Source organism: Mycobacterium sp. NGS51, assembly GCF_059812525.1.
Window position 1 is genome coordinate 57672 of record NZ_JCALCV010000019.1, and the last position, 49134, is coordinate 106805.

28 protein-coding genes and 3 pseudogenes (1 of these 31 cut by a window edge) are annotated in these 49134 nt (G+C 64.7%); 14 read left to right on the forward strand and 17 right to left on the reverse strand.

Annotated features, from left to right (window positions below):
- Nucleotides 1-14808: the 5' portion of a non-ribosomal peptide synthase/polyketide synthase gene (locus AC5Y5W_RS20620; protein ID WP_500012373.1), read on the reverse strand. 9483 nt of this gene lie to the left of the window's left edge; the window shows 14808 of its 24291 coding nt (coding positions 1-14808); the start codon lies at nucleotides 14806-14808; its stop codon lies beyond the left edge, outside the window.
- A gap of 568 nt (nucleotides 14809-15376) precedes the next feature.
- Between AC5Y5W_RS20620 and AC5Y5W_RS20625 the strand changes: the two genes are divergently transcribed.
- From AC5Y5W_RS20625 to AC5Y5W_RS20645, 5 genes and pseudogenes are all read left to right on the forward strand, one after another.
- Nucleotides 15377-16837, forward strand: coding sequence for a cytochrome P450 (locus AC5Y5W_RS20625; protein ID WP_500012371.1), 1461 nt, complete (start codon nucleotides 15377-15379; stop codon nucleotides 16835-16837).
- A gap of 107 nt (nucleotides 16838-16944) precedes the next feature.
- Nucleotides 16945-17958 (forward strand): annotated as a pseudogene (locus tag AC5Y5W_RS20630) (IS256 family transposase); the annotation flags it as partial.
- Between the two features lie 113 nt (nucleotides 17959-18071).
- Entirely contained in the window at nucleotides 18072-19124 is a 1053-nt protein-coding gene (locus AC5Y5W_RS20635) for a tyrosine-type recombinase/integrase (RefSeq protein ID WP_500012369.1), read from the forward strand.
- Nucleotides 19121-21064: a tyrosine-type recombinase/integrase gene (locus AC5Y5W_RS20640; protein WP_500012367.1), complete on the forward strand. Its 1944-nt coding sequence runs from the start codon at nucleotides 19121-19123 to the stop codon at nucleotides 21062-21064. The genes AC5Y5W_RS20635 and AC5Y5W_RS20640 overlap by 4 nt, the downstream gene beginning before the upstream one ends.
- A gap of 44 nt (nucleotides 21065-21108) precedes the next feature.
- Nucleotides 21109-21333 (forward strand): annotated as a pseudogene (locus tag AC5Y5W_RS20645) (transposase); the annotation flags it as partial.
- A gap of 361 nt (nucleotides 21334-21694) precedes the next feature.
- Here the strand turns inward: AC5Y5W_RS20645 and AC5Y5W_RS20650 are convergent.
- The 6 genes from AC5Y5W_RS20650 to AC5Y5W_RS20675 all read right to left on the reverse strand — a co-directional run bounded on the left by AC5Y5W_RS20650 (nucleotide 21695) and on the right by AC5Y5W_RS20675 (nucleotide 27845).
- Nucleotides 21695-22960: a glycosyltransferase gene (locus AC5Y5W_RS20650; RefSeq protein WP_500012365.1), complete on the reverse strand. Its 1266-nt coding sequence runs from the start codon at nucleotides 22958-22960 to the stop codon at nucleotides 21695-21697.
- 163 nt (nucleotides 22961-23123) lie between these two features.
- Nucleotides 23124-23540, reverse strand: a complete 417-nt coding sequence (locus tag AC5Y5W_RS20655) for a nitrile hydratase accessory protein (protein WP_500012363.1) — start codon at nucleotides 23538-23540, stop codon at nucleotides 23124-23126.
- On the reverse strand, nucleotides 23537-24202 hold the full coding sequence (gene nthB / locus AC5Y5W_RS20660; protein ID WP_500012361.1) for a nitrile hydratase subunit beta: 666 nt from the start codon (nucleotides 24200-24202) through the stop codon (nucleotides 23537-23539). The genes AC5Y5W_RS20655 and nthB overlap by 4 nt, the downstream gene beginning before the upstream one ends.
- The gene (gene nthA / locus AC5Y5W_RS20665) at nucleotides 24199-24777 is read right to left on the reverse strand and encodes a nitrile hydratase subunit alpha (RefSeq protein WP_500012359.1); all 579 of its coding nucleotides are present in this window, start codon (nucleotides 24775-24777) and stop codon (nucleotides 24199-24201) included. Before nthA ends, nthB begins: the two co-directional genes overlap by 4 nt.
- Before the next feature lie 234 nt (nucleotides 24778-25011).
- Nucleotides 25012-26256 carry an argininosuccinate synthase-related protein gene (locus tag AC5Y5W_RS20670; RefSeq protein ID WP_500012357.1) on the reverse strand — a complete coding sequence of 415 codons (1245 nt, stop codon included), beginning with the start codon at nucleotides 26254-26256 and terminating at the stop codon, nucleotides 25012-25014.
- Between the two features lie 308 nt (nucleotides 26257-26564).
- Entirely contained in the window at nucleotides 26565-27845 is a 1281-nt protein-coding gene (locus AC5Y5W_RS20675) for a glycosyltransferase (protein ID WP_500012440.1), read from the reverse strand.
- Nucleotides 27846-28250: 405 nt separating this feature from the next.
- Here AC5Y5W_RS20675 and AC5Y5W_RS20680 point away from each other — a divergent pair, with 405 nt between their 5' ends.
- Together AC5Y5W_RS20680 and AC5Y5W_RS20685 are read left to right on the forward strand one after the other, a co-directional pair.
- Nucleotides 28251-29060 carry a GAP family protein gene (locus AC5Y5W_RS20680; protein WP_500012355.1) on the forward strand — a complete coding sequence of 270 codons (810 nt, stop codon included), beginning with the start codon at nucleotides 28251-28253 and terminating at the stop codon, nucleotides 29058-29060.
- A gap of 659 nt (nucleotides 29061-29719) precedes the next feature.
- Entirely contained in the window at nucleotides 29720-30508 is a 789-nt protein-coding gene (locus AC5Y5W_RS20685) for a GAP family protein (protein WP_500012437.1), read from the forward strand.
- 190 nt (nucleotides 30509-30698) lie between these two features.
- Here the strand turns inward: AC5Y5W_RS20685 and AC5Y5W_RS20690 are convergent, their stop codons facing one another.
- From AC5Y5W_RS20690 to AC5Y5W_RS20700, 3 genes are all read right to left on the reverse strand, one after another.
- A complete protein-coding gene (locus AC5Y5W_RS20690; protein WP_500012353.1) occupies nucleotides 30699-31382 on the reverse strand; it encodes a class I SAM-dependent methyltransferase in 684 nt (227 codons plus the stop codon).
- A 278-nt stretch (nucleotides 31383-31660) separates the two neighbouring features.
- Nucleotides 31661-32575, reverse strand: a complete 915-nt coding sequence (locus AC5Y5W_RS20695) for a sulfotransferase family protein (protein ID WP_500012351.1) — start codon at nucleotides 32573-32575, stop codon at nucleotides 31661-31663.
- 107 nt (nucleotides 32576-32682) lie between these two features.
- Complete coding sequence (locus tag AC5Y5W_RS20700) at nucleotides 32683-34077, reverse strand: WS/DGAT/MGAT family O-acyltransferase (protein ID WP_500012349.1); 1395 nt, start codon at nucleotides 34075-34077, stop codon at nucleotides 32683-32685.
- Nucleotides 34078-34374: 297 nt separating this feature from the next.
- Here AC5Y5W_RS20700 and AC5Y5W_RS20705 point away from each other — a divergent pair, with 297 nt between their 5' ends.
- Both AC5Y5W_RS20705 and AC5Y5W_RS20710 read left to right on the forward strand, forming a co-directional pair.
- A complete protein-coding gene (locus AC5Y5W_RS20705) occupies nucleotides 34375-35628 on the forward strand; it encodes a glycosyltransferase (RefSeq protein ID WP_500012347.1) in 1254 nt (417 codons plus the stop codon).
- Nucleotides 35629-35765: 137 nt separating this feature from the next.
- Nucleotides 35766-36521: a GAP family protein gene (locus AC5Y5W_RS20710; protein WP_500012435.1), complete on the forward strand. Its 756-nt coding sequence runs from the start codon at nucleotides 35766-35768 to the stop codon at nucleotides 36519-36521.
- A 48-nt stretch (nucleotides 36522-36569) separates the two neighbouring features.
- On the opposite strand, the gene AC5Y5W_RS20715 is transcribed toward AC5Y5W_RS20710, so the two are convergent.
- A complete protein-coding gene (locus tag AC5Y5W_RS20715; protein ID WP_500012433.1) occupies nucleotides 36570-37478 on the reverse strand; it encodes a sulfotransferase family protein in 909 nt (302 codons plus the stop codon).
- Between the two features lie 274 nt (nucleotides 37479-37752).
- Here AC5Y5W_RS20715 and AC5Y5W_RS20720 point away from each other — a divergent pair, with 274 nt between their 5' ends.
- Complete coding sequence (locus AC5Y5W_RS20720; RefSeq protein ID WP_500012431.1) at nucleotides 37753-39180, forward strand: hypothetical protein; 1428 nt, start codon at nucleotides 37753-37755, stop codon at nucleotides 39178-39180.
- Between the two features lie 18 nt (nucleotides 39181-39198).
- Here AC5Y5W_RS20720 and AC5Y5W_RS20725 read toward each other — a convergent pair whose 3' ends face one another.
- A complete protein-coding gene (locus tag AC5Y5W_RS20725; protein WP_500012430.1) occupies nucleotides 39199-40107 on the reverse strand; it encodes a class I SAM-dependent methyltransferase in 909 nt (302 codons plus the stop codon).
- A gap of 718 nt (nucleotides 40108-40825) precedes the next feature.
- Here AC5Y5W_RS20725 and AC5Y5W_RS20730 point away from each other — a divergent pair.
- Nucleotides 40826-41250: pseudogene (locus AC5Y5W_RS20730) on the forward strand (hypothetical protein); the annotation flags it as partial.
- 79 nt (nucleotides 41251-41329) lie between these two features.
- Here the strand turns inward: AC5Y5W_RS20730 and AC5Y5W_RS20735 are convergent.
- Genes AC5Y5W_RS20735 through AC5Y5W_RS20750 form a run of 4 tightly spaced genes read right to left on the reverse strand, consistent with a single transcriptional unit; the run spans nucleotide 41330 to nucleotide 42672 of the window.
- Nucleotides 41330-41734: a type II toxin-antitoxin system VapC family toxin gene (locus tag AC5Y5W_RS20735; protein WP_500012345.1), complete on the reverse strand. Its 405-nt coding sequence runs from the start codon at nucleotides 41732-41734 to the stop codon at nucleotides 41330-41332.
- A 10-nt stretch (nucleotides 41735-41744) separates the two neighbouring features.
- A complete protein-coding gene (locus tag AC5Y5W_RS20740; RefSeq protein ID WP_500012343.1) occupies nucleotides 41745-41975 on the reverse strand; it encodes a FitA-like ribbon-helix-helix domain-containing protein in 231 nt (76 codons plus the stop codon).
- A 56-nt stretch (nucleotides 41976-42031) separates the two neighbouring features.
- Nucleotides 42032-42448, reverse strand: a complete 417-nt coding sequence (locus AC5Y5W_RS20745) for a type II toxin-antitoxin system VapC family toxin (protein WP_500022592.1) — start codon at nucleotides 42446-42448, stop codon at nucleotides 42032-42034.
- Entirely contained in the window at nucleotides 42445-42672 is a 228-nt protein-coding gene (locus AC5Y5W_RS20750) for a ribbon-helix-helix domain-containing protein (RefSeq protein WP_499889672.1), read from the reverse strand. The genes AC5Y5W_RS20745 and AC5Y5W_RS20750 overlap by 4 nt, the downstream gene beginning before the upstream one ends.
- Nucleotides 42673-42859: 187 nt before the next feature.
- Here AC5Y5W_RS20750 and AC5Y5W_RS20755 point away from each other — a divergent pair, with 187 nt between their 5' ends.
- From AC5Y5W_RS20755 to AC5Y5W_RS20765, 3 genes are all read left to right on the forward strand, one after another.
- Nucleotides 42860-44254, forward strand: a complete 1395-nt coding sequence (locus AC5Y5W_RS20755) for an MBL fold metallo-hydrolase (protein ID WP_500012341.1) — start codon at nucleotides 42860-42862, stop codon at nucleotides 44252-44254.
- Complete coding sequence (locus AC5Y5W_RS20760) at nucleotides 44251-45351, forward strand: sulfite oxidase (protein WP_500012339.1); 1101 nt, start codon at nucleotides 44251-44253, stop codon at nucleotides 45349-45351. The genes AC5Y5W_RS20755 and AC5Y5W_RS20760 overlap by 4 nt, the downstream gene beginning before the upstream one ends.
- 130 nt (nucleotides 45352-45481) lie before the next feature.
- On the forward strand, nucleotides 45482-46156 hold the full coding sequence (locus AC5Y5W_RS20765; protein ID WP_500012338.1) for a methyltransferase family protein: 675 nt from the start codon (nucleotides 45482-45484) through the stop codon (nucleotides 46154-46156).
- A gap of 26 nt (nucleotides 46157-46182) precedes the next feature.
- Here the strand turns inward: AC5Y5W_RS20765 and AC5Y5W_RS20770 are convergent.
- On the reverse strand, nucleotides 46183-49134 hold a 2952-nt coding region (locus AC5Y5W_RS20770), incomplete at its 5' end, for a condensation domain-containing protein (RefSeq protein ID WP_500012336.1).

The following is a 49134-nucleotide window of genomic DNA, read 5'->3' on the forward strand; positions in this document are numbered from 1 at the left end:
GGCGATCACCGCCGCCTGCTCGACGCCCTCCAGCGCCGTCAACGCAGACTGGATTTCGCCGAGCTCGATGCGATACCCGCGGATCTTGACCTGTTCATCGGCACGCCCGAAGTAGTCCAGCTGGCCGTCGCCGCGCCAGCGCACCAGGTCCCCGGTCCGATACATCCGCGTGCCGGGCTCCCCGAACGGGCAGGCCATAAATCGCGTCCCGGTCAACCCGGCCCGACGCCAATACCCAAACCCAACCCCGGCGCCGGCCAGATACAACTCCCCGACCACACCCGCCGGCACCGGCCGCAGCCACCCGTCGAGCACGAAGAACGCCGCCCAGGCCACCGGCGACCCGATCGGCGGCGCCCCCGACCCCGCCGCCAACGGCTTACTCGCACAGAGCCACATCGTGGTCTCGGTCGGGCCGTACACGTTGGCCATCACTCGCCCGGGCGCCCACCGGTCCACCAGCTCGGGCGGACACGGCTCCGCGCCGATCACCAACGCCGCAGACTCCAGGCCCTGCGTGGAGAGCACGCTCACCGCAGATGGGGTCTGGGTGAGCACGCTGACCTGTTCGCGCACGCACAACGCGTGGAACTCCTGTGGTGAGCGTGCCACCTGCTCGGGCACCACCACCAGCCGCCCGCCGTGCAACAGCGCACCCCAGATCTCCCATACCGAGAAGTCGAAGGCATAGGAATGGAACTGCGTCCACACCTGCCCCGGCGCCAGCGGCACACCGATCTGCAATTCGTTGAACAGCTGCGTCACGTTGCGCTGGGCGACCGCCACTCCCTTGGGCACCCCGGTGGTACCGGAGGTGTAGATGATGTGGGCAAGGTCGTCGGGAGCCGGCCCCGGCGGCGCCGTGCTGGGCTGAGCACCGACCCGCGGGTCCTCGACGTCGATCACCATCAGCTCATGGCCGTCGAACCGGTCAGCCAGCCCGGCGGTGGTGAGCGCGGCGATCGGTGCGGCATCGGCGAGCATGAACTCGATTCGCGCCGCCGGCAACGCCGGATCGATCGGCAGGTAGGCGGCGCCCGCCTTGAGTACCGCCAGAATCGCGACGATCCCCTCGGCCGATCGCGGGAACAGCAGCGCCACCCGCTCCCCCGGGCCCGCGCCATGGCTAATCACCAAGTGCGCCAATCGGTTAGCGGCCTCGTCGAGTTCCCGGTAGGTCAGCGACCGGTCCCCGCAGACCAGCGCCACCGCCTCGGGGGTGCCGGCGGCCTGGGCGGCGAACAACTCCGGCACTGACGTCTCGGGCACCGGTTGGGCCAACACCGCCCGGTTGCCCCAGTCGTCCAGACGGGCGTGCTCGGCTTCGTTCAGCACATCCACCGACGTGAGCGGCCGTCCCGGGTCGGCGGTCATCGCCGCCAACACCGTCGTGAACCGCCCGATCAGTGCTCGAATGCCGTCCGCCTCGAACACGTCGGTGTCGTACTCAAGGCGAAGGCCCAATTCGCGGCCCGGCTGGGCTTGCACGGTCAACGGGTAGTGGGTGGATTCGCGGAAGGCGAGCTCGCTGATCGCCAACTGCTGGTCGTCCGACGAGGCCGCGACGTCGATCGGGTAGTTCTCGTACACCAATAGGGTGTCGAACAGTCGATCCTGACCGGCGACGCGGTGAATGTCGCTGAGTGACAGGTGTTGGTGCTCGAGTGTGTCGTTGTGGGCGCTTCGCAGTTGATCCAGCAGGTCCGCGGTGGTGGTGGCCGGCGTGAAGGTCGCCCGCACCGGCACCGTGTTGATCAACAGGCCGATCATCGACTCCGCGCCGGCCACGTCGGTCGGCCGACCCGAGACGACGGTGCCGAAGGCGACGTCATGCTGCCGGGTCAGCCAGCACAGCAGCCGCGCGAAGGCGGCCTGCAGCACGATGTTGACGGTGGTGTGGTGCGAGCGCGCCAGCTCGCCCAGTGCCCGGGTGGTCTCCTCAGGCACCCGGAACGATTCGATACCGCGCTGCCCGAGCCGTAACGGATTCGGTGGCCCGACGAGGGTGGGGGTGTCGAAGCCGGCGAGCACCTGACGCCATGCCGCATGGGCGGCATCGAGATCTCGGTCGGCCAGCCAGGTGATGAAGCCGCGATACGGCGCGCTCGCCGGTAGCCGCTGCCCGTAGTAGCTGGTGAAGATCTCCTGCAGCAGGATCGGCAGCGACCAGCCATCGAGCACGATGTGGTGATTGGTCAGCACAAACCGGTGCCGGTCTGCTGCGACGCGGATCAATGCCCCGCGGAAAGCCGGCGCGTGGACCAGGTCGCAGACTGCGGCCCGTTCGGCGGCGCAGAGCCGCTCGAGTTCCGCATCGGAGGCGGCGTCGCCGTCGAGGTCGAGATAGCGCCACTCGATCGCGGGAGCGGCCGGAATGATCTGCACCGGCTCGTCGAACGCCTGGCTGAAGCGGGCCACCAGGTTCGGATGCCGGTTGACCACCGTGTGCACCGCATCACGCAGCCGGTGCGGGTCGAGCGGACCGGTCACGGTGATGTTCAACTGAGCGGCGTACAGGTCGTCGCTGGCCTGCGCGGTGTTGGCGTGGAAGAGCAGACCCTGCTGTACCGGGGTCAGCGGCAGTACGTCGGCGATCGGGTATTGCCGCGCCAGCTCGTCGATCTGCTGTTGGGTCAGCCGGGCGGGTGTGATGTCCGACGGGGTCAGTCCGCCGCCGCCGTTGCGCACGTGTGCGCAGATGCCGGCCAGCGCCTCGAACCAGAGTTGGCTCAGCCGGGTGATGTGCCCGTGGTCGAGCGCCGAGAGCGCCCACGTCCAGCCGGCGTGCAAGTGCGGGCCGGTGTCGGTGTCGACCGTGCCGGCGTTGAGTTCCAGGGTGTGCGCCAGCGGCATGGGCACTGCCGCGGCGGCGGCCGTCATTGCCGGTCCGTCTTGGCAGATCAGCCACATGTCGCCGGATCCGCCGCCGGCCGGGCCCCCCATGCGGCCCAGATAGTTGAATCCGATCGCCGGGTCCGCACTCTGCAGGTCGGCCTCAGGGTTCAGATAGCGCAGCACGCCATAGGTCAGCGGGTCCGGCAGGCCTCGAAGCTGCTCCTTGGCGTCTTTGATCACCGCGCCCAGCGCCGCGTCGCCGGCCACCACGTGCGCCCAGGACAGCCCGCCGACGGCCAGCGACACCGGGTATTTGGCGGTGAACCACCCCACCGTCTGGGCCAGATCGACGTCGGCGCCCAACTCCTCGTGGCGCCCGTGCCCCTCGACGTCGATGCCGACCGGCGTGCGACCGCTGGCCAGGAACTCGGACACCGCCAACCCGAACGCAATCAGCAAGATGTCCTGCACTCCGGCGTGGAACGCCGCGGGCACCTCTTCGAGAAGCATGCGCGTGGTGTCGGCGTCCAGCGACACCGACAGCTGGCCGGCGTTGGCAAACGTGTCGACCGCAGGTTGCACAGCCGGCAGCGCCGCCGGGGCGGCCGCGATCTGCTTCCAGGTGTCCACTCGGTCCAGGACATCCGGCCGGCGGGCGTAGTCGGCCAGCAGCGACGCCCAGCGCTGGAACGACGTCCCCGTCGCCGGCAACGCCATTTGCTGGCCGCTGCGATGCTGGGCCCAGGCGATGTTGAGGTCGTGCAACAGAATTCGCCAGGACACGCCGTCGACGGCCAGATGGTGGATGGTCACCACCAGCTGGCCCGCGGAGGTTACCCACAGCGCGCTCAGCATCACCCCGGCGGCCGGGTTCAACCGTGACCGCGCGGCCACCAGCGCCTCATCGGTTAGCGCGTCCGCCGATTGCAGGCAGGCAGCAGCGTCGACCGACCCCGGCTCGAGCACCGTCAACGACCACCCGCCGGCGCCGTCGTCGTCGACGCGCAGCCGCAGCGTGGCATGCCGATCCAGCAAGGTCTGCAGCACGAGGACCACGTCGGCCTCGGTCACGCCCGCCGGCGCCTGCACCACCATCGTCTGGTTGAACTGGTCCACCGGGCCGTCGATGTCGTGCAGCCACTTGATGATCGGGGTAGCCGACACCGGGCCGACACCCTCGTCGATCGGGCCACTCGCGTCGGCCACTCCGGCGACCCGCGCCAGCCGAGCCACGGTCTGCTCGACGAAAACGTCTCGCGGGCGGCACACCAGGCCAGCGGCCCGAGCCCGGGCGACCACCTGCATCGACAAAATGCTGTCACCGCCCAGGTCGAAGAACGAGTCGTCGACCCCGACCCGCTCCAGACCGAGGACTTGGGCGTAGATGCCGGCCAGCAGCTCTTCGACGGCGTCAGCCGGGGCGCGGTAGTGATCGACATCCTGGTATTCCGGTGCCGGCAGCGCCCGGATGTCGAGTTTGCCGTTGACGGTCAACGGCAGGGCATCCAACACCACGACCGCGACGGGCACCATGTAGGCCGGCAGCCGTTCGGCTAGCGCCGCGCGCACCCCGGCGGGGTCGGCGGTGCCGGTGACGTAGCCCACCAGACGTTTGTCGCCGGAACGGTCTTCGCGGGCGATGGCCACCGCCTGCTCCACGCCGTCCAACCCGGCCAGGCCGGCCTGGACTTCACCGAGCTCGATGCGATAGCCGCGGATCTTGACCTGCTCGTCGGCGCGGCCCAGGTATTGCAGCTGCCCGTCGGGACGCCAGCACACCAGGTCCCCGGTGCGATACATCCGCGTCCCCGGCCGGCCGTGCGGACACGCCACGAACCGCGCGGCGGTCAGTTCGGTGCGGCCCACATAGCCGTAGCCCAGCCCGGCGCCGGCCACATACAGCTCCCCGGTGACACCGACGGGTACCGGGCGCAGCCGGTCGTCGAGTGCGAACAACGCCGCGCCGGCCACCGGCGAGCCGATCGGCACCCCTTGCCCCGGCGTCAGCGGCGCGCTGATCGCGACACACATCGTCGTCTCGGTGGGACCGTAGGCGTTGATCATCACCCGCCCCGGCGCCCACTGCTCCACCACCTCAGACGGGCAGGCTTCGCCGACTACCACCAGCGCCGCAGACTCCAAGCCTTCCTGCGGCAAAACCCTTACCGCCGAAGGTGTTTGGGTCAGCACATCGACGTGTTCACGAACCAGCAACGCGTGGAAGTCTTCTGGTGAGCCCGCCACCTCCTCTGGCACCACGACAACTCGCCCACCCCGAAGCAGCGCCCCGAAGATCTCCCACACCGAGACATCGAAAGCCAGCGAATGACACTGCGGCCATACCCCGGCGCGCGGCAGCCCGGCGTCGAGTGTCTCCAGCAGTTGGGTCACGTTGTGGTGGCTGATCGCCACCCCTTTCGGCACGCCGGTGGTGCCCGACGTATAGATGAGGTATGCGACGTCGTCGTGACTCGGTGCCGCGCTTTCCGGCAATGCCGTGGCAGGCTGCGCGTCTAGCGCGGGGTCGTCGATATCGATGACCGGCAGATCACATCCGCCCAGCCGCGACCGCAAACCGGCGGTGGTGACCGCCGCAATCGGCGCGGCATCGGTGATCATGAACTCGATCCGCGCGGCCGGCACCGACGCATCGATCGGCAGATACGCGGCTCCGGTCTTGAGCACCGCCAGGATCGAGACGATCGCCTCAGCGGAACGGTTGAACAGCAGCGCTACGCGTTTTCCGCGGCCTGCGCCCTGCCCGACGAGCATGTGCGCCAACCGATTTGCGGCCTCATCCAGTTCGCGGTAGGTCCACAAACGTTCGCCGCAGGTGATTGCCACCGCCTCGGGGGCGCGGATCACATGCTCGGCGAACAACGCCGGAATCGACACTGGCCTGGGCGCTGGGCCCGTCAGCGTCGCATGGTTGCCGATCGCATCGAGGCGGGCGTATTCGTCGGCGTCGAGCACGTCCACCGCCGACAAGCGTGCCGTCGGGTCGGACGTGATGGCCACCAGCACCCGCTGCAGCCGCACGACCAGGGTTTCGATGCTGGCCGGGTCGAACACGTCGGTGCGGAATTCCACCGTCCCGCCGATTCCGGCGGGCTCGCCGGCTTCGGTGCGTCGTTCCGACAAGGAGAAGCTCAGGTCCATTCGGGCGGTGTGGGTGTCCACCGGCAGCTGGGTGACCTGCAGGTCCCCGAAAGCCAGCCCGGCAGCGGGATCGTCGAGGTCGTGGCCGGGGACGTTCTGCCACGCCAGCGCCACCTGCACCAGCGGGTGATGGGTCAGCGATCGGGTGGGGTTGAGACGCTCGACGAGCACTTCGAACGGCACATCCTGGTGCTCGTAGGCGGCCAGGCTGCGTGCGCGCACCTGGGCCAGTAAGTCGGCAACGGTGGGATCACCGGCCAGGTCGACCCGCAGCACCAAGGTGTTGACGAAGAAGCCGACCAGTTCATCCAGGGCCGGGTCGCGACGGCCGGCGATCGGGAACCCAACGGCCACATCAGAACTCGCGCTGAGCCTGCCCAGCAGCACCGCCAGGGCCGCCTGCAACACCATGAAACTCGTCGCGTTGTGCTCGGCGGCTACCCGGGCCACCTGCTGCTGCAGTTCGACCGGCCAGTTCAGGGCCATCGTGGCGCCGCGCTGATCGGCCACCGCCGGGTAGGGCCGATCGGTCGGCAGCGCCAGGCGCTCGGGCATCCCGGCCAACGCATCCTGCCAGTAGGCCAACTGGGTGCCGATGCGGCTGTGGCTGTCGTCGAGATCACCGAACTGGGCACGCTGCCACAGCGTGTAGTCGGCGTACTGGACCGCCAGTGGCGCCCAGTCGGGTGCTTGTCCGGCGCATCGGCTGGCATAGGCCACGCCCAGGTCAGCCACCAGTGGGGTGATCGACCAGCCGTCGGCGGCGATGTGGTGCAGCACGGCAGCCAACACGTGTTCGTCGTCGGCGATGCGGAAAAGCCTTGCCCGCAACGGGATTTCGGCAGACAGGTCGAACGTGTGCCGCGCCGCGGTCTCGATGGCCTCCTGCAGTCGGCTTGCCGGCCAGCCGGCAGCATCAACGACGTCCCAACCGAATTCGGCGTTCTCCGGGGCCATTGCCACCTGTCTGGGGATGCCGTCGGGTGCGGCGAACAGGGTGCGCAGGCTTTCATGGCGGCCCACCACGTCGCCCAGCGCCGCGCCCAGCGCGTCGATGTCCAGTGCCCCGCTGATCCGAAACGCGGCTGTCATGTTGTAGACCGGGGACGGCCCCTGTAGTTGGTCCAGGAACCACAACCGGGATTGGGCGAACGACAACGGAATCACCGCGGGCCGCGGGCCGGCCGTCAACGGCTCCAGCCGATCTTCGTCGCCACCGATGCGTGGGGCCAGCTGAGCTACCGTCGGCGCGTCGAACAAAGTGCGCACCGCGATGCCGGCATTCATCGATTTGTTGACCGCGGCGACCAGACGCATGGCGGAGAGTGAATCGCCGCCCAGCTCGAAGAAGGAGTCGTCGACTCCGACCCGGTCGAGCCCGAGGACGTGGGCGTAGACACCGGCCAGGATTTCCTCGACCGGGCTGCTCGGCGCACGATAACGATCGGCATCCTGGAATTCGGGTGCCGGCAGGGCTCGGGTGTCGAGTTTGCCGTTGACCGTCAACGGCAACGCGTCCAACGCCACCACCGCGGCCGGCACCATGTACGCCGGCAGCCGCTCGGCCAACTGGTCACGAATCTGGCCCGCATCGGCGGTGCCGGTGATGTAGCCGATCAGATGTTTGTCGCCAGGACGCCCTTCGCGGGCGATCACCACGGCCTGCTCGACGCCGTCCAGGGCGGCCAGAGCTGCCTGGACTTCACCGAGCTCGATGCGATAACCGCGGATTTTGACCTGCTCGTCGGCCCGCCCCACAAACTGCAACTGCCCGTCGACACGCCACGAGACCAGATCGCCGGTGCGATACATCCGGTGTCCCCGCGCCCCGAACGGACACGCCACAAACCGTGAGGCGGTCAACCCCGTCCGGCGCCAGTACCCGCAGCCCACCCCGGCACCGGCCACGTACAGCTCACCGACCACACCCGCCGGCACCGGGCGCAACCAGGCATCCAGCACAAAAAAGGCCGCCCCCGCCACCGGCGAGCCGATCGGCGGCACGCCCGACCCCTCCGCCAATGGCGCGCTCACAGACGTGTACACCGTGGTCTCGGTGGGGCCGTAGGAGTGGACCATCACCCGCCCGGGCGCCCACCGATCCACCACCTCGGCCGGGCAGGTCTCACTTGCCGCCACCAATGTCACCGAATCCAACCCGTGCCGCGACAACGTCCCCACCGCCGACGGCGTCAGGATGAGCATGTCGACGTGTTCGCTGACGAGCAAGGCGTGGAGGTCTTCCGGTGAGCGGCCCACCGACTCAGGCACCACCACCAGCCGTCCGCCATGCAACAGCGCGCCCCACATCTCCCATGCCGAGACGTCGAAGGCCAGGGAATGCCACTGCGACCACACCCGCCCCGATCCCGCCGGCATGCCGCCATTCACTGACTCCAGCAGCTGGGCCAAATTGTGATGAGTAATGGCCACGCCCTTCGGGACGCCCGTCGTGCCCGAGGTGTAGATGATGTAGGCGATGTCGTCGGGGGTCGGCGCCGAAAGTGCAGTGCTGGGCTGGGTATCGATAGCGGTGCCGTCGACGTCGACGACGTGCATGTCACATCCATCGAGTCGCGACCGCAGCCCGGAGTTGGTGACGGCGGCAATCGGCGCGGCGTCGGCCAGCACGAACCCGATGCGCGACTCCGGTAGCGCCGGGTCGATCGGCACATAAGCCGCCCCGGTTTTGAGGACCGCCACAATCGACACGATCGCCTCGGCCGACCGGGACAACAGCAGCGCCACACTTTCACCCGGCCCCGCCCCATGACTGGCCAGCAGATGTGCCAACCGGTTGGCGGCCTCGTCGAGTTCGCGGTAGGTCATGGAACGGCCATCGCAGCTGACCGCCAACTCGTCGGGGGTACGCGCGACTTGTTCGGCGAGCATTGCCGGAACGGATGCCGTGGTCGTCGGTTGGGTCAACGCCGACCGGCCGCCCCAGCTATCCAAGCGGGCATGCTCAGCCGCATCGAGCAGATCCACCGCCGAGAGCCGCTGCCCGGGGTCGGTCGCCATCGCCACCAACACCCGCTCTAACCGCTCGATGAGGGCTTTGATGCTTTCGGCGTCGAAGACGTCGGTGTCGTATTCGACGCGAAGATCCAATTCGCGGCCCGGCTGTGCTTGCACCGAAAGGGGGTAGTGGTTGGTTTCGTGGAAATTGAACTCGGCGATGGCCAGCCCGTCGGTGCCCAACGGCGCGGAGGTGTCGATCGGGTAGTTCTCGAACACGAAAAGGGTGTCGAACAGGCGATCTTGGCCGGTGAAGTGGTGGATGTCGCTGAGCGCCACGTGCTGGTGCTCGAGCGTATTGTTGTGTGCGTTCTGCAACTGGTCGAGCAGGTCTGCGGTGGTGGTGGTCGGCGTAAACGTCGCCCGCACCGGCACCGTGTTGATCAACAGGCCCACCATCGACTCCGCACCGGCCAATTCATCCGGCCGTCCCGAGACCGCAACACCGAAGGCGACGTCATGCTGGCCGGTTAGCGAGGTGAGCAGCTGAGCCCAGGCGCCCTGCAGCACGATGTTGGCGGTGGTGTGCTGCGAGCGGGCTAGCTCGCCGACGGCGCGGGTGGTCTCCGCTGATAACCGGAACGATTCGATGCCTCGCCGGCCTAGCCGTAGCCGGACGGGCGGGCCCACCAAGGTGGGGGTGTCAAACCCGGCGAGCACCGCACGCCACGCCGCTTGGGCGGCCTCGACGTCTCGTTCGGCCAGCCAGGTGACATATCTGCGGTACGGCGGAGCTGCGGGCAGTCGCTGCCCGAGATAGCCCGCGAAGACCTCTTGCAGCAGGATCGGCATCGACCAGCCGTCGAGCACGATGTGATGGGTGGTGAGAACGAGCCGGTGCCGGTCCGGTGCGGTTCGGACGAGGGCGGCCCGGAAGGCCGGCTGCTCGGCGAGGTCGCAGACCGCGACGCGCTCGGTGGCAAGTACCTGCTCGATCTGCTCGTCGGGATCGCCGGCGTCCAGGTCGACGTATCGCCAGGGCGCCACCGGATCAGCGGGAATGATTTGCACCGGCTCGTCGAACTGTTCGCAGAATCGGGCGGTTAGGTGTGGATGCCGGATGACCACGGCCTGCACCGCGTCGTGCAGCCGGTGCTGGTCGAGCGGGCCGCTCAACGCGATGTCCAGCTGCATCGCATACACGTCGTCGCCGGGGCCCTGGGCGACGCTGGTGTGGAAGAGCAAGCCCTGCTGCAGCGGGGTCAATGGCAGCACGTCGGCGATCGGGTATTGCCGCTGCAGCTCGTCGATTTGCTGTTGGCCCAGCCGGGCAGGCGCAATATCCGACGGGGTCAACCCGCCCCCACCACTGCGCACATGGGCGCAGATGCCGGCCAGGGCCTCAAACCACAGCTGGTTCAGGCGGCTGATCTGACCGTCGTCGAGCGCGGACGGCGCCCACGTCCAGTCGGCGTGCAGCTGCGGGCCGCTGGCGGTGTCGACGGTGCCGGTATTGAGCTCCACGGTGTGCATCAACGGCAGCGGCACCGCGGTGGACGCAGCGGTGAACGAGTCGCCTGGTTGGCAGAGTCGCCACAGCTCCTCGGAGAGCTCGGCAGCCCCCGCACCCAGCCGGCCCAGGTAGTTGAAGCCGATCGCCGGGTCGGGCCCGGCCAGGTCCGCATCGGGGTTCAGGTAGCGCAGGAGGCCATAGGTCAGTCCGTCGGGCAGGGCCCGCAGCTGCTCCTTGGCGTCTTTGATCGCCGCGCCCAGCGCGGCGTCGCCGGCCACCACCTGCGTCCAGTGCAGCCCGTCGGCGTTCAACGCCACCGGGTATTTGGTGGTGAACCACCCCACCGTGCGCGACAAATCAACGTCGGCGGCTAACTCCTCATGACGCCCGTGCCCTTCGACATCGATCCCGATCGGTGTACCGGTATCGCCGACGAACTCGGCCACCGCCAACCCGAAGGCGATCAGAAGGATGTCGTGTACGCCGGCGTGAAACGCTGCGGGTATCTCACCGAGCAGCATGCGGGTGGTGTCGGCATCCAGCTCTGCCGACAACCGCCCGGCACTCGCGTACGTGTCGACGTCGGCCCGCGCGGCCGGCAGGGCGGCCGGAGTCGCCGCGACCTGACGCCACACCTCCGCCTGGTCGACCACTTCTGGATCGCGGGCATGCTCAGCCAGCAGCTCTGCCCACCGGGCAAACGACATGCCGCCCGCAGTCAGGGCCACGGGTTGCCCGTGGTGATGTTGGGTCCAGGCGATGTTGAGGTCTTCCAAAAGGATTCGCCACGACACGCCGTCGACGGCCAGATGGTGAACGACCAGCGCCAGCTGGCCGGTCGAGGACGCCCATACGGCGCTGAGCATCACCCCGGCGGCCGGGCCCAACCGCACGCGGGCCGCCACCAGCGCGTCGTCGGACAACGTGTCCACCGACTGCAGGCAGTCGCCGGCGTCGACCGATCCGGGCTCGGGCACCGTCAGCGCCCACCCGCCGGCGCCGTCGCTCGAGGCGCGCAGCCGCAGCATGGCATGCCGATCCAGCAGGGCTTGCAGCACAACCGCGACGTCGGCCTCGGTCACCCCGGCCGGAGCCTGCAACAGCACCGTCTGGTTGAACTGCTCGACCGGGCCGTCGGCCTCGCCCAGCCACCGCATGATCGGGGTCGCCACCACCGAGCCGAGGCCCTCGTCGATCGCGTCATCCGCAGTGGCGGCGGCCGTGACCACCCGGGCCAGCCGGGCCACCGTCTGCTCGACGAAAATATCGCGCGGGCGACACACCAGGCCGGCAGCACGGGCCCGTGAGGCCACCTGCATCGACAAGATGCTGTCCCCGCCCCGCTCGAAGAACGAGTCGTCCACCCCGACCCGGTCGACGCCGAGGACTTGGGCGTAGATGCCGGCCAGGAGCTCCTCGATCGCGCTGGCCGGGGCGCGGTATTGGTCGACGTCCTGATACTCCGGAGCGGGCAGCGCGCGGGTATCCAGCTTGCCGTTGACCGTCAACGGCAGCGCCTCGATCGCCACCACCGCGGCCGGCACCAGGTAGGTCGGCAGCCGCTCAGCCAGCGCCACCCGCAACCCGGCCGGGTCGACGGTCCCGGTCACATAACCGACCAGGCGCTTGTCACCGGGACGGTCCTCGCGGGCGATCACCACCGCCTGTTCGACGCCGTCCAGCCCGGCCAGCACCGCCTGGATCTCACCGAGCTCGATGCGATACCCGCGGATCTTGACCTGCTCGTCGGCGCGCCCTACGTACTGCAGCTGCCCGTCAGGACCCCAACACACCAAGTCCCCGGTTCGATACATCCGCTGCCCGGGCTCTCCCGGCTCCTCGAACGGACAGGCCACGAACCGCGACGATGTCAGCCCAGCCCGGCCCACATACCCATAACTGAGCCCGGCGCCGGCCACGTACAACTCGCCGACCACACCGGTCGGCACCGGCCGCAGCCACGCGTCGAGCACGAAAAAGCCCAGATGCTCCAACGGCGCCCCGATCGGGCTGGCGGCGCTGTGAATATCGCCGAGGCCGATCTCCCGGAACGAGGCGTGCACCGTCGTCTCGGTGATGCCGTACATGTTGATCAACCGCGGCAAACCCGGATGGTTGTCCAACCATGAGCCAAGGCGCTGGGGCTCGAGCGCCTCACCGCCGAACACCACCGCCTCGAGCTTGAGCTGAGATCCCGACTCAGCGGCCAGCGCATCGACGGTCTGCAGCGCATAAAACGCCGACGGGGTCTGGCTCAAGATGCTGACCTGCTCAGTGACCAGCACGGCATAAAGCTCTTCGGGCGAGCGGACCACCGAATCGGGCACCACCACGACACGTCCGCCACGCAGCAGGGCCCCGAAAATCTCCCACACCGAGAAGTCGAACGCCAACGAATGACACTGCGTCCACACCTGACCCGCCGACAACTCCAGATCAGCGTCCAGCGCCTCCAGCAACCGGATCACATTGTGATGAGGAACCGCCACGCCTTTGGGCAAGCCGGTGGTACCTGAGGTGTAAATCAGATACGCGATGTCGTCCGGGCTCGGCGCCGGTAGCGCGGTGCTGGGCTGGCCGTCGACCGCCGGGTCACCGACGTCGATGACGGCTAACTCAAACCCGCCCAGCCGCCCGGCCAGATCCGACGTGGTGACCGCGGCGACGGGTGCGGCGTCGGCCAGCACGAACTCCAACCGCGCATCGGGCACCGCCGGGTCGATCGGCAGATACGCCGCCCCGGTCTTGAGCACCGCCAGCATCGACACGATCGCATCGACCGACCGCGAAAACCACAGCGCCACCGACTGACCCGGACCCACACCGCGGGCGGCGAACAGGTGCGCCAACCGATTCGAGGCCTCGTCAAGCTCGTGATACGTCATGGCGCGGCCGTTGCAGCTGAGCGCCACTGCCTCGGGAGTACGCGCCACATGGACGGCGAACAATGCCGGGATGGACGCCCCGGTCGGCGCGGGCGCGGCCAACACCGCGCGGTTGCCGACCGCATCGAGGCGGGCGTGCTCATCGGCCTCGAGCACATCGATCACCGACAACCGCCGGGTGGGATCGGCGGTCATCGCCATCAACACCCGCTCTAACCGGTCTGCCAAGTTGCGAGCATCGCAGTCAGCAAATAATTGCCCGACACCGGTCGTGCTGAGATAAAGTTGTTCGTCGTCCCGGATAATGACCAGCCCAAACTGGTCCAAAAGGCCGGTGTGGGTGACGATCCCCGTCCCGGAAGCACCGGCAAGATCCGCTAAGCGGGCAGTGGGAATGAAATTGATCGTGGCCCTATTCGACGCCTGTCCAAGGTTCTGGATATGCGACTTGTGCGCAATAGTGCGCACCGGGAACCGCTGATGTTTTACCGCGTCTTGTACTTGCTTGTCGACATGTTCGCAGAAGCCGGCGGCCGTGGTCTCCGGCGAAGATTTCAACACCAGTGGCACCACCCCGGAGACCATTCCGGGCACAAACAGTGCCTCTGGACGCACACGCCTGCTCACCGGAAAATCGAGCACAACCTCCGAGCCCCCGGCGTCGTGCCCATGCACCAGCAGCGCGCAGGCCGCGGTGATCACCGACGCCCGGCGTACCCCCAACGCATGCGATAACTCGCGGGTTCTGGCTACGACGGATGGGTCCAGTTGAACCGGCTCAGAAGGCACGTAGTCACGCGGCTGGCCTGCGGCGCCGCCACGCGACAACCCATAGCCCGGTTCGCGGTCAAGCGGACGGTTCCGTTCCCAATACGCCTGATCATCGAGATAGTCGTCGGAAGCTTCGTATTCCAACTCGCAATCGATCAAATCGGTCAGCGACCCGAAAATCGGAGGAGGAATCGGAGCACCGGTAGCGATCGCAGAATAGACGCCCGCAATTCGATGGCACAGGAGACCAATGCCGATTCCGTCGATCGCTATATGGTGGCAGCAGATGAAAATATAGCATTCATCTACTCGCGTCTGGAATAAGGTGAAAGTGAACAAGGGGCCACTAAGTGACATCGGGACGCGTTGAATCGACGATGCCAACCGGTAGACTTCCTGCACGGGATTCTGTGAGCCTACGAGGTCATATCGGGCAAGCTCAATGTCCGGATAGTCGACAACCTTTTGAAAAACTTGACCGTCGGCCTCGAAAAACGTAGCTCTCAGTGGTTCGGCCTCGTGCACGACGTGCTGGATCGCCGATTTCAGCAAATCGGGGTCGATCCGGCCCTCGATTCGGGCGAACATGCCAATCTGCCACTTAGTACCGGAAAGTCCCGCTTCCTCAGAAAGCCATATGTCCAGCTGCCCGCGCGTCAGCGGCAGGGCCCCAACGTCACGTTCCATCCGACTCCCCCGAGCAGCAGAGTTCACTTCTCAGAAGCCTGGACCGCTACCAGCCTCTCGCGCAGAGTCTTCGACCGTATCTGCGGCCAGCCCCGGTCGCAGTAGCCCGAACCCGCAGATCGGTCCGCTTCGCAGAACCGCGCCCGCCGCAGGCCGTGTCGCCTGTCGCTGGCCGAAAACCTGCCGCTGTCGCAGCCGAACGGATTGACGCCCACCGATTCCTCGTACCTCACAGTCGACACGTGTAAATCTCGCTCCAGACCATAGTGGAGGCGGCCAGGCATGTCCGGATTTTGGACAAAATCTCGGTGTGACCTACCGCTCAGTAATAGCTGCGCTGCGCAAGGCTCGCGTTACCTCAAGTGAAGCTACCAAATAGAACGCCACCCAGGTCAATGGCATCCAAAACTCTAGTTCGGAAATGCTGCCTTGAAACGTCCCGGCCAAATCAGCACATGGCCGCCAGGTGACCCCATCACAATCGACGCTAGCAGCGTCAACCAGTCGGTGGCACCGATTGCGATCATCCCGGCGATCCGTGCCAATGGCTGATAGCTACGATCGGCGGGTGACCGATACCGTGTCTACTACACTGCCGCCCGGACCTCCGCTTCCCCTGTTTGTGCAGTCCTTATTGAGTTTGCGCTACGGGTTGCGCTTCTTGACCGCATGCCATCGCCGCTACGGCGACGTGTTCGCGGTGCGTGAACCACTGAAGGGCACGGTGGTTTATCTCGCGAATCCCGCCGACATCAAGACGGTGTTCGCGGGCGACCCGCGGGTTTTTCATGCCGGCGAAGCGAACGCGATGTTGGGCGCGATACTCGGCAAGAGTTCGCTGTTTGTCCTCGACGAGGACGAGCACCGGGACCGGCGTCGTCTGATAATGCCGGCGTTTCATCGCGACGCCGTCGCGAACCACGCCGGTCAGATGGCCGAGATCGCTGCCGAGAACATCGCCAGATGGCCGGTGGGCAAAAGCTTCCGGGTGGCGGACAGGATGACTGAGGTCACCCTCGAGGTGATCCTGCGGACCGTCATCGGCGTCACCGACCCAACCCGGCTGGCCGCGCTGCGCAAGGTCGTACCCGCGCTGCTCTATCTGCGCCCGTGGGAGACGCCGGCGATTGTGAAGCCGAACCTGCGGCACCGTCGCCCGTGGCGAGGGTTGGGTCGGCGATTCGCACAAGTCGACGCCCTGCTCTACGCCGAGATCGCCGAGCGTCGCGCCGACCCTGGCCTGGCCGAACGCACCGATGCGCTGGCGATGCTGGTCCGCGCTGCCGACGACGCCGGGCGCGGGATGGACGACCGCGAATTGCGCGATCAGCTCTTGACGCTGATCGGCGCCGGCCACGAGACCACCGCGTCGTCGTTGGCCTGGACGCTGGAGCGGCTGACCCGCCACCCGGCCGCGCTGGCCAAGGCGGTGCGCGCCGCCGACGCCAGCGCGGCGGGCGATCCGGCCGGCGACGAGTACCTCGAAGCGGTAATAAAGGAGACGTTGCGGAGCCGCCCGGCGGTATTCAGCTCGACCCGGCTCCTGACCGAGCCGACCGAGGTGGGCGGCTACCGACTGCCGGCCGGCGTCGAAGTGAGCCTGGCGATCGGGCTGGTTCACCAGAACGCCGAACTTTATCCGGATCCGGACCGGTTCGACCCCGAGCGGATGATCGGCGCCAACCTGAGCCCGACCACCTATTTGCCGTTCGGCGGCGGAAGCCGCCGCTGCATCGGTGCCACCTTCGCTATGGTCGAGATGCACGTCGCGCTGCGTGAGATCCTGCGACGGGTCGAGTTGAGGACCACTACGGCAGCCGATGAGAAGCCGACGCTGAAGCACGTCACCTTCGTGCCGCACCGTGGTGCGCGTATAGAAGTCCGGGCGATCAAGGACGTCACGCCAGCATCGCAGGCAACAGAGACCCCGCGGTGTCCTGCCAAGACCCACGGCACAACACTACCGAGCGACTTGCTGCCGAAGTGGGTAAGTCCCCTGGCGTGGTGGGGTTTTGGGTCCCGGGGCTGACTAGGTAGAAGTGGCCGGGTGTGTCGTTGACTGTGTTGGGGTGGGCCATCGCGTAGTGGTCAGTGAGTTACCGACCAAAGTGACTCACGATAGGAACACACGACGCGATGACCCAGGATCATTCTGCCCTGCTCGCTCAACTCGATGCGCTGAAGTCTGCTGATGCCGGGGCGGTGTTCGCCGAACTGATCCGGGCCGGGCTGCAGGCGCTGATTGAGGCGGAGGCCACCGAGGCGATCGGCGCTGGCCGCTACCAGCGATCAACCGATCGCGGTACTCATCGCAACGGGCATCGCCCCAAGACGGTGTCCACCTCGGCCGGCGACATCGAGGTGCAGATCCCCAAGCTGCGGGCTGGATCGTTCTTCCCTTCGCTGCTAGAGCGGCGCCGGCGCATCGATAAGGCGCTGCACGCGGTGATCATGGAGGCCTACGTGCACGGAGTATCCACCCGCAGCGTCGATGATCTGGTCGCCGCGATGGGCGTGCAGGCCGGGATGTCCAAGTCCGAGGTGTCGCGCATCTGCGCCGGACTGGACAAGGAGATCGAGGCCTTTCGCACCCGCAGCTTGTCCCATACCGAGTTTCCGTACGTGTTCTGCGATGCCACCTTCTGCAAGGTCCGGGTGGGGGCGCACGTCGTGTCCCAGGCCCTGGTGGTGGCCACCGGGGTGTCCATCGACGGCACCCGGGAGGTGCTGGGCACCGCGGTGGGTGACAGTGAGTCCTACGAGTTCTGGCGCGAGTTCCTGACCTCACTCAAGTCGCGCGGGCTCACCGGGGTGCACCTGGTCATATCCGATGCCCACGCCGGACTGAAAGCCGCGGTGACTCAGCAGTTCACCGGCTCATCATGGCAGCGATGCCGGGTGCACTTCATGCGCAACCTGCACACCGCAGTATCGGCCAAACACTCCCCAGCGGTCACTGCTGCGGTCAAGACCATCTTCGCTCACACCGATCCGGCCGATGTCGCCGAGCAATGGGACCGCGTCGCTGACACCTTGGCCGGCTCGTTTCCGAAGGTGTCGGTGATGATGGGCGAGGCGAAGACCGACGTGCTGGCGTTCACCGCATTCCCGCGAGCGCATTGGCAGAAGATCTGGTCGAACAATCCCATATCCGTTAACCGGCCCTCGGGCGACACGAGCCGAGCTGCGGCGTGAGATTCCGGCCCCGTCCGCGATGGCGGGTCGATGCTAAGGGCCGGGCGTTACGGGAAGGCAGGACGGGAATGGCTGTTCACGTGCGGGAGTATGACGGTGGCTATCAGCTCGACGGCGATTGGAACGGCCGGGGTGCGGCGAATGCGTTTCTTGCGCACCTGGCCGGACGAGGTTTCAGCCCGGCCACGGTGCGCGCATATGCGTTTGATGTCGTGAATCTGGCGCGGTTCCTCAGCGAGCACGGTGTCGCGTTGGACGCGGTTGATGCGCCGCGGGTGTTCGACTGGATCGATTGGCAGGGGGTGCGCCGAAGCGGGCGTCCCGGTCACACGCAGCGGTCGCACTCGGCTGCGGCCTCAACGGTCAACCGTCGGGTCGCGGCGATACGAGCCTTCTTCGAGTACTTGGTGATGACCGGACGTCGTGACGACAATCCGGTGCCGTCGCCGCGGCGCGGGCAGGGACTGCGCCGCTCGGAACGGGGCCTGCTGGGTCATCTCGGTGCAGGGCGGGCCCGAGCTGGTGGCCGGTTGGTGAGGCAGGCGCGTCTGCTGCCGGAGTCGTTGCCGGCCAATGACATCGACACATTCGTGGCCACGCTGGCGACGCACCGGGATCGGGCGATCGTGCTGGCGATGCTGCTGGGTGGGTTGCGCTCGGCGGAGGTGCGCGATCTGCTGCTGGCCGATGTGGACATGGGCCGGCGGCGGCTGCGGGTGATCGGCAAGGGCGGCAAGGAACGCCACGTGCCGGTGGACGCGGCGTTTTTCACCGAGGTGGCGGCCTATCTGCGCTGGGAGCGTCCCGCGGGGCTGACGACACCGCAGTGTTTCGTGGTGCTGCGCGGCCCGACCAGCGGAGCGCCGGTCAGCGAGGCCGGGCTGCGCAGCCTGTTTCGCCGCCATCGAGAACTCTCTGGTGCAACCCGGGTGCGCCCTCATCGGCTGCGACACACCTATGGCACCGAACTAGCTTCGGCTGGAATCGATCTGCTCGCCTTGCGGGCGCTGATGGGACACGCCTCGCCGGAGACCACCGCCCGCTACGTGCACCTGTCGATCGAGCAACTCGCCGCCGAATACGGCGCCGCTCGCGCCACCTTGGCGGGAGCATCGCGATGACCACCGCCCTCCTCCACGGTTCTGTCGAGACCGGCGCCCTGTTGGATGACTACCTCGACCACGTCGCGGGCTTGAAACTGAGCGGGCGTGCGATCCGGGACCGGATCCGCATCGCGCGAGACTTCGTGTCTTGCAACCCGGATCTGACTATCTGGATGGCGCTCCCGGCACGTGAGCAAGCGGCCGAACTGCGAGCGAGCGGCGCGTGGCCGCTGCTGTGCTATGCGGTCGGCACCGGGCGGTTACGGCTGGATGTGGAACTGGCCGCCATCAAGCAGCTGAGCGGGCTCGGTGCCGCAGTTGAGGCACGGGACCCGACTGGGTTCGCAGCCCTGCGCGAGGCGGGAAATCGGTTGGGATGGACTAGTTGCTGGGTTGAGACAGTGCTCGGCGAGTGCCTGGCGGTGGTGTTGGCCTGGCACGGTGGGCTGGTCACCGACCTGACCGCGCAGGTGATCGAGGAGTTTGACGCTGCGCTGTCGGCAAGCTCAACTGCGCCGTCGTCACGGCGCGCCTACCGGGCCCGGTTAGCCAGCCTGCGGCAGCTGCTGTATGAGACCCGCGTGGTCGACACCGCACCCCGGCGGCGAGTCTGGGCACGCAGCCTCGAGCAGCGCTTCACCGATGTGGCGATGGCCGACCCGATCCGCGACACCCTATTGCGCTACATCCGGGTGCGTGCGGCGGTGCTGCGACCGAAATCGGTCGAATCGCTGATCAACGACCTACTTCCGTTCGCCGAGTACCTCACCGCGCATCACCGGCAGGTGACTAACTTTGGCCAGCTAGACCGTGCCTGCATCGAGGGCTACCTGGCGTGGAATCGCACCCGCGGCTGGCGCGGACAACGCGCCGCCGCCGGCGCCGGGCGCACCATCTCGGCCGCAGTCGCACAATCAGCGGTGCTCAGTCTCCGCAACCTGCTCGACGACATCACCGCCTGGGGCTGGAAACAGGCCCCGACGCGGCGGCTGGTCTTCGCCGCTGACGTCCCCAAACTCGACCAGCCGCTGCCACGCGCATTGGCTCCAGACGTCGACGCGGCGGTGATGAATGCTGTTGCCCAACTGGATGATCGGTTCGCGTGCATCGGGCTGACCGTATTGCGCGGTGCAGGGCTGCGGGCTGGGGAGCTGCTCGACCTGGAGCTCAGCAGCATCATCGACTACGGGCCCGCCGGCACCTGGTTGAAGGTGCCGCTGGGCAAGCTCGCCACCGAACGCATGGTGCCACTATCGGCGACCACGATCGCCGCTCTTGACGAGTGGGTCGCCCGCCGTGGCCCGCATCGGCCATTGCCGCACCCACGCACCGGTGTGCTCACCGACTTTCTGTTTACCCAACGTGGTCGTCGCCTTGGCTACACGCGGCTGCGCAATGGGCTGCTCACGGCCGCCGAATCCGCCGGGCTGCGTGCACCAGACGGCACAGCGCTGGTCGTCACACCTCATCAGCTGCGCCACACCTGGGCTACCGAGCTCGCCAACGCCGGCATGAGCCTGCAGGCACTGATGGCGCTGCTCGGACACGCCACCCCGCAGATGACACTGCGCTACGCCACCCTGGCCTCGCCCGCCCTGCGCGCCGCCTACGACGAGGCGATGGGCAGGATGCGCCGCCAGTTCACCCTCACCCCAGTCGGCAAACCCATCCTGCCCGACAAGATCAGCTGGCTGCACAGCGAGATGCTGAAAACCCGTGTCGCTCATGGTTACTGCGCTCGCCATCCGGCCGCTGGCGCATGCCCGTATGCCAACATCTGTGAAACCTGCGACAACTACATCACCGCACCCGAATTCCGGGGTGCCCTCACCGACCAACTCGCCGACATCCAGGCCCTTAAAGCCGACGCCGAAACCCGTGGCTGGACCGACGAAGCAGCCCGTCACGACCGCGTCGCGCACGCCCTCACCGACCACCTCCAACGCCTCGACCGATGACACCCGAACCCACACGGGGTTGGCCCACCCATGAAGGCCGGATAATCGAGCGGCTCAACAAAGAGACCAAGCGCCGCGCCGATGTCGTGGAGATTTTCCCTAACCCCGCGGCGTTCCTGCGACTGGCCACCGCCGTGGTGATCGAGGCCCACGACGAGTGGCAGGTCACCCGCCGCTACCTCTCCGACGTCTCCATGGACGAACTACGGGCCGTCATCGCCGCCAAACACGCCGCCGCAGCACTTGCAAAACAACACCAAATCACCTAGCGTTCAACATGACTCGTTGATCGCAATGCGTGAACCACGCCAGATCCGAAGTCCACCACTTCCCGGGACGCTATCGCCGAAGTAGCAACACGGTAATGCCTTGTGCGGCAGCACAATCCACGCCGACATACCCTCCTGCCGCATTGCAACTTGGCCGCCGCGATCTACCCCAAAATCATCAACAAGACCGTCGGAAGCGGTTGGTAAGGGGACGTCGCTTTCCGGTCGCGTAGCTTCGGATCTAGGGTCGAGCCTGAACCTCTGTTAGCCAACGGGTTTCGCCCATAGCACAGACACGGATCAGCTCCTCATCGCCTGCCGCGCGTCGAGGTGCAACAGGCCGTGTATTGCTGCGGTCTATTCATCGAGAACTGAGGCCGGCGAAATTTTCCACAAGGTCGGCGGCGGCCGTAATGCATTCGGCGGGTTTGGTCATCTGAGTGGCGATCTCGCGGGCCCGGGCAGCGTATGGAGCGGCGGAGATGGTGCGCAAGTCTGCGATCAGAGTTTCTTCCGTAGTGGCCGAAAGGCGCCGACTGGCACCCACCTTCAGTCGTTTGACCCGAGATCCCCAGAGCGTCTGGTCGAAATCCGTGGAAAGGATAAGCTGGGGAACTCCAGCGCGCAGCCCTATGGCCGTGGTACCCGTACCGCCGTGGTGCACGACCGCGCGGCAGGCGGGAAAGGCGGCCGCGTAATTCAACGTGCCCACCACTTTCACGTGCTCGAAGTGCGGCACGTGGGTGTAGTCACTCCCAGCGGCGCCAACCAACGCCCGCTCGCCCAGCTGCGCACAGGCCGAGCTGATCATCGCAAGTGTGTCGGCGGCAGATCCGACGGGAATGCTGCCAAAGCCGAAGAAAATCGGCGGTTTTCCCGCAGCAATCCAGGACAAGACCTCGTCATCAGCATCGGTTGGCAACTCCATCGTCAACGCGCCAACAAAACGCCGGTGGTCCGCGAATTTCGCCCATTCCTCTGCTAGACCCGGAAAGCAAATCTCGTCGTAGGCCTGAATTTCCAGCGATCCGCGGCCGGTGACCCGCCAGGGCGAGGGCCTTGTCGCCTTTGGTAGGCCCAATTCACGGCGCTGCACGCCCTCGACCTTCTTCGCAGCGCGCCAGCCCAGCCACTCGGCACCCGTCATTGCGGCGCGGCCCAACGGTGCCGGCAGGAATGGAAGAAGCTGGCCATTGGCCCGGATTGGGAACATATGCAGTGTGGCCAACGGAATGCCGTAGTACTCGGCCACGTTGCCAGCGGCGTCCTCGAAATTCACCCCGGTAAACAGCAGATCGGCGCCCTCCGCCAGCGATGTCAGTGTCCTGATGATCTCCTTCCAAGACTGGAGAAAGGGCTCCATCACTTCGCGCCGCAGCCTAATCAGCTCCTGGATTTTCCAGAAGTTACGGAAGACGTGAGTCCAGAAGTTGCGGTGGGCGTCCAGAACGTCCTGCAAATCTGGTCCGTACGGGACCGCCTCAGGACCAGCCGCCTCGGCGAAGCTGACCAGATCGGGCGGGACAGCCATACGCACTTCGTGCCCACGACGCAGTAGCTCTCGGCCGACAGCGACGCATGGCTCGATATCGCCGCGAGTTCCATAGCTTGCCAGCACAAATTTCATCGGGATCTCGACCCTTCACTTCGCGTGCAGTTCCTGCGAATTGAAAGTGCGAGTCTCGCACCGCAGGTTCAACTGCCGGGCAGCATAACCCACTACCTGCGGTACCGAACCGACATCCAGAAGTTTTGAGACGGCGTCGATCGTTGCCACTCCGGGACTTGCACTATCTGCTGGTCGAGGGGTGTCTTTCGGTTCTTGCGGCATTCGCCGCTCGGCTGTTGTGTGTTGCGGCAAAGTCATCGGCTTGTAGTTCGATCGGCTTGCCATGCGGTGTGCGGCCGGCTGCATGTTGCCACGCATCGCGCCAGCGCGCCGTCTCGGCCGTGCCGATGCCTTTGCGCGCCAACAGGTCTTCAAGTGCCCCAAGCCAGTGGTGGTAGTAAGTGTCGCCGATGTCGGAGTCACCAGCCGCCTGTGCCGCCTTGATTCGGGTTGCCAGTGCGTCGGCCCATTCGGTCCAGGTGTACAACCCGCGCCCGTGCAAAGAAACCACGATCGCGAAAGCCCTTGCCTCCCAGGGCTCTGCGAAAACCGGCTCGTCGCCACCGACGGGCCCGGGAGCCCAAGCGGGCTGATTCATGTTGCCTCCAAGTACGGTTCCCATACGTCGACCGACACCGTCAGGCCCGGCTCAGCGTCCGGCCACAGGTCGGCGCCCCGGAACACCACCGTGTACAGCCACTGCGGCTGTTCGCCATGACCACCGGCATTCGCATCGGCGAAGACGTGCATGCCGTGCACGCGTTCAATCACCGCCGGCTTGGCCTGCGCATACCTGGGTAGCCGCGTGTGATGCGGGATTGGCCCGGCAATCGTGCGCACGCGCTGACCGACGGCGAACCGCGGACCCTTGGTTGCGAGCCGCTCGGTGGGCGCGCCGCGAACCTGCAGTGTCGGCACATCGTGCGCGTACAGGACGCGGGGCAACGCGGAGGGGGGCTGGAGCGACCGGCCCGCAACCACTTCGTCGGCGGAGACCAAGCCGCGCTCCTCAAGCTGCTTGAGCAGCGCGCCGAACCAGATTTCGTAGTAGCTGCGTTGGTCGTAGTCCGGTAGGGTTTCGCGCGCGGCACGTGTCATGTCCAGGTTCCAGGCCCCAGTTGCGCCCATCGACAGTTGAAGCGCGAATACACGCGGCTCCCAAGCCGCGTGCCACGGTCCGCACTCGGCCTCGAGCTTGATCGGACCGTATCCCAATTGGCCGCCCACATCAGCGTGCGTAACGTAATCGTCGCTGCTCATGCGTCGACGGCCGTCGGGCTGCGGGGTAGAGCGGTTCCAATCATCGAATCGCGGGTCACCAGCGCGGCGAGCTCCTCTTCGTTGAGGTCTTCGCTTCCGACCGGTCGCATGGGCAGCACAAGATAACGGACTTCGGCCGTCGAATCCCAGACCCGGATATCTGTGTCCGGCGGTAGGGTCACGCCGAACTCGGCCAGCACAGCACGCGGGTCACGTACCGCACGCGAGCGGTACAGCGCGCTCTTGTACCACTTAGGAGGTAGGCCCAACACCGCCCATGGGTAGCAGCTGCACAGAGTGCAAACCACGAGATTGTGACGCTGAGGCGTGTTTTCCACTGCGATCATGTGCTCGCTCTGCCGGCCGGTATAGCCTAGCCACGCGATCGCGGCGGTGGCGTCAGTCAGCAGCCAGTCGCGGTAGGTTGCATCAACCCACGCCCGAGCGATCACGCGCGCACCATTACGGGGGCCAATGCGTGTCTCATAGGTATCAATGAGCTCGTCTAGTGCCGCCGGATCGACGTACCCTTTGTCGACGAGCACGCTTTCCAGCGCCCTTACCCGCAGATCCATCTCACCGATCTCGCTGGGGTGACCTGCGTTGATGCCGCGGGGACGGTCCCCAGGCCCGCTCATGGTTCGACGTTACGGCTACGTTGTCGAGTTCGGATCATCCGGCGGGGCACGCAAGCAGTTTCCTGGTGATCAGCGGTGTACAGCAACGCCACGCGGCGGGCATCCCCGAACGTGTAACAGCCTCTCGCGGCTGGGTCGATGCTCCACGCCGGCGTCGGGCCGTTCGACACGCTAGCCAAGACCAATGCTGCGCCCAGTCAAGATGGAGGGGTCGTCGAGCTCACTTGTTGTAACAGGCCTCGCCGCCGCAGCTTTTCGGTACTCCCACTGCTCCCGATCACGGATGTAAAGCGGTGATACGGCCTTTAAGCCCGCGAGTTCAAACCCCCCGCTTCGAAGAGTAAATCGGACGTCCCCACTAACGCGTTGAGCACTCACTTCGAGGAAGGACTGCAATGCCTTTCGGAGACTGCGGAACCATCGCCCCTCTACAGCCTCCATAATCAAGGCTTCCCCAAGAGTGCGCATCCAACGAAGTGTCTCCACTTCGACCGTCGCTGAGGCGAGCTGAGCGAAACCTTCAAGGATGAGTGTCGCAGCAGGAGCCTCACGGACCTCGAGTACCTTCTCGCCACCTTCTAGATGCTCGAGGCCGGAGAACCGTCCGATACCGTAACGGCCAACTTTGGCGTTGAGGCCGGAAATCAGTTCGATAAGATCAGTGACAGGTTCCGAATCCACTGATACGACACGCCCTCTATCGAAGCGCAGCTCTATGACACGACTCGCTGTTTCAGTTGGGATCGACCACTGGTACAGATTTTCAACGATTTCGAAACTTTCGGGGTCGTCTAGGGCGCCACTCTCGAACTCCCTGCACCACAAGTTGGTGTCGACGCTTGTCAACCGATTCGCGAAACCAGAGATGCCAAACGCCTCTCGGAGTTCTAAACGCTTGAAGTCGCGGGCCAGGGCATCGACCTCGTAGGGTGATCCGAAGTAACCTTCAAAACCCAGGTCGGAGATAGCTCCATTGAGCCTCCGCAAGCTATTCTGCGACTGATTGGCTGTGTGGAGCAGACACTTGGCGTCGACGGACCGCGCGAACTCCACTCCGACTCGGGCAATCAATGGTCGTGACAGCGATGCGCTAATGGGGTGCTGACCGAGATACCGACCGCCAGCAAGAATCGATGGGTAGACAAACTCCTCGACAAATTCTTTTCTGCAGTCGAGACGCGTGACATTTACATCAAATTTGTCCGCTAGGTATGAGAATTGTTCGATATCGAAGTCGTCCCCGATATCGACGGACAATGCAATAAGATTCACATCAAGTTTCGACAGCTGCGCCAGCAGGTACGCACTATCCAAGCCGCCACCGCACAACGTCACAATAGTGTCATTGCGGTGACATAATTCCTCTATATCCGAAAAGGAGCGGACCTTCCTGTGATTCATATAGTCAGCTACCATGCTTAAACCCTTTTCGGGCTGCCAGCAGGGGCCACAGGTGTAAACCTCCGTTGTCCGCTAAATGCTTATCATTTAAATGTCTTTCAGCCGGAGCACCCGAAAGCGAAAGGTCGCGCCGCCGACGTTGGAAGGCTCGAACCCACTAACGGTCCAGATCCTTACAACTGGGTCAGGCTAGCACCCTTGCATTCAAGGCATGCTGGTTCTGTCAAAGTGCACGACTGACAGGTCCTCGATCGGCGATCCTCCTGTGTCGCTTGCCAGGCGGATGGGCGGCGCCGATCGTTACGAAGTGCCCGCCGGTGCTGTCAGCCGACGCCTCGGAGCCGGACGAAATTTTCCAGGAGATCGGCCGCGGTTGCAACGCTTTCGTCGGGTTTGATCATCTGGGTGGCGATCTCCCGAGCCCGGGCGGCGTATTCGGGAGCCAAGATGGTGCGCAGGTCTGCGACCAAGGATTTCTGCGTAGTGGCCGAAAGACGCCGCGCAGTGCCCACCTTCAGTCGTTTGACGCGAGCCCCCCAGAGCGTTTGATCGAGGTCGGTCGAAAGGATCAACGTGGGAACCCCGGCTCGCAGGCTCGCGGCCGTCGTGCCCGCGCCACCGTGGTGCACGACCGCGCGACACGCCGGAAAGGCCGCCGCATAATTCATCGTGTCCACCACCTTGACGTTCTCGAAACGAGGAACGTCGCTGAATTCGCTCGAACCGGCGCAAACCAGCGCCCGTTCGCCCAACTGCGTACACACCGAGCTGATCATGGCCAGCGTATCGGGGGCCGATTTGACCGGGGTGCTGCCAAAGCCGAAAAAAATCGGCGGTGTGCCCGCAGCTATCCACGACGCGACCTCATCATCGGCGTCGGTCGGCAAGTCCATCGTTAGCGCGCCGACAAGAGGCCGTTGACCATCCCACTTCGCCCATTCGGCAACCAGTCCCGGAAAGCAGACCTCATCATAGGCCTGAATTTCAAGCGAACCGCGTTCGGCGATCCGCCACGGCGAAGGCTTTGTCGCCTTTGGGAGGCCCAGTTCGCGGCGCTCGCCGCCATCGAGTTTTTTCATCATGGGCAAAGCCGACCACTCGCCCATCTTCATCGTGAAACGGGTCAACGGCGCCGGCAGCCCAGGAACGAGCTGGCCGTTGGCCCGAATCGGGAATACATGCAGTGTGGCCAACGGAATGCCGTAATGCTCAGCGACGTTACCGGCCGACTCCTCACCAATCACTCCGGTAAACAGCAGGTCGGCGCCCTCCGCCAGCGACCTCAGCGTCGTGCTGAGCTCCCGCCAGTACTGGGTGAACAACTGCCAATTCTCTCGCACCAACCCGACCAGATCCCTGATCTTCCAAAAGTTCCTCCAGAACTTGCGCAAGAAACGTGCCGTGAAGTCCTGGTTCACGCTTTGCCACACCTTCACCTCCGGCCCGTAAGCAACCGGCGCAAGACCAGCCGCCTCAGCAAAGCCAACCAAATCCGGCGGAACAGCGATCCGGACGTCGTGCCCACGACGCACCAACTCACGGCCCACAGCGATACCGGGCTCGACATCGCCACGAGTCCCATAGAACGTCAGCACAAACTTCATCGCTGCCCCCAGCCCTTCCTCCCCGTTCGCGTTCTGGGAAACCAAAGCGCAAGCCACATCACATGCGCAACCGCCGCGCAGCATAACCCGACGCCCGCACCAACGACCTGAAAACCAAAAGTGTTGGGCAAACGGCCGACACACCCGACCGTCGCAGGAGAAGGTCCTGGGCTGTGGTATGGGCACGCGGGTTTTCTCACTCTGGAGATTTCGTGGCACTAAACATTCGAACAATTTTGGGTTCGGTCCTCCAACATCACGCTGATGGGCTTCGGTGCCAAAACTGACACACGGTCGAGCGTCCAAGCCTGAACGGCTCAGGCGCTCACCACCGCACGGAATCGTGCGCGCGCCCGAGCCAGAAAACCCGCAGACGCTTCGATAAACCAAGGGACACACACGGTAATGTTTCCGGCCGTGTGGGGCTCACTGCTGGCGCTGGCGCTTCTGATGGCGTTCAACCCGGTGCGTCTCGCACTTGCCCTTCTCGTGATCTCGCGGCCACGGCCCGTGCATAACCTGCTCACCTACGGGGTCGGCTGCCTGGTTGGGTGTGTCCCCGCTGTGGTGGTTCCGCTGACGCTGTTGCACGTCACACCAATGTTTCGATCTTTTGCTGACGATTTGGCTCCCAGCCCCACTGTCCGGTACATCCGACTCGGCATGGGTGTGCTCGCGCTATCGATTGCCGCGCTGTTGACGGTGCGCTCTCTGACGCGCCGGCGCGAGCCGACGCATCGGCCGAAACACGCCGCGGACAACACGTCGACCCTGGTGCTGGAGCCGAATACACCGACCGCAATCTCGTGGTTGTTTGACCGCACACAGGATGCGGCGACGGAGGACGGGTCGGCAATCCGACGACTTCTGCGCCGCATGCGCAATGCGTGGGAAAGCGGATCGTTGTGGGTCGCGTTTGTGATCGGCATGGCATTCGGCGGGGTGGAACCCGATGCGGGTCTATTCTTGCTCGCTATCATCGTGGCCTCAGGAGCCGCGGTCGGCACGCAAATCGCCGCCGCGATCGTGTTCGTCATCGGCGTGCTTACGGTTGTCGAGGTCACCCTACTGAGCTATCTGGTAAGGCCGGTGAAAACAAAAGCGATAGTGCAACTGCTGCACGACTGGGCGTTGGCACACCGTCGGAAGATCCTCGTAGCCATGTGCACAGTAGCTGGTGTCTCGCTGGTGGCCAGCGCCATGGGAGGCATCTGAATGAGCTCAGAGCCCGGCCTCGGTGGCTCAAGAGCAGATGTTGGACACTACGAGGCAGAGGTCGGGTAGATCAGATCGCGGTAGTGTTCGATCCGGCGAGCAGCTGGCGGCCTTGGCCGCCCTCGAGCCGGAACACCTCGGGCAGTTGCTCTTTGAGCAGGACGCCGCCCGAGCGTCACGATCTCAGTATCCGGACGACGATCACGGCGAACCACGTGCAGCAGTTGGTCGCGGGTAGAGCGCATCGAACACTTATATCGTGGATTCGACAGGCTGATTCTGTAAGTGGTGTGTGATTCGAGGACTCGCAGAGATACTTGCCGTGCGCGAAAAATCGTTCAGGACGCTCGAAAGGTCGTGTCTCAAGCAGTCATTTGAGTTGGGATGGCCACACTGATACGCAACTATCGAGAAGAAGAGCTGCTCGCGCACGCACGGGGCTGATGCCAGGGCAGGATTTGCACCTGGCTGTCCGCCTTATCAGCGCGCACATCGAGGTATCCGGTGTCATGGTGCCCGGAGGTTGCCGGTGAGCAGCGGGGCCTAGCTCATGGCCCGCAACGGAATCCTGCTCGAATTGGCAGACAAACAACCCAAAGAACTTTCAAAAATGGCAGCACACACAAAACTCAATGCCGAACCGGGTAGTGTTCCGGGCCGTGTGGAGCTCACTTCTGGGGCTGGCGTTTCTGTTCGCGGTCAATCCGGTACTTCTTGCCGTCATCGTTCTCCTGGTCTCGCGGCCGCGGCCGGTGCAAGGCCTGGCGGCCTACTGGGCGGGCAGTGTGATGGTGAATTTGCCCTGCCTGCTGATTCCGCTGGTGTTACTGCACTCAACACCCACATTGACCTCTTTTGCGGAAGATATGGGCACCCCGGATACGAGCCCCGCCGCGCGATGCGTCCAACTCGGCATGGGCGTGCTTGCGTTATCCATTGCCGCGGTGATGTCGGTGCGCATGGTGCGTGAGCGGGCGCGGCTGCCGATACCGGTTGGCAACACGTCGGTCATGATCCAGGACTCGGATACGTCGAGGCCGATCACACCTTTTGGCCGCCCGCAGGAGGCCCCGACGAACGGCGGGTCGGTGTTCCGGCGGGTGCTCAGTCGCCTCCAAAATGCCTGGGAAAATGGAGCCTTGTGGGTCGCGTTCGTGTTCGGCCTCGGCGGATTTCCGCCGCCCCTTCTGGTGCTATACGTAGAGACGATCGTCGTGGGCTCGGGGGCCGCGATCGCCACCCAGGTCATCGCGGTGATCGTGTTCGTCATGGCAATGTTTGCGGTTGTCGAGATCACCCTGGTCAGCTATCTGATCGCGCCAGCGAAAACCCTTGCGGTGCTACGGCCGCTGCACGACTGGGCACTGGCTCACCGTCGCCAGGTGCTGGTAGCCATCTTTGCAGTGGTTGGGTTCTTTCAGCTGGCCAGGGGCATCGGCATCGCCTGAGCCTGGTGGTTCAGAGCCCGGGTGCTTGTGGCACCACCCGAGAGCCGGCAGTGCTGGGCGCGGGCACCTGGCCGGCCAAAAGAACTGTCGTCGGCGCATCGAAGAGCACTCCAATGCCCAAAGCACGCAACGGGTTCGATGAGTGCGGCACCGGTGACCGGCGCTAGCACCGCGCCGCCGGAGTGCTGCGCTATCGCGACCGTGACTTATTTATCTCGTCCTTGACGTTTTTCGGGAGTCTCTCGGCGAAGATCTTGCGCGAGAATGTGTCGGTGACCCAGCCGCGGAGGACGTGCCGGAGCCGGAACTGCCCCTGGAGCGCTGTGTCAGGATAGCTCTCGGTGAGGTCGACGAACTCGAAGCCTGTCTCTGTTTCCGTTGGCTTGCAGATGAGATATTGCAAGTGAGGTAGCGCGAAGATGCGCGCGCCCACCGCCTCTGCGAAGTAGACCGCAAACGGGAACACCAGCGTCGGTTCGAAGCGATCCCCGTGCTGCCAGACCGTGTGCGTAAAGTCGTCTCCGCCGATCCCTCCGCCCTCGCGGACCTTGGAATAGACCTTGATGAGATCGATCGTGATACCGCGTAGCGTGTGGTCGCCGTCGATGTAGGCGAAGTCGAGGCTGCTGTCTGGAATCTCGTCGAGGACCTCCGTTGTCGTTCCAGGCAGGATAATGCGCTTGTCGCCCGCGAACTCGGTATTGGCCTTTGTCTCCGTCAGATAGGTGGCGAACCGGGCATCGTCCGTGTTGGCCGGCTTGTTCCAGTCGTCCAAATGCCGCCATGGATCGACCATGTAGTACCTCTGGATCGAACTGCACGAGGCAAGCATCTCGGCCGCGAAGCGGCCCCGATAGACGCCGATTTCGGCCATCGACTTGACTTGCGTGGACCGCAAGAACTCGCTCCACAGCCCAAATCGCGACTCTGAGCTCGCGCACAGAGCTCGTAGTGCGGGCTCTTCGACTTTCATTGTGTCCCAATAATCTTGATTGGTTGCGCCACAGCGCACTACTCCTGTCTATGCCAACGAGCTCCGCGGATACTCCGTGTTGCGTGCGGTAGTCCGAAACCGCCTTCCGACACGACTCAATCACGTGATAGTTATAAATTTCAGAAGTTTTGAGGAAGCGGCGGTTGCGGCGGCGAATTTCAGGCCCAGGTGCCCTTGCGCCGGTGAGCGAGTGCGGCGATTTCGAAGATGAGTTTGCGTGGAACGAAACGCTGCGCCTTGGTGACGCGCCGATAGTTGTCGAGAGCGGTGCGCAAGTGTTGTTCGCTGGCCCCGTAATCGGAGAAGACACCGTCTAACTCGTCTTGGCTCCACGTGTCGCCATCCGCGGCCCGGTGCAGATTGCGGTAGGTAGTGGTCAGCCATTCGGTACCGAATGGTTCTGGGCATGCGGATCCTTCGGCCTGCTGGTGGCGCTCGTCGGCGGCGAGAAATTCATTAATCGCGGTCTCGTCGGGTTTGAGATCGATGTCCAGAGCTGTGGAGATCCTTTTGACCTCCCCGCGCCAATCCTTAAGAAGGTGAGAGTATTCCACGAACACGCGGGGCAGCCCGCGTGTGTAGCGTTCGGCGAGCAGGCTGTTTTTCAGCCAGAGCGCGGCGGCGAGTTCGGGCTTGATGACTGGCATCATCGCGGTTGCGGACTTGATGACTTCGTGGGGGTGGCGTACCGCGATCACGGTGCCGACGTTGTAACCGGCGATGCGGGCGGCTTCGAACCACATACCGGCTATGGCGGTCATCTGAAGGTCCTTGATGACGTAGAGGTCCGACTGCGGCAGTGTGGTGAGATAGGCGTTGATTTCGGCGATGTCTCGTCGGTCGACGTCTTCTTCGTGGAGGCGCAGGGTGGGGTCAGCGGAGCCGCTGTGGTGGCGGCGCAGGATTTTTTCGTTGAGGTAGCTGGCTTGGCGTGGTTCCCAGAAGCCACGCGGGTTGGCTTTCGCGGCCCCGATCATGCCCGGCGGAAGTGCGGCCCCAGACAGCGACAGGACGCGTGTCAGCGCGGCGGTGCCGGATCGGGCCATCCCCAGCACGAACAAGAAGGTTGTCATTAGCCGCTACCCTTCGCGTATCACTGCGCTACAACCGGGGCGTCAAACCGGACCCCGCTAGACGGGTTGATAGTACGTGAGGGCAAAGTGCTCCCGATATTGAAGACTCACCGATTGGCGCCTTGCTGTCGAACAGCCTCCCGGCACTGGTGCTGATCCATCACTGGTGTGGCCGGGGGCGCTCCGATATACGTGCCGGTGAGCGAGAACTCATTCAAGGTCTTCGAAAGGTCTTGTCGCAAAGCTTCCTTCGAGTTGGCATAGCCCGGCTGATAGACAGTGGCCGAGACAAAGACCTGTCCCTGCGCAATTCCTGACAAAACGTACAAGGCTCCGCCCAAACGGTGCATCAACGTTTTGGTCACACCTCGGTAAGAAAGCCTCGAGGCCCAGAGATCGGCGTCTGTGCCGTCTGGCCGGGTGACGGCCGAGTTGACCACACCGATATTGGATGAGACGACGGTATTGTCGACCAGCCTGACAAACCGTTTGGGCATCAGACCCAGCAGAGGAACGAAGGACATCACTGCCTGCTCGTCGTCGCGCAGCTCCTGGTGGCTGATCAGTGCTTGTTTGACTGCGGCCCGGATCTCGCGCAGGTCCGTCGTCGCACGGGCGGGGTCGACCGTGACGGTGAGATGACTGACCGCGTTGGCGTGCGTATCGCCGGCGGCACGCTCATTAACCGGCATCCTCATGAGGACCGAGCCGTCGGGGGTGACCCGTCCTATTCGCTGGGCCAAGTGGGCCGCCAATCCCATAAGCAGCGCGTTGCTGGTCCCGCCCAGCGCGTGGGCGCGAGCCTCCCACTCGCCGACGTCGACGAAGGCCGTTGCCATTGGGGGGGTGACGGGTTCGTCGGCGCCGGCCGGAAGCCTCAGTGGCGTGGTGGACGGCGCGGCTCCGGCACCCTCGCGGATGGCGCGCCGGGCCAGCCGTGCCGCGGCAACAGCGCCGCGGCCGAGGGCGGGAATGTCGCGCACGGTTTGACGGGCGTCCTCGCGCAGCGCCTGCCACCGCCCGCGCGCCCCAGCGGCAGGCCAGCTGATGGGGGCGTCGCGGCCATCCGCAGCATCCGCCATCGCCTCCAACAGCCCGGCACCGTCGGCGAGGCAATGTGAGACGGCCAAGCTCACCGCCGCGCCGCCGTCGGTGAAGGGCAGCACCGCAAGGTGCCACCCGGGTCCGTGCTCGGCATCGATGGGAATGGTGGCCTGCTCCTCGAGCCAGGCGTCGAGTTCTGCGCGCGGGCGGGGCGTCGCGGCGACCTCAATCTCGGATGGACCGTCGGCTGATACCCAGCGGTGCCGGCCGAACCGCAGCGATGACCGTTCGATGCGGCGGGGTAACCATCCGCGCTGAAGATGGTGATGGAACTTTCGCAGACCGTCGATGTCGACCGGGCGGTTGTACACCCAGAAAGGATGTGGCATCGACGCGACTCCTGTGGCTCGCTCGGCGTCAAACGTGAGCTGGTCAAGCGGGTCCAGTAGGTTGTCCATCGTCGTACCGTACTTCCGACCGCTTGTCTTCGAAGCGATTCACCCCCCAATGACAATGGGAGGCTGTCATTTCATCGCCATAGGCGGCCGCCGACGCTGATTTCGCACGTTTGTCGACTCGACAGGGTGCAGTGGCGGCCGGAGGACTTGCAACAGTCCTGGGTCCATTACTTCTGAGTTATAGTCACAACGCACTACACCCGGCACTGTCGTGGGTTAGCGGTTGACTACCCAGCGCCACAGATACAACGCAGTTTGCTGCAGATCAGAGAAAGATTTCATGCCGAAAGATCCGCGATGAAATGTGTGCTGGCAAGCTATGGAACGCGTGGCGATGTAGAGCCTTGCGTCGCTATCGGCCGTGAACTGCTGCGCCGCGGGCATGACGTGCGCCTGGCAGTTCCGCCCGACTTGATGAGCTTCGCCGAGTCGGCTGGGCTTACGGCGGTCGCTTTCGGGCCGGATACGCAAGAGTGGTGGGGGGCGCACCGCGACTTCTGGACGCGTTCGTTCCGCAACTTCTGGAAGATCCGAGATCTGATCAGGTTGTGGCGCGAAATTGGGGAGTCGGTCAGCCACCACTGGGAGCATATCACCACGACGCTGCGGTCGCTGACGGACGGGGCTGACCTTTTAGTCACCTTTCTGAATTTCGAGCACTCCGCTGCCAATGTCGCGGAGTATTACGACATTCCGTTGGCGACGCTGCATATCGCGCCGGTGCGGGCCAACGACCAGTCCCTGCCATTCCTGCCGTGGTCTTTGAGCCGCTACGCAATGCGGGTGTACGAGTGGGTGAACTGGCGCGGGGTGAAGAAGTTCGATGACGCGCAGCGCCGTGAATTGGGCCTGCCGAAGGCGACGCGCTCCGCGCCGCGACGCATCACCGAGCGCGGATCACTGGAAATTCAGGCCTACGAAGAGGCTTGCTTCCCTGGGCTGGCAGCCGAATGGTCGAAATTAAACGGCCAACGGCCCTTTGTCGGCGCGCTGACGTTGGAATTGCCAACCGATACCGATGAGGAGGTCAACTCCTGGATTGCCGCGGGGACACCGCCGATTTTCTTCGGGTTTGGCAGCACGCCGGTCGCATCTCCCCCCGACATGGTCGCCATGATCGCCGCTGCCTGCGCGCAGTTGGGCGAACGGGCGTTGGTGTGCTCCGGCTGGAGTAACTTCAGCGATGTCCCCCATTTCGAGCACGTCAAGGTGGTGGACACGGTGAACTACGCGGCCACCTTTCCCGCCTGCGCCGCGGTCGTGCACCACGGTGGTATGGGCACCACGGCCGCGGGCTTGCGCGCAGGAGTCCCCGCGCTGATCCTTTGGACGGCGCCCGATCAGGCGATCTGGGCAGCTCAGGTCAAACGGCTGAAAGTTGGCTTGGGGCGGCGCCTTTCGACCACTAGCCTGGAATCGCTGGTCGCGGACCTGCGCCGGATCCTCGGCCCCGAATACGTCACTCGAGCCCGCGAGGTCGCCACCCAGACGACCAAACCCGCCGAAAGCGTTGCCAACGTCGCCGATCTCCTGGAAAGTTTCGCCCGCTAAAGCCATGTTGGCTGACGTGGGACGGTTACTGGGGCGCCCCGCTCTCGAAGCCCTGCGCCGACCCGGCGTGCAGAACGGGCCTACGGCCAGGTCTTGACAGGGTAGGGTTCCGGGCCGTGTGGGCTTTCGTGCTGGGAATGGCGCTTCTGTGGGCAATCAATCCTGTACTTCTCGGCCTCGTCCTTCTCCTGATCTCCCGACCGCGGCCACTGCAAAATCTGCTCGTCTGCTGGGTCGGTTGCCTGATAGCGAATATCCCCGTCCTGCTGGTTCCGCTGCTGATGCTGCACGTCATGCCTGGGTTCAGATCGGTTGCGCATGATTTGGCCACAGCGGGCCCAAACTCCACCACCGCACACATCCAACTCGTCATGGGTGTACTGGCACTATCGATCTCCGCGCTGATCGCAGTGCGCTCCCGGGCGCGTCAGCGCGAAGCCGTGCCGACACCGGTCGGCAGCTCCACTACACCGACCGCAATCCCGCTGCCGCAGAGCCGCGATCAAGATGGGTCGACCGAGCCCCGATCTGCGCTCCGGCGCCTGGTTTCGTACGCGAACAACGCGTGGGAGAGCGGAGCCTTGTGGGTCGCTCTCGTGGTCGGCGTGACATTCGTACCGGCTGGTCCGGTCATGGTTCTACTCGTCGACACCACTATCGTGGCCTCGGGAGCCTCGATCGGCACGCAGGTCATCGCCGCCATCGCGTTTGTCGTCGGGATGTTTGCAGTTTTTGAGATCACCCTCGTCAGCTATCTGCTCACGCCAGCGAAAACCCAAGCGGTGCTGGAACCGCTGCACGAATGGGCGCTGGCTCACCGTCTGCAGGTACTTGCGGCCATCTTCGCGGTGGTTGGGCTCTGGCTGGTGGCCAGGGGCGCGGTCTTCATCTGAGCTGGGGGCGGACCAAGGCCAACTATGGCCTCGGCATTGCCGACGAGCCTAGGTCCAAGTCCCACTACGCCGGTTAACCATCGCGAGGACCTTGTAGTTCAGCTTCACGATGAATGGCTTATACAACCGGTTGAGCGTGCGGAAACGGCGGAAGTCCTCGAACACCGTTCGGAAATCATGCTCGCTCGCGCGATAGGCGTCGAAAACACGATCCAGTGCAGCTGGATCCCAGGGCTCATCTCGAGCGAGCGCGCACAGCGTTTGGTAAACCGTGGAAGTCCAGTCTGAGCCGAAGAGCTCTGCCACCGGCCCGTCATATTGCTGGCGCCGAAGATCAGGTTTGAGAAATTCCTCGATAGCGGAGTCATGCGGCGTGCTGCTCAGATCGATCGCGAGTGCCGAGGAAATCCGCTTCATTTCCCTGCGCCAGTCATCCAGGAGGTTGGTGTACTCGACGAAAACGCGTGGCAGGGTACGCGTGTGTCTCTCGGCGAGCAGGTTGTATTTCAGCCACAAAGCACCCGAGAGTTCCGGCGTGGCTGGACTGCGCTTCGCAACCGACGCGATGACTTCCTGCGGGTGGCGCACTGTGATCGCGGCCATGATGTCGTATCCGGCCAAACGCGCCGCCTCGAACCACAAGCCGGACAGCACCGTAATCCTCGGGTCCTTGATAACAACCACGAGCGGTGCTGCCGGCAGCGTGGTGAGAAACGTCCTGATGTCATCGATCCAGGCGGCCTTGTCGTCGAACGCACCTTCCTCCTGTAGGCGCAGTGTCGGGTCGAACAAACTGCTGCGGTGGCGCTGCAGGATTGCTTCATTAAGGTAGTTCGCCACACGCGGCTCCCAATGGCCCAGCGGGTTGTCCGACATGGCGCCCACCAGGCGGGGCGGGAGCGTGCCACCGCACAACGACAGAACCCGTGCGAGCGCCGAGGTTCCGGACCGGTTCATACCCAACACGAACAAAATAAACGGGCGGTCGGCCGTCCCGCTCTGACCGGCAGAAGTCACCAGCACAACTCCTTGCCGGATGCTATGTGCACGTTGCGCGTCATTGCGGTGCGTGGGCCGATGATCATGGCGACAGAATAGCGGGGGTGACGCTGCGAAATCGCAGTACGGCGTCAAGCCAGGCCGGCCGGAATTATGTAACCACTGGAATTATGCGACCATATGGCGATTCGCGGCGCGGCCGCCGCGTCACCGCTATTCTGCGGCCATGACCATGAGCCGACGCCCGGCCCGAATAGCGCGTACGCGACCATCGTTCAACAGACGCATCTCCAAAGAGGATGGACGAGTGGACAATCGGCTCGCGCCGGTGGACCAAGGCTTGTTCGCGGGGCATCGCGCCGCCGGGATTAACCTGGTCATCCAAGTCTTGTGGCTCTATGAGCACGACGTCGACCTCGATGGGCTGAGACGCTTCAACCGCAATTTCGGTTATGGGTTGATGGGACGGCTCATCGAACGTTCGCCGCTGCCGTTCGCCCGGCCTCGGTGGGTCGTCGATCGGGGGCTGTCGGACATCGATGTCGCTGAGTGCGCCCGTCCACGCGCTGAGCTCAGCGACTGGGCCGATAAGCGCTCACAACTGCCCATAGATCCGGAAGGGGGGCCCGGCTGGCACTTAGGTGTCCTGCCACTTACCGACGGCACCACCGCGGTCAGCCTGGTGCATTCCCACTATGTTGTCGACGGCCTCGGGCTCCACAACGCGGCAGCTGATGCGATCCGGGACATCAATCACGACCTCGGCTATCCTCCGCCGCGTTCACGTACGCGACGGCGCGCGGCGGTTCAGGATGCCCGCCAAACGGCACGGGAGGCGCCCGAGGTGGGCCGGGCGCTTGTCACGGCGGCACGGCTGGCCCGGAAACAGGCACGTGCGCGGCAAGATGCTGTCCGATCACCTGCACGGCGACCTGTAGCCCTCCGGGCAGGTGACGGCGATGATCCTGTCGTCGTGCCGGCTGTCTCGATCCAGATCGACCTGAATGAGTGGGATGCCCGTGCGAAGGCTCTCGGCGGAACGGGGAAAACGCTGATCGCAGCGTTGGGTACGAAACTTGCCGAGGCCATGGGGCGCCAACGCGCTCGTGACGGCTTCGTCACCTTGCACCTCCCGATGAACGACCGCAGCAACGGTGATACGCGTGCGAACGCAATGTCGATCGCGACGGTCAGCGTCGACCCGAGCCGGGTAACCACCGATCTGCGTGACATCCGCGCCGCCATCAAGCAGGCAGTGACCACTTTGCGGGAGACGCCTGACGAGGCACTGCAGTTGCGCTCGCTGATCCCGTTCACGCCGAAGCGGGCATTGAAACGGATGGTGGATGCTGGGCTCACCGACCCGGATGCCCCCACGCTTTGTTCGAATCTCGACGAGTTCGACCCCGTGGTATTCCGCCCCGATGGCACCGACGGCGAGATCATCCTGACGCGGGTGACCGGCCAAGGCGTAACGCGGGAATGGCTCGAATTAACGGGCGGCCAGATGACTCTGCAGTCTTGGCGCGTTGGAGGCGGCTCCAAGATCTACTTCACCGTCAACGCCTACCAACCGGGCGCGGAGAACACAAAGCCCGCCTTGCGTGAACTGGTTGCGCACACACTGGCCGAGTTCGACCTGGCTGGCGAGATCTTCTAACGAATCGTTGCCGCGCCTTCACTTGACCCGCAAGACAAAACCTGTCTGGTCACCACGGCCCTGCTCATTGAGCTCGTCCGCACGTTTTTCCCACTCCCAGATTTGTTTAAGTTTAAACAGTCGAAGGATTTTGGGGTCGGTCACCGCAACGTCACGTCGGTAAGCTTCGCTCCCCATGAACTGGCCTAAATTCGAATCATCGATTGTCTGTTCCACTCGCAGACCGGCCTTCTCAGCTGCCAGCGCCATTGCATCTCGTGACGGTATGACGCAATGCCGAGGCGCATCGATCTGCACCCAGTCCGCCGCATAAGTAGTCCATGCTTCAGATGAGGTGGTCGGCACACGAGCCAAGCAAGCACCGCCGGCAGCGAGCTTTTCGGATGCCACCTTGAGCGTTGCGACCGGGTCAGGAACATGTTCAAGCGAGTGATTGAACATGATCAGATCAAATTGGCCAGCCACTTCACTCAGGTCTCGCTTCATCAGCGGCACCCCTAGAGGCGTCTCGTCATCGGCTGCAAGGAACGGATCTGCACCAGACAAGTTGGTGAACCCCAATTCAGCCAACCGGTCAAGCAGCGCACCGCCACCACAGCCCACGTCCAGAATTCGCGCGTCCCGTTCAAGAGGAAGCTGAGCGAGCATTCCGACAGCGTCTCCTCCGAAAAGAACACGGAGGAGACCGTCGGGCAATCGCCTCGTTAAGAGACCACCGAATAGCCGACCGCCAGTATCCAATTTATAACGGTCTTGCTGCGAAATGAGCCATCGGAGCAACTTTGGCTGAGCTGCAGCGTTGTATGAGTAATAATTTTCGGGATAATGGCGCATGAGCTCGTCGCCGTCGAGCGGAGTTACGATTTGCAACGTCTCGCACGCAGCGCAGATGTAATATTCAAACCGCTCCCCGGTTCCGAACATCATCTCGCGAACCACAATAGTTTGATGGGGACCAGTCGATCCGCATAGTCGACACTCTCTAGTAATTTCGTTCACTCGGCCCTCCAGCGCACAAATTATTGGCCGCGTTGCGGGTCTGCCGTTGGTGAAGCGGTACATCCGGTAACAGGACGCTCAGCATCGCGGGTTGTGACAGACCTTCGAAAAAGATCGATCGACTAAGGATCTGAGAAAGGGGCGGCGTCATTTGCTTGAGCCACGGGGTGTTCTTCTCCAGGCCGTGCACAACCTTTCCACTGATGAGCCTTTCCGAGACGAACCACACGGAGGAGTTGTTCAACTCCACCTCCCTTCTGGTGACGTGGTCATGGCGGCGGGTGCCGGTGTAGTCGATGGACTGATCAGGAAAGGGGTGGTCCTCGGCGTTACGGCACACGAATCCAGGTCGGGGGCGTGACTGACGACCATCAGTGGGAGTATGCCAGGACCCGCGCAGGGCACCGGGCAGTAGCACCCGATCGGACAATTCTCATCTCAAGAATGGGTTCGCCTTCAGCAGGGACCCAGTCGCATAGGACGCACAAACAACTGCTGTTGGCCCGCACCGTGGTGCGCGATCAACGAAATGTCGCAATCCACATCGGCATTGGGCAGCAAGCAGCCTCATCTAGACTCGGGCTGTGGAGTGCCAGCTAGCGCCCTCCGCGCACACGACTGACAGCGACGACGTTTTGGATAAGGCGATTTTCGGGCCGCCATCAAGCAGACGTTGAAGGCGACGAAAGAGACCGCGGACGAAGCGAAGCAGGTCCTGTGGCTGCCCTCGTACAACCCGACGCGGGCGGCGAAGCGGATGGTCGCCAGGATGCCTGCCGACCCCGACGCGCCGGTGCTTTGTTCGTATCTCGGCAGCCTCCCCTCAGTGATCGGCTGCCCCGACGGCACCGTCGCCGAGGTAGAAAATGCGCGCGGCACCGGGCAACGCGAAACCCGCCAGTTCCTGGAGCGGCTCGGCGGCCGAATGATCATTCTGTCCGCGCGCATCCATGGCAAGACCTTCATCAGCATCGGCGCAACCAACCGGGCGCCGAGAACGCTAAAGCCGCCTTGCGCGAGGTGACCGCGGCCACGCTGGCCGACTTCGGCCTGACTGGCCGTATCGACTAACGCAACTGGTGAGCGGCGGGTCAGCGGAGATCTCACCGGACTCGCTTGCGAGTCGTTTCCGCCCGTATCTCCGGCGGACCTAGACCAGGGTGATCGCGACGGGTATACGGAGGTGATCAGTCGCACTGGCCAAGCGGCTGTCGACGGTGATCACGGCGGCGGAGTGTTCGGCGGCGACAGCGACATACAGGCCGTCGTAGATCGAGATGTTGTGCCGCCAGGCCCAGGCGGTGCGCAGCAGCAGTGCATCAGGAAGCACGTATTCGATGGCGAGTGCGGTGACGGCGTCGGCGGCGGCCTCGGCGTCCTCAGGTTCCAATTGCTTTCGCAATACGGCCTTGTGCAGGGTGCGTAGCACCTCGCCCGGCATGTGGGCCGGCGCGAACCAGCCGTCGTCGCCCGTCAGGACTGCGCGTGCCGCATCGCCTTTGGGAGTGCTGCTCGTGAGGGCCAACACCAGCACGCCCGCGTCCACCACGATCACAGGAGGAGATTCACCCGTCGCGGTCGGCGCGGATGACGGCCGCCACTTCCTCGGCTGTCATGGTGAGGCTGCGATGACCAGTCAACGCCTCCAAGAGCTGCCGGTTGCGTTGAGCCTGGTACTCCCGTTCCAACAGTGATCGCAGATACGTTTGGGTGGACTGGCCGCGCGCCTCGGCGCGGGCCGCCAGCGCGTCGCGAACTTCTTCGGGGACATCTTTGATCTGAATCGCAACTGCCATGGCCACAAACTACCACATGCGCATGGCATGCGCATGTCACATTTGCTTGCAGTCAATCACGGAAGAAGGGTGAAGCTCTCGGTATGGCACGGACGGACGACCGTGAAGTGACGGCGGTCGACTGTCGCGATCTCGCTGATGCCCAACCGTTCTGCTGTGGTCACCACGGAGGCGTCTACGGTGCCAAGCGGCAAGTCTCGGTACCGCGCAACAAGCTCTGCGATCCGCAGCCAATCTCCCGCGGCTACCGGTTCGACGGCGAACGCACCATCGGCCAGGTCGCCGAGGAATCGCACCTCAGCTTCGGCGCCCAGCCTGGTGCCCAGTAGGTAGGCCACTTCGGTGATGACGAGTGTCGGGACGATCAACGGACCCGGATGGGTCTGTAGAAGTTCCAGCGACGGCACATGGTGAGCGTCGTCGGCGTCGACATAGGCATATAGAGGACCCGCGTCGACAACAATTGCCCCTATGGTCTGACCTCGGCAGCCAAGATCTCCTCGATACGCTCGGAGACATCGCTTCGACCGCTACGGCCGGCGGCCGCTGCGTTGAGGCGCCGACGGGCACCGGTCGTGCCAAGGTATGCCTCGAGCGCTTCACGGCTAACCTCCGAGATGGTCAAATTCCGTCGCTCAGCCTCGTGCCGCAGGCGAGCATCCAACGCGTCGGGGATCTTGACCGTCGTCCGTTTCATGTATGCCAGCATACCTCGGCTGTCCATCGTGCACCGGCCAGAAGTGCCCACCACGCTCGGCGTATGCGGATACCTGGCTAGATTGGCCTTGATTACCAATCTCAGTATTTTTACCGAAACACTCGCGTTCATTGCTGGTCGCGCCTAAGCTCCGAACCACCCGGTTGCCCACCAAAGGAGCGGCGACATGATCTTCCGGCAGTATTTCCTGGCTTCCCTGTCCCAGCTGTCCTACTTGATCGGTGACTCGGCCTCGGGCCGTGCGGTCGTGGTCGATCCGCACCGCGACATCGCGGCTTACCGGCATGACGCCGAGGAGGACGGCCTATGCATCGAGCGCGTGATCGAAACCCACTGCCACGCCGACTTTCTCTCCGGTCACCTCGAACTCGCCGCCGCGACCGGTGCCACGATCTGCTACGGCGCAGGCACCACAACCGATTACCCGATCGAAGCGCTGCACGATGGCCAGCGGCTCCATCTGGGCGACGTGACACTGGAGATTCGAGCGACCCCGGGGCACACCCCGGAATCGATCAGCGTCGTGGTGTACGAGCACCGCGACCATGCCGCACCCTACGGCGTGCTGACCGGGGACACTCTGCTCATCGGCGATGTCGGTCGGCCCGACTTGACGTCGGGCGTCGGCTGTACCAGCGCCGACATGGCGCACCAGCTCTACCATTCGCTACACCGCAAACTGCTGACGCTGCCCGACGAGACTCGCGTGTTTCCCGCCCACGGCCCGGGTTCGCCGTGCGCCCGCCACGTCTCCGCCGACACCTCGTCCACCATCGGCCAACAACGGCGGACCAATCACGCGCTGGCGCTGCGCGACGAGGCGCAATTCGTCGCCGCGGTCACCACGGGTCAGCCACCGGCACCGCCGTACTTCTCCTTCGCCGCCCAACGCAACCGCGAGCGGCGCCCACTGCTCGACGAGGTAACCGCGCCGCCCCCGCTCTCGTTCGCCGCACTGGCCGCGCAGCGATCCGCGGGCGCGGTCGTGCTCGATGCGCGCGACCCCTCGGATTTCGCGGCCGGCCACGTGCGCGGATCGGTTAATGTCGGCCTCGACGGCCGGTTCGCCGAATATGTCGGCAGCGTGCTGCCTCCCGACCAGCGTCTCGTCCTGGTATGCCCGGAGGGTAGAGAACTCGAGGCCACCGTTCAGCTCGGCCGGATCGGTTACGACAATGTCGTCGGCTACCTCGACAACCCGCTGGGCGCCTTCCTCGACCATGCCGATGCGATCGAGGCCAGTTCACGACTCACCGCGACGGCACTGGCGACACACTGGGCGGACACTCCCGGATTGGTGCTGCTGGACGTACGCAATCCGGGCGAGCTCACCAACGGTGTGATCCCGGGCGCTGTGCACATACCGCTGAGCCGGCTGGTGCAACGGGTCCACGAACTGGACCGCACCTCCCCGACCACCGTCTACTGCGCCGCTGGATACCGCTCGATGATCGCCGCGAGCTGGCTGACCGCGGCCGGCTTTGTCGACGTTTCTGATCTCGTGGGCGGATATGGCGCCTGGGCAGCGCTGCCGGTTGCCGAGCCGGTCGCGGCCCGATGATCACCACGCTGACCACGCCGCCCATCGATTGGGAGGAGGCCTACCGTCAGGCAGTCGACGCGGGTTTGCACGTCCACACTCCCCATCCGCTCAACGCCGAAACGCCGCTGCTCACCATGCTCGGGACGGACATCACCCCGACCGATCACTTCTACGTGCGTAATCACTTCACCATCCCCGCCGTGGACGCGACGGACTGGCGGCTGACCGTCGGCGGCCACGTGCTGCGGCGCCAGACGTACAGTCTCGAAAAGTTGGTTGGGCTGCGCTCCCATACCCGGGTCGTGACCCTGGAGTGCGCCGGAAACAACCGCTCCACGCTGGACCAGCAGCTGCCGGACCTGCAGTGGGGCCTCGGCGCCGCGGGCACCGCCGCATGGACCGGTGTGCGCCTCGTCGACATCCTGGACGAGGCGGGCCTGGCAGCCGATGCGTGCGAGGTGGTGTTCCGGGGCGCCGACTGCGGGCACGTCGACGGGCGCGCCGAAACCACCTTCTTTGAGCGCAGCCTTGCGCTGGCCGACATCGCCGACGGCGGTGCGTTGCTGGCCTATGCGATGAATGGAGCGCCGTTACCCCGCCACCACGGCTATCCGTTACGCCTGGTGGTTCCGGGGTGGTATGGAATGGCGTCGGTCAAATGGTTGACCGACATCGAGGTCATCGACCGCAGCTTCGAAGGCCATTTCCAGACCGACCGATACCGCTACGAATGGCTGCAGGACGGACAGGCCGTCAGCGCGCCGGTTCGGCGACAACGAGTGCGCGCGGTCACCACGGAACCCGTTGCAGGACAACAGCTTCACCGCGGTGCGGCGGCGATTCGCGGCTTGGCCTGGTCCGGTGCGGCGCCGATCGCCCAGGTCTGGGTCAGCGTGGACGAACGGCCCTGGCAGCAGGCCCGCCTTTTGGGTCGTCCGGTGCGGGGCAGATGGCGGCAGTGGGAGCTGGGCATCGAGCTCGATCGCCCCGGAGCGGTGACGGTCCGCGCGTGCGCCGTCGACCACGCCGGTCGCACCCAGCCCAGGCAACCCCGGTGGAACAGACTGGGATACGGAGCAAATGCCGTGCAAACAGTCACGGTTCACGTCGTTTAAGCCAACCGGCGCCCTTCGAAGCCGCCCGAGCTCGACGCGTTGGTCTGACGTTGGGATCGGCATCGTAAACTTGCCGCACCCGACCTGGGTTTATTCGTGCTCGCTATCATCGTGCCGGTAAGGAGGATGTGTGAAAACCACTCCTAAAATGTTGCTATTCGCCCTGGTTGAGCCGGTTGTGTTCGGCACGATGCTGTTTTTGGTGGCCGGCACGGTGAACTACTGGCAAGCCTGGGTTTTTCTGGCGGTATACGTCCTGTCGACGTGGATTCCCAGCACCTACTTGCTACGTACGAATCCCGTTGCGCTGCAACGACGGATGCGCGGGGGGCCGACGGCGGAGACCCGAACGGCGCAGAAGGTGGTGATGGGCGGCCTATGGCTGTCGCTGACGGCGATGTTCGTGGTCAGCGCCCTTGACCATCGCTTTGGCTGGTCGCCGGTGCCAACGGCAATCTGCTTGGTCGGTGATGTGCTGGTGGCCGTGGGGCTGAGCGTGATGATGCTGGTGGTCATTCAGAACAGCCACGCGGCCGCCACCGTACGGGTGGAGTCCAGCCAGACGCTCGTCTCGACCGGCCTCTACGGACTGGTGCGCCACCCCATGTACACCGGCAACGTGATCATGATGGTGGGCGCCCCACTTGCGCTCGGCTCCTTCTGGGGGCTGGTCTTCGTCATACCTGGCGTGATCGTGCTCAGCATGCGCATCCGCGACGAAGAGAAACTGCTCCGAACAGAGTTGAACGGATACCCGGAGTACACGCAGAAGGTGCGTTATCGCCTAGTGCCACTTATGTGGTGACCGCCTCGCACGGCTTGGCGTCCTTCCTATTCGGACGCCGGGCTGAGGTCGTGGACTTCTTGGCTCAGGCTTCGAACCGACGGCGCCTCGAATAAGGTGAGCACGCCGAGGTGGGTGTCGAAGGTCGCGTTGATAGCAGCGATTGCGCGCATCGCCGAGAGCGAATCCCCACCGAGGTCGAAGAAGGAATCGTCGACTCCGACCTGGTCTACCCCGAGTACTTGGGCGTAAATGTCAGCCAGGATCTGCTCGACCAGGCTGGCCGGGGCGCGGTGATGACCGTTGCCGGGGCGCGGGGGCGTCGATGCCGGCAGTGGGGTGTCGCGGTGATCGAGCAGGCCGGTGGAGGACGGCAGCGGTTGGGTGGGATTGGTAGTCATGGCCACCAGCACCTGCTGGAAGTGTTCGATGAGGGTGTCGATGTCGGCGGGGTCGAACACGTCGGTGCGGAATTGAACGCGGAGGTGCAGTTCGCGGCCCGGCACGGCTTGGATGGTCAGCGGGTAGTGGTAGTAATCGCGGAACTCGGTGATGGCCAATTGGTGTTTGCCCGACAATGCATTGGCGTCAGTCGGGTAGTTCTCGTAGACGAAAACGGTGTCGAACAGCTGCTGGTGCCCGGTGAGGCGGTGGATGTCGCTTAGGCCTAGATGCTGGTGGTCCAGGGTGTGGTTGTGGGCGGTTTGGAGTTGGTTGAGCAACTCTGCTGTGGTGGTGTGCGGTGTGGTGGTCGCGCGCACCGGCACGGTGTTGATTAGGAGGCCCACCATCGCCTCGGCGCCGGCCAGCTCGGCGGGACGCCCGGAGACCACCGCGCCAAAGGCCACATCACGCTGGCCGGTCAACCCCATCAACAGCTGGGCCCAGGCGGCCTGCAGGACGGTGTTGACGGTGGTCTGCTGGGAGCGGGCCAACTCGGCAACTGCGCGGGTGAGCTGCTTGGACAGCTGCACCGAGGTCATGCTGCGCAGACCCGCAGTCCACCACTGCGCCGGGCCGACCAGGGTCGGCGTGTCAAACCCGGCCAACACCTCACCCCAGGCCAGCGCCGCGGCCTCGCGGTCGCGCTCGGCCAGCCAGGTGATAAACCGGCGATAGGGCGACGACGTGGGCAACCGCGCGTCGTTGTAGCCGGCGAAGATCTCACCCAGCAGGATCGGCAGCGACCAGCCATCAAAGACGATGTGATGGTTGGTCAGCACCAGCCGATGCCGATCGGCGCCGGTGCGGATCAACACCGCCCGAAAGCCCGGCGCCTCGGCCAGGTCAAAGACCCTCGCCCGCTCGGCGGCACACACCTGCTGGATCTGCTCCTCGACGCCGGCGCCGTCGAGCTCGATATAGCGCCACGGCGCTACCGGATCGGCGGGGATGATTGACACCGGCTCACCCGACCCGGCCCGGAAGCGGGCCACCAGGTTGGGATGGCGAACCACCACAGTCTGCAACGCATCACGCAACCGGCCGGCATCCAACGGCCCGGCCACGCTGATATCCATCTGGACCGCATACACGTCATCGCCGCTGGCCTGCGCAAGGCCGGCATGAACCAGCAGCCCCTGCTGCAGCGGGGTCAACGGCAACACATCCGCAATGCGATGCTGCGCGTGCAGTTCATCGAGCTGCTGCTGGCTAATCTTCGCCGGGGCAACATCCGACGGGGTCAACCCGCCCCCGCCCCCGCGCACATGGGCGCAGATCCCGGCCAGCGCCTCGAACCACAGCCGGCCCAGCCGGCTGACTTGCGCCTGATCCAACACCGAGGGCGCCCAGGTCCAGTTGGCGTGCAGCTGTGGGCCGGTGTCGGTGTCGACGGTGGCGGCGTTGAGTTCCACACTGTGGGCCAACGTCATCGGGATCGCCGCGGCCGTCGCGGTCAACCCCACACCCTGCTGGTTGACCCGCCACACATCACCCGAGGCATAGGCCGACGGCGCACCCAACCGCCCCAGATAGTTGAACCCGATCGGTGGATCCGACTCGGACAGATCCACCTCGGTGTTCAGATACCGCAACAACCCATAGCTCAAGCCGTCGGGCAGCGCGCGTAGTTGTTCTTTGACGTCTTTGACCGCCGCCCCCAACGCGGCCTCACCGGCAAGCACCTGCCCCCAGTCCAACCCCCCAACCCGCATCGCCACCGGGTACTTGGTGGTAAACCAGCCCACCGTGCGCGACAGGTCCACCTCGTCGGCCAGTTCCTCATGGCGCCCATGACCTTCGACATCGATGCCGATCGGCGCGCCACCGGTGCCGAAAAACTCCGCCGCCGCCACCCCGAAGGCGATCAGCAACACCTCATGTACCCCGGTATGAAACGCCGTGGGCACCTCACCGAGCAGCATCGAGGTGATCTCGGTATCCAACTCCATCGTCACGTGCCCGGCACTGGCAAACGTATCCACTCCCGGCTCTACCGCCGGCAGCACCGCAGGAATCTTCGCCACCCGTTTCCAGGTGTCCGCCTGGTCGACCACCTCGGGGTGATGGGCATGCTCAGCCAGCAGCGCCGACCAGCGGGCAAACGATGTCTCACCGGCGGGCAATGCCACCGGCTGTCGGCTGCGATGCTGAGCCCAGGCGATGTTGAGGTCCTCCAACAGGATCCGCCACGACACCCCATCGACAGCCAAATGGTGAACGATCACCACCAGCTGCCCCGCCGGGGCCGCCCACACCGCGCTCAACATCACCCCCGCGGCCGGGTTCAACCGCGACCGCGCCGCGACCACCGCCTCATCAGACAACACTTCCACGGTGGACAGACACCCGCGCGCATCCACCGACCCCACCTCGGGCACCCTCAGCGACCACCCGCCAGCCCCGTCGTCCTCAACCCGGGCCCGCAACATGGCATGCCGATCCAGCAACGCCTGCAACACCACCACCACATCGGCCTCGCTCACCCCGGCAGGGGCCTGCAACACCACCGTCTGGTTGAACTGCTCGACAGGGCCCTCGACACTGTGCAGCCACCG

Excerpts from the sequence above, each read along its gene's own strand:
- AC5Y5W_RS20650 (WP_500012365.1), bottom strand. The coding sequence starts at position 22,960 with ATGAAATTTGTGCTGGCAAGCTATGGAACTCGCGGCGATATCGAGCCA.
- AC5Y5W_RS20700 (WP_500012349.1), bottom strand. The coding sequence starts at position 34,077 with ATGGACAACCTACTGGACCCGCTTGACCAGCTCACGTTTGACGCCGAG.
- AC5Y5W_RS20750 (WP_499889672.1), bottom strand. The coding sequence starts at position 42,672 with ATGAAACGGACGACGGTCAAGATCCCCGACGCGTTGGATGCTCGCCTG.
- AC5Y5W_RS20710 (WP_500012435.1), top strand. The coding sequence starts at position 35,766 with ATGGCGCTTCTGTGGGCAATCAATCCTGTACTTCTCGGCCTCGTCCTT.
- nthB (WP_500012361.1), bottom strand. The coding sequence starts at position 24,202 with ATGAGCAGCGACGATTACGTTACGCACGCTGATGTGGGCGGCCAATTG.
- AC5Y5W_RS20705 (WP_500012347.1), top strand. The coding sequence starts at position 34,375 with ATGAAATGTGTGCTGGCAAGCTATGGAACGCGTGGCGATGTAGAGCCT.
- AC5Y5W_RS20755 (WP_500012341.1), top strand. The coding sequence starts at position 42,860 with ATGATCTTCCGGCAGTATTTCCTGGCTTCCCTGTCCCAGCTGTCCTAC.
- AC5Y5W_RS20725 (WP_500012430.1), bottom strand. The coding sequence starts at position 40,107 with ATGATGTTCGGAACCGGGGAGCGGTTTGAATATTACATCTGCGCTGCG.
- AC5Y5W_RS20675 (WP_500012440.1), bottom strand. The coding sequence starts at position 27,845 with ATGAAGTTTGTGCTGACGTTCTATGGGACTCGTGGCGATGTCGAGCCC.
- AC5Y5W_RS20680 (WP_500012355.1), top strand. The coding sequence starts at position 28,251 with ATGTTTCCGGCCGTGTGGGGCTCACTGCTGGCGCTGGCGCTTCTGATG.
- AC5Y5W_RS20670 (WP_500012357.1), bottom strand. The coding sequence starts at position 26,256 with ATGGTAGCTGACTATATGAATCACAGGAAGGTCCGCTCCTTTTCGGAT.
- AC5Y5W_RS20655 (WP_500012363.1), bottom strand. The coding sequence starts at position 23,540 with ATGAATCAGCCCGCTTGGGCTCCCGGGCCCGTCGGTGGCGACGAGCCG.
- AC5Y5W_RS20715 (WP_500012433.1), bottom strand. The coding sequence starts at position 37,478 with ATGAACCGGTCCGGAACCTCGGCGCTCGCACGGGTTCTGTCGTTGTGC.
- AC5Y5W_RS20635 (WP_500012369.1), top strand. The coding sequence starts at position 18,072 with ATGGCTGTTCACGTGCGGGAGTATGACGGTGGCTATCAGCTCGACGGC.
- AC5Y5W_RS20640 (WP_500012367.1), top strand. The coding sequence starts at position 19,121 with ATGACCACCGCCCTCCTCCACGGTTCTGTCGAGACCGGCGCCCTGTTG.
- AC5Y5W_RS20720 (WP_500012431.1), top strand. The coding sequence starts at position 37,753 with ATGAGCCGACGCCCGGCCCGAATAGCGCGTACGCGACCATCGTTCAAC.
- AC5Y5W_RS20690 (WP_500012353.1), bottom strand. The coding sequence starts at position 31,382 with ATGGCCGAAATCGGCGTCTATCGGGGCCGCTTCGCGGCCGAGATGCTT.
- AC5Y5W_RS20760 (WP_500012339.1), top strand. The coding sequence starts at position 44,251 with ATGATCACCACGCTGACCACGCCGCCCATCGATTGGGAGGAGGCCTAC.
- nthA (WP_500012359.1), bottom strand. The coding sequence starts at position 24,777 with ATGGATCTGCGGGTAAGGGCGCTGGAAAGCGTGCTCGTCGACAAAGGG.
- AC5Y5W_RS20740 (WP_500012343.1), bottom strand. The coding sequence starts at position 41,975 with ATGGCAGTTGCGATTCAGATCAAAGATGTCCCCGAAGAAGTTCGCGAC.
- AC5Y5W_RS20695 (WP_500012351.1), bottom strand. The coding sequence starts at position 32,575 with ATGACAACCTTCTTGTTCGTGCTGGGGATGGCCCGATCCGGCACCGCC.